This window comes from Tolypothrix sp. PCC 7601 (assembly GCF_025677855.1).
Taxonomy (GTDB): Bacteria; Cyanobacteriota; Cyanobacteriia; order Cyanobacteriales; family Nostocaceae; genus Aulosira; species Aulosira diplosiphon.
In genome coordinates this window covers 2,825,904-2,883,574 of the sequence record NZ_CP064879.1, presented here as the reverse complement: position 1 = coordinate 2,883,574, position 57,671 = coordinate 2,825,904, and the positions used below count along the sequence as shown (strand labels likewise).

Below are 57,671 nucleotides of genomic sequence, written 5' to 3'. Positions count from 1 at the left end.
TGTGCGGCAAGGCAAAATTAAACCCAATGACATTATTGCGGCATCTGGCTTTGGTGCTGGGCTGACATGGGGTGCAGCAATTTTCCAATGGGGAAGATAAATCTTTGTAGTCAAGAGTCCAAAGTCAAAAAATCCCTCCAAAGAATACATCTTGAAGTTTTGACCCTTGAACGCCACTTGCTCTACTTGGGGAAACCCCATCGCTTTTAGCGTCTCCCCTTGGGAGAAGACTGCAGTGGCTCCCCTTGACTCTACAACGTTGTCTACTGAACTGACTATTGAGCAATGACTAAAACTGCATGGGTTTTTCCCGGACAAGGTTCCCAAGTAACTGGTATGGGAATGGACTTATTAGAGATACCCTCAGCGAAGGAGAAATTTACCCAAGCTGAGGCCATCTTAGGTTGGTCTGTTATTGACATTTGCCAAAGTGATAGCGACCAGTTATTACGTACACTCTACACTCAACCCTGTCTTTATGTAGTAGAAACCATTCTCGCCGATTTGCTTCAAGAAAGAGGGCATCAGCCAGATTTAGTGGCTGGGCATAGTTTAGGAGAATACTCTGCCCTGTACGTTGCTGGTGTTTTTGATTGGTCTGTTGGCTTACACTTAGTCAAGCGTCGAGCTGAACTCATGGAAGCTGTTTCTGGTGGGATGATGGCGGCGCTAATGAACTTTGACCGCGAACAGTTGGATGCAGTAATTGCCGCCAAGCCTGACGTAGTGCTGGCAAATGATAACAGTCCGGCTCAAGTCGTAATTTCTGGTACTCCCGATGCTGTACATGAAGTCATGTCCCAAGTAAAAAGCAAGCGTGCTATTCCTTTAAAAGTTTCGGGCGCATTCCACTCACCTTTAATTGCATCTGCAGCTACGGAATTCCAAGAAATCCTTGATGGTGTGGAATTCCAAGCAGCGAATGTACCCGTAGTATCTAATGTGGAACCCATACCAACTGTTGATGCTGAGACTCTCAAACAACGTCTGATTCAACAAATGACGGGTTCTGTCAGATGGCGAGAAATTTCTCTGCTACTGCCAACCCAAGGTATTGAGGAAGTCATAGAAATTGGCCCGGGTAATGTGTTAACTGGTTTAATTAAACGCACCACTCCTGGTTTAAGCTTAAAAAATATCCGGAATGCTGCTGAGTTACCGGGTTAGGGATTGGGGAACTCGGGGCCCCCTCTGGGGATAAGGGGTAATGGGGACTGGGGACTGGGGATTGGGGACTGGGGACTGGGGACTGGGTAAGAAATAATTGATCGGTTTTGACTTTTGAGTACAAACGCGATTAATCGCGTCTGTCCAACTCTTTACCCTTTACCCTTTACCCTTTACCCTTCCCCCTTCCCCTTTTCCCCTTTAACCACCACCTAATTTTTTGATTATGAGCAAAAGCCGTGAACCTTTAGTTAGCCTGGCACTTTACCACGCTTTTAAATGGTCTATTGTCAGTCCAATGCTTCATGCTTACTTTCGGGTCAAGATTCATGGGGTAGAAAATGTCCCACAATCTGGGCCGTTACTAGTCGTGAGTAATCATGCTAGTTACTTTGATCCGCCAATAGTCTCTAATTGTGTCCTGCGTCCAGTGGCTTACATGGCGAAGGAAGAGTTATTTAAAGTCCCAGTTTTGGCGCAAGCAATTAAATTGTATGGTGCTTACCCAGTCAGCCGGGGCGCAGCCGATCGCACTGCCATTCGTTCTGCTTTAGAGTGTATTGATAATGGTTGGGCTGTGGGTGTGTTCTTGCAGGGTACTCGCACAAACGATGGTCGAATTACAGACCCCAAACGAGGCGCAGCACTGTTAGCAGCAAAGGCAAAAGCACCTATCTTACCAGTCAGTTTATGGGGTACTGAGCAGATTTTACAAAAAGGCTCCTCTATACCCCGTCAAGTTCCAATTACCGTCAGAATTGGGCAAGTGATTGATACTCCTAGTTCCTCAAATAAGGAGGAATTGCAAGCGTTGACTCAAAAATGTGCAGATGTGATTAACCAAATGCATGATTTAGGAAGATGAGCCAGAAAAAGCAGAAAATCTACTTAAGGGGGGGTGCGATCGCTTCTGTAGTTTCTGTAGAGTTAGTTTCAACATTGTGGTGAAAATTTACAAACCACAGTTGAAAACTCAACTTTCAAATTAATATGACAGGCTTTGAAGCCAAGAATTTTTGGCAGCGATTAAATAATCTGGCTTTAGTCCGCTTTTTACTTTTAGTTGCTGCTGGTTGGGCAATTGTACAGCTTTTAGCCTACTTTCAAGGGGTGATTGTAATTTTTACATTCGCCGCCATTTTAGCTTTTTTACTCAGCTATCCTGTAAAATGGCTCCGGCGTTTTTTACCCCATAGTGTTGCTGTTGTTTTAGTGTTCCTACTCAGCATTGTGGTGCTGGGAGGAATTGCGATTACCTTGGGTTTAGCTGTTTTATCCCAAGGGCAACAGTTAATAGATAGTATAACTACTTTTTTAAACTCTTTAGCACCTTTAATTGAGCGATTAGAATCTTTTTTGCGTAGTCGTAATTTACAAATAGATTTAAATTTTATTGAAGACCAGTTACGCACTCAAGCAATCAATAGTCTGGTAAATAGTTTAGCTATTTTACAACAATTTTTGACTAACTTTGTGACTTTTATATTGATTGCTGTTATTTCATTTTTCATGCTGCTGGATGGTGAGAAAATTTGGCAATTAATTCTCAAAATAGTTCCCAGTCAAAGACGCAATCGCTTTAATAGAATCATCAAGAAAAGTTTTCTAGGATTTTTTCGAGGTCAGTTGTTATTAACTCTATTTTTAACAACTGCCACATTTATTGTATTCGTAGTTTTAAATGTTCCCTTTGCCTTGCTTTTATCAGTCATAGTTGGCTTACTGGATGTGATTCCTGGGATTGGGGCAACATTAGGGGTTAGTACTATTACTTTGATTGTCTTATCTCAAAGTGTTTGGCTAGCATTGAAGGTATTGATAGCTTGCATTGTACTACAGCAAATTCAAGATAATTTAATTGCCCCACGGATTATGCAAGGGGCGCTAAATCTCAATCCTGTAGTTGTATTTTTTGCTTTGCTAGTAGGTGCAAGAGTTGCAGGTTTACTAGGTATTTTTATCTCTATTCCCATCGCTGGGGTAATTGTATCTTTGTTTGAAATTGAAGAGATGCAAGCAGAATCTTAGCAATAAAAATTTTGTGCTTTTACCCATGAGGTAAGGAAGAAATAATTAACCGCCGATAGAAGAGGATGTACGCAGATTAACGCAGATAAATTTGTAGTTCTTCTGATGGGTAAAAGCATTTAATATTCATGTAAAATTATAATTAGACTCATAAAAAGATTGAGGAATTATGCCTGATTTTAGAGCGGAATTAGCAGAAAATTTAGATGAATCAGAGTGGGAATGGCTAATTCCTCATGTGAAAAGAGATGCCGTAATTCTGGTAGCATCAGGGTTAGATTTGTTAGATGTGGGAGTTGCGATCGCCAGTGATAATATTCCCCAAGTGCAAATATGGATTGATGAGCAATTGATTACCAAACCCAATCCAGAACAGTTGGGAGAGTGGAATGCCAATCCTCAAAAGCGTTTTCAAACACTCATTGTTCAGCCTTATGTCATAGTGCAAGAAATAGCAAATACCTAACAAATAGAAGCTAGATAAAAGTAAGTGTGATCGCCTGTTTTTCTAGCTGCGAAATAGACAATAAAATAACAAAATCATTTGTAGGGTGTGTTGCGCCGCAGGCTAACGCACCTTATGTTTTTAATACTATTTTAGATTTTGGATGGGTAATTGCTGTCTGCTGGAAAATTGGGTGATGGGTATAAATTTTTTGATAAATTATTTCTAATTAAACTAAAGCTTTTAATAACGCCTGAAGTTTAAGTTGCACCTCTGCAAACTCTTTTTCAGGATCGGAACCTGCAACGATACCCGCACCTGCATATAGTCTAGCGCGATCGCCATTGATGAGTGCAGAACGAATCCCTACAACAAACTCGCAGTTACCCTCAGAATCTACCCAACCTAGGGGTGCTGCATATAAACCCCTTTCAAAGTTTTCATAGCGGCGAATTTCCGCACAGGCGATATCTCTGGCTGCACCGGCGACGGCTGGTGTAGGATGCAGTTGTGCGACAATTTTTAGGGGATGGACGTTAGCCGGAACTAAAGCGCTAATTGGTGTCCATAAATGTTGAATATTCGATAATTGTCGCAAGCGTGGTGGTAATACCTGGGGTAATAAACCGATTTGAGATAGGCGTTGAGTAATAAAATCAATGACTAGGGAATGTTCGTGCTTTTCTTTTTCGTTATTAATTAACAGATTGGCATTAGCTGCATCTTCAGTAGGCGTTTTACCTCGGGGTGCAGAACCTGCTAACGCATCTGTAATCAACTTGTGATCGTGAATACAGATTAAACGTTCTGGACTTGCACCAATAAAGTTTTGTCCCTTGCCATTACTCGTAGAGAATATATAGCAATTAGGATGTATTTGCCGCAGATTATTTAAAGATTTAAATAAATTAAAATCATTGCTAGATTGAACATCTAAAGCATCCGCTAACACAATTTTGGTTAAATGATTATTACGAATTTTTTCTAAAGCAGATGTTACAGAACTTTGAAAATGATTCGCATTACTAACGGATTTTTTGCTAAAATTAGCAGGAAAAACTTCCAGATTGGGTGAATAATATTTTAAAGAATTAATTGTGTCAATTTTATTGCACAGAGTTTGTAATATCTTATTAATATTTTCGCTGGCTGTGACAACTGAATTCATCACTAAAATACAGCGCTGATTTTTGATAGATATTTGCCAACGTGGTAGAAAAATTGTAGCTGCAGAAAATGGGTAATCTGCTTGGGAGTTTTGGGGAAAAAAGCTAAAGTAACAGAAAAAATGTGGGCCAGAAAAAGGTAAATTATCGTTACTAAATTTAACTATATTTTTGAGAGAATTTTTGATAAAATTCTCCGCTTTACTAAACCTATCAGTTCCATCAATACTTAATCTCGCAACAGAATCAATAGCTGCGATCGCTTCTCCTTTGCCCTTATTTTCAAAATAAAAATTTATCTCATTTACTTGACCCAGTTCATCTAATACAACTAGGGGATCTACTAGATCAATTTCTAGCGAAATACTCACAATTTGCCTGCAATTATTGTTGAGGCAATTTTCTTGAACTACTGTGAGAAATTGGTAGAGGTCTTTGTACTCTACGAAGAAGCTGTTGCGACATGGTGAAACTGTCATGGATCTAGTAATAGTAAATTTTTTTTAAGTTAACTTCCTAAAGTGCAATTAAACATGGTCTCGTATTTCTACAGGTAACATATTCAGTCACCATTTAACCAGAGTATGGTTTGCCTTGTTTTTGGTGTTACAAGACCACGACAAGCCATGCTCAGTTTTATGCTGCAATATAGAGTAAGTTTGATTAGCACAGAGTTAACCATTTGCAGAAAAAAACGCAGTTTTTTTGCAAATTCACAACATTTAGTGTCGCTCAAACCCATAAAATTTAATATGAGTAAGGTTCTGGCAATTTAGTTAATCACGACTGATGACTACACAGCAGATTTTATATCCCAAAAGCAAGTTATGGATGGCAGCGATTAAACCGCCGATGTATAGTGTTGCCATTATGCCTATTTGGGTAGGAACATCGGTAGCATTTGCAGAAACCAAAAATTTTAATGCAACAATATTTACTACTTTTATTGCAGCAGCAATTTTAATTCTGGCGTGGGAAAATATCAGTAATGATGTCTTTGATTCCGAGACGGGGATAGATAAAAATAAACACCATTCACTGGTAAACTTAACTGGAAAAAAGTTAGTAGTATTTTGGTTAGGAAATCTTTGCTTACTTTTGGGTTTGCTGGGCATACTAGCGATCGCAACTTGGCAACAAGACCTAACTGTGATTGGGGTAATTCTGCTTTGTTGTGCTTTGGGCTATATGTACCAAGGGCCTCCCTTTCGTTTAGGATACCAGGGTTTAGGTGAAATTCTCTGCTTTTTTGCCTTTGGCCCGTTGGCAGTGGGTGCAGCATACTATAGCCAAACCCAAACTTGGTCAATGACGAGCCTACTAGCTTCAGTAATTGTCGGCATTGTTACTAGTTTAATTTTATTTTGCTCCCACTTTCACCAGGTAGATGATGACATAGCAGCAGGAAAGCGATCGCCTATTGTCCGCCTGGGAACTGAAACAGGATCTCAAGTTCTCACTTGGTTTACCGCGAGTATTTATCCTCTCACCTTGATTTTGGTGTTATGGGGAATTTTCCCTGTCTGGACGCTATTAAGTTGGCTAAGTCTACCCTACGCTTTTAAATTATGCCGCCACGTCCAGCAATATCATAATCAGCCAGACAAGGTGAGTAATTGTAAATTTATCGCCGTAGCCGTACATTTTTGGGCTTGTTTGCTTTTGGGCGTGGGATTTGTGCTTTGAAGGGTGAAGGGTAAAGGGTGAAGGGTGAAGGGTAAAGGGTGAAGGGTGAAGGGTAAAGGGTGAAGGGTAAAGGGTGAAGGTAAATACCTTAACAGCTTGATAATTTTATATTCATCTTTGTACTGTCATCTAAGGAAAAATGACAAAAGACAGAGAACAACAGTGTGACTTACAGATTTGAATTTCGTCTGATAGCGCGGAAATTTTTGCGATCGCTTATTACTAGTCATGGTAATTGGGATATTCGCGAAAGCATTATTATTCGTCTGATTGATGAAGCAGGTAGAGAGGGATGGGGGGAAATTCCGCCGATTAGCTGGTTTGGTTCTGAAACTCTCCCACAAGCTTTAGATTTTTTTCGCCAACTACCAGAGGAAATTACAAAAGAAATCATCTTTTCGATTCCCGATGCTTTACCTGCTTGTCAATTTGGTTTTGAGTCAGCACTTGGGGGGCTGGGGACTGGGGATTGGGGACTGGGGAACAAGGGGACTAGGGAACAAGCAGATATTCCCATTACCAATTACCAATTACCCATTACCCATTACCCCATGCCCATTAGCGCCTTATTACCAGCTGGAGAAGCGGCGTTAAATGTATGGCAAAAACTTTGGGAGGAAGGATATCGGACGTTTAAATGGAAAATTGGTGTTGATGCGATCGCAAATGAATTGAAAATTTTTCACTTACTGATTGACAGTTTACCAGCCTCTACAAAACTACGATTAGATGCGAATGCGGGACTTAGCTACAAAGAAGCTGAATTATGGCTAGAAAATTGTGATAAATTTTCAGAAAAAGTGGAATTTATCGAACAACCGCTAGCAGTGACAGAATTTGAGGCGATGTTGCAGCTGAGTAGCCGTTATCAAACAGCGATCGCTTTAGATGAATCTGTCGCTACACTCTCACAACTTCATGCTGCTTATCAACAAGGTTGGCGAGACATTTTTGTAATTAAGCCAGCGATCGCAGGTTCACCATCACGCCTGCGGCAGTTTTGTAGGCAGCATAACATTGATGCTGTCTTTTCCTCCGTCTTTGAAACTGCGATCGGCAGACACGCAGCACTCCAGCTAGCAGCAGAATTATCTCAGCATAACCGCGCAGTTGGCTTCGGAATCAACCATTTGTTGGAACAAGAAGAAGAAACATGGCTTCAACGTCTATGGCGCAACCTGTAAACTATCTTAATATTCTGAATAATTTAGATATTGCTAATTGCCTAATTGGTTGTGATAGTTCTCAAATACAGCAATTAGCTGAGGAATTATATTCAGAACTCTTGCAATTGTCTGCATCAGGCACAACGCCCAAAATAATTTTAGCCGAACGCCAACCAGAGCGATTTTTAGCTGCTTTTCTCGCCGCTTGTGCTGCTAATTGTTCAGTATTTCTCTGTAACCCCGACTGGGGAACACAAGAATGGCAACAAGTTTTCGATTTAGTACAACCAGATATCATCTGTGGAGATTTAAACGAATTAAATCTTTTACCTCCCTCATCTACCTCATCTCCCTCATCTACCTCATCTCCGCCATCTCCCCACTCACCACTAATCATGATTCCCACTGGTGGATCGTCAGGAAAAATTAAGTTCGCCATCCACACTTGGGACACATTAACGGCATCTGTGCAAGGATTTAAAGAATATTTTCAGGTAAATTATATTAATTCTTTTTGTGTATTACCGCTTTATCACGTCAGTGGTTTAATGCAATTTATGCGTTCTTTTACCACTGGTGGAAAACTAGCTATTTTACCATTTAAAGCATTAGCAGATGGTCAAATATATGATATTGAAATATCAGATTTTTTCATATCTTTAGTACCGACTCAGTTACAACGCCTCTTACAAAACCCCACATTAACTAAATGGATATCGCAATTTCAAACGGTTATGTTAGGCGGTGCGCCTGCGTGGGATGAACTCTTAGAAAAATCTCGATTTCATCGTATTAGGTTAGCACCTACTTATGGGATGACAGAAACCGCCTCTCAAATAGCTACCTTAAAACCAGATGATTTTCTCAATGGTAAAGTTAATTCCGGTCAAATTCTCCCCCATGCTCAAATAACTGTTTGCAATCAACAAGGGGAAATTTTAAATTGCAATCAACCAGGAAATATTACCATTCAAGCACAATCTTTAGCACTGGGATATTATCCAAAACTTTGGGATAAACAAGATAATTTTTCAGTAGATGATGTTGGCTTTTTAGATACCCAAGGTTATTTAAAAATTCTGGGGCGTAATAGTGACAAAATAATTAGCGGAGGCGAAAACATCTATCCTGTCGAAGTTGAAGCAACCATACGAGCAACTAAAATGGTGGATGATATTTGTGTGATTGGCGTATCAGATAACCACTGGGGGCAAGTATTAACAGCGATTTATATTCCTAAAGCATCCTATACATCATTAGAAATTCAAACAGCCATCCAAGATAAACTTTGTAAATTCAAAATTCCTAAACACTGGATTCCTGTATCAACTTTACCCCGCAATCCCCAAGGTAAAATTAACCGCCAACAACTACAGCAGATGGTAAAAGAATGCTCAAGCTTGAAATGATTTCCAACTAATATAATACTCTAACTCTTAGCAATAACAAATGACTAAGGACAAGTGACAGCCCTAACTAATAATCTTTAATTGCAACGACTTACTTACATAGTTTCCCTTGCTTTTCTTCTCTCTGCTTCCTCTGTGTCTCTGCGGTTCGTTTCCAACCAATTGACAATTTCCACAGGCAATTCCTGCTTAGTTCTACTATTCGCATCAATACAAACGTGTCTTGTAATTGCCTTAGCAACTATTACCTCAGCCACAGAAATCTCATAAGCAATTTCAAACTTCTCCCCACCTAATTTTTGTGGCATCAAACACACCAGCAACTTATCGCCACAAAACACCGGACGGAAAAAATCAACATTAGCATGAACAATCGGAAAAGCTACCGATGGATTGCTAAAAAAAGTTTTTAAATTAATACCTGCTGCTTCTAGAGATTCTTCATAGGCTTCATGACAAATCCCCAAAATATTCGCAAAATACACTACCCCAGCAGCATCAGTATCTTGAAAGCGAACGCTACGGTTATATGTAAAAGGCATAGTTTAATAAGTCAAGCATAAAAATAGCAGACTTACTGCCTGCTCTACATAATTTTACCGTAACTCAGCTAACACACTGACATATTGCATGACTGGCATTTATCTGCGGCTAATTATCTTATTTGGACTGTTTTCTGTATCCAGATTGATAGGATGGACATCAATACTACAAGGGATAGCGGTTTGAACTTTGGTTTTGGGGAAAAGGTTAAAGGTTAAAGGGTTGTTATCTCCCTTTTCCCATTCCCCTTTTTCCCCTTAACCGACAAATATTAGGATGGACATTATCTAACTCTATATACTGTCCACCCTAAATTTATTGATAATGCTACAAAATCTTAGCTGAGAGGAGAGTAAATATCCTGAGAACTAGGATTGAGATATGGACGCTGCACATCTACTAGATGACGGTTAAAGTGGCGGTTAATAGATTGCATCCGTTCATCATAAGCATTCCTGCCTTTATACCAAGCATCCAACAAAGCATTAGCAACAATTTGACAGCGATTCATCCCGAAAGTTTCTTGTGCAGCAAATTTTTTGATGGGTTCTTCAGCTAAACTTAGCCCAGGTGCCAAAAACTTGGTAAATAGAGGAATTTCGGGGTTAAAATGCGCCTCATGTTCTGCATACACACCTTGCAGAACTTCACGGATTGCTAAATAGTTGTTACGTTCAAAGTAGAGTACCCCTGAATCGTAACGTCCATAAGCAGCAGGATTATAAGGAACTTGGAAGCTAAAAGGAATACCAGCTTCGTTGAGTTCCACTGTCAGGCTATCCATGAGTGCGATCGCACCAAATGGTGTGAGATTAAAATAGATTCTCCCTGTACCCAAATCATCCTCTGGGTTGTCTTGTCTTTCCTGTCCAAAATTGCTAACTGCTAAGTAACAGCCGTTTTGGATGCGATTTTTGGGCATCCATACTGACACTAATTCGCCAATTTTCGCAGCTTGAGAATGAGCTTTGAGATGGCAGTCTGGTTCGATGTACAATGTCAAACCGCCCTTATTCACAGCCATGCTACCATCTGGTTCGTGCCGCAACACTTCCCAACTCGGATCAAAATAACCTGTCCCGTGGTTGCAATTATGCAGACGTTCGTAAAATTCCCCGTCAATTCCTAAAGCAGAATAGTTTTCTAAATTTTGATGTGGTAATTGCTGTGCAGCATCAGCTTTAACAGCCAAAACATTTTGTAATGAGCCATTGTAATAGATGCCATACAAAAAATTCCGCAGTAATAAAGTTAAATATTTCTGCTGTAAATCTGTGGAATTCTGCTGAAATCTATCTGCTATCTTGGCAGGTAATGCAAATGGTTGATAATTGGGATGGTGAATGCAAAAGTTCGGCTCAATCTGAATATTGCTAGCAATATCAAATAGGGAAGTTAGGGGTTGTTGAACAGAAGAATATACCATAGTTAATTACCACCTCAAAATTCAGAATGGAAAATTAGACAACCAACAAATGGCCAATACTGCGCCTTCCCTAATGCCAACTTTAGGTCATAAAGACTTTAGGGAAAATTCAGCAGATAAATATATGATGGGAAAAACTTCAAATGCAAAAATTATAATTTTGCATGTTTAATTGTCTGCTTGATTCGCTTAACAACCACGGAGACGGGTTTTTTCGTAATACAGACGAACCAACTGCTTCTCTCTTTCTGGCTGCGGCAATTTATGTACTTTCGCCACAGGTTTTAAGATTTCTGACTCGGAAATGCCAAACACAGTTAATACACCTTGTTCAGGCATAGTTAATAAGTTTTTCGCCACCGACAGCATACAAATGTCAGTATTATCAAAATCTTTGCGATTTTTAATCTTGTTCTGAATTTGGTGAATTAATCCCAAGCCAACAAACTGAACAACTCGCAAAATAAAATCACTACGATACTCTAAAATTACGGGGAAAGCATTTAGATAACCTCGAATTAAAGCCAATATTGAAGGCTGAATCACCTCCAGCGGTGTAACCGCCAAATGTAGAGATTCCTCTAACTGTAAAGTAGGATCTACTACTAAACTGGAAAGCCAAATCTCTAAATAGCTGGCTAATAATGTACCCAAGTCAAAAGCGGGATCTCCCCAACCGCAAGCTTCCCAGTCAATTAATCTAATCAGGCAATTATCAAGCTGCTGCCAACGAGAATGAACTAAAATATTGTTTAACTTCAAATCGTTATGAGTGAGACAGCAAGGATTCCATTCATAGGCTAAGTCTGCAATTGCTGACTCTAAACTTTCGTAGCGCTGATAGAGTTGATAGAATTGCAGCGCTTGCGTGGGAACTTGAGCAAAAATCTCTGGTGTAATTGACTCTATCCCTTGAGCCGGATTATAGAAATGATAACGAAACTGTCCCGCGGGAGCAGTATTCATAAAATCGCGATACTCTCGACCGTTGAAAGTAGCACGGTGCAAACCTGCTAAAGTTGTGCCAATAGCTGTAGCAATTTCATCGGCAAAAATATCAGTTTTTTGGTAAAAATGCCCTAACTGTTCATAGTCACTCAAATATTTGCGGACAAGGATAGAATTTTCCTCGTCATAATGTAGTAATAATGATGCGATCGCAGAAATATTACCAATAACCGGAAACTGCTGTAGCAATTGGTGAAACAGCCACTCCTTGAAAAACTCTTGGGGAGTTCCATCATCGTGATTGCTGACTTCTTGTTTAACCAGCAGTTTGCGATTATCTGCCAGACTAACTATTAAATTCAAATTCTTAGTTCTATCTGGTAACTCAGATTCGTTGGTTGCTCCATCTTCTGAGCTACACAGACCTGCTTCTTGCAGATACTGGATAACATTTTGAGAAGACAGTGATAATACCATGTATTATTATTTCCTAGTACGTAAAATTGCGGGAAGAATCACCTATCTCAGGATTACCTGAAATCTAGTATTTTTAGGTAGATAGCAACTAACGTATGAATATCTATAATTATTCGTACTATCTATTAATATCCCATCTAAATTACAAAAATCTGCCAAAATGCCAATATATTATTTGCTGTTTCTTTAATATCCCTTTACAGTTTGATAACTTGAATTGTGCAATCTTTACATTTATGAGCATAGCTACGTAGGTATATTTTGATTTCTGCGCTTATGTCTTTTGATGTAGACAGGTTTTCAGCTTTTGGCAGCTTTAATAAAAACGAATGACATTATTCATACTGCAGTATTGTTGTATTTAACTACGTAGTGCAGCTATCAACCGCATATATCAAGCTGATATTTTAGGGATTGGCATTTGGTATTTATTCTCCTCATCCCCATTAGCAATTACCAATTACCAATTGCCATTCGGAAAAACTCTCAGTAATAGATGTTGTTGGATGCTAAAAAGAGAGTTTTGGAAATGATAAAAAACGGTATTGTGCATCACATTTATGGGATGATTCACGCTTCTACCAATCTTCCAGACTCTTATATTCTTAAAATATGAGATTCAGCATTCATATTTTTATTTAACATCACCAAGCAAACAAAACCGGATATTTTAGCTGATTAAAAAAATATTTTTTTTAGGAAAATTTTAATATTTAATGCCCAAATTCACTGTAAATTGTCACTTTGATGACTGAATTTTTAATCATTCCTAGACATCCAGCGCAAATTTTCCTGTACCGCAGGGTTTGGTATGCATATACCACGAGGTCAAACTTAGATATTACAACCTTTCTAACAACTAACTGAGAATAAATGATGTTGTAGACAATTGATTGAGGGGTATGACCCATCATTAATGATTTGCTCAAATTCCAGTGTGTTTCAACAACCTTAAACTATTAACCCGTAGTTTATCTGTGTACGAATAACAAAACCCAAATCGCACCTGCAATAATGCAGCGTTAAACTTCTCTAGCTAAGAATAGAACAAATATACTATATAATTACCTAGGGCATAGGGCATAGGGCATAGGGCATTGAGTAATGGGTAATGGGGATATCTCCTTGTCCCCTAGTCCCCAGTCCCCAGTCCCTAGTCCCCAATCCCTTACTTCACACCCACCATTTGATTTACCATCAGTATCAATGCCAACACACCCAAAATAATCATTAAGCCTGAAGGCATAAACTTGCGGGTTTTCGCTAGCCGCAAGCTAAAGAAAACCACTAATGCAGCAGTAATAAAAGCTGCTACAAATAAACCCCAGATTTGGCCTTGTAATTGCAAAAAGGCTGCAAGAATGAGTAATAAACCGCTAACACTACCACTTAGCAGGGAAATTTTACTACTTGCTTGAACATAGCCAATGATGCCGCCAATCAAAGCCAAAATACCATAGACAAATGCGGCAACTATACCTAATTCCATTGTTAAAACCTGTGTAGATTTTGATTTTGCGGCCGCGGTCGCCAGACAATTTACCATAGCTGTTGAAGCTCATCACCCAATTGATTGATGGATAGTCAAGCGATGTTGTCTACCGGAAGCACTTCATCCTCTGCCAAAATTCAGTTCCTCCAGCGCCAAGCAGCCTCACTATTACTTTACCAATCTGTTCTGCAAAGCGAAGTGGGGATTGCTTTTCTGGATTTGTTGCAAGCGATACGATACACTGATGCCGATGGGCGAGGTTGCCTACAAGCCTACGGCAATTACTTTCACGCCTTGGCTGCGAGAAATCAAAATTGGGAAGATTACCTCATTACTCAAATTCTGATTGCGGAAAATCCCTTTACCAAGCTGGCCCAACAGCAAGAATTTGAAGATATGCCCGTTGCATTAGTCGCCGCAGCGCAACATGATTTACACGTGTTGCAGAATTTATATGAGTGCGGTAGCGCGGCTTTGAGTGAGTGTGTACAAACTGTAGCCCATCTACCAGTTTCACCTGTCGTTTGGTACAAAGAGCAAGATAAGACTGAATTAGAAACTAAGGCAATTACTTCTCTTTACCATTTGGATAATTGGGCTGATGCTGTAGAGGATTTAGCAGCTTATTATCGCCAATTTGGTACAGGTTTATTTGCAGAATATCGGGCTTTGCGCTGGCAAGGTGGTAATTTTGTGGGTATTAAGCATCCTGACCCTGTGAGACTGGGTATACTTGCAGGTTATGAGTCACAACGGGACGCTTTGTTAAAAAATACAGAGTTTTTATTAGCAGGGGAAACTGCACTGCATGTATTACTTTATGGTAGTCGCGGTTCGGGAAAATCTTCTTTAGTCAAAGCTTTGTTAAACGAGTATAGCGATCGCAATCTCCGTTTAGTAGAAGTTACAAAATCGGAATTGCGAGACTTACCGCTCATCATAGAACAATTGCGGGGTGTACCACAGAAATTTATTATTTTTGTCGATGACCTTTCCTTTGAAGAAGATGACGATGCTTTTAAAGCCCTCAAGGTAGTGTTAGAAGGAAATTTAACCGCGCGTCCTGAGAATGTAGTTGTCTACGCCACATCCAATCGCCGCCACTTGATTCGCGAGTTTTACACAGACAGGCCTGCGCCCAAAGATCACGAAGAAATCCATGTTTGGGATACCATGCAAGAGAAGCTTTCCTTTAGCGATCGCTTTGGTTTAACCTTGACCTTTGAGGGGGCAGATCAGAAAACATATTTGAAAATTGTCCGGCATTTAGCAGCACAAGCAGAAATTAATATTAGTCAAGAAGACTTAGAGTATCAAGCATTACAGTGGGCTACTCGCCATAACGGTCGTTCTGGACGCACAGCCAGGCAATTTATTGATTTCTTAAAAGCTGACTTAGCAGTTTTTAGTGTAAAAAATCATACAGCAGACCTTGAATAGGGCAATTGGTAAGTTGTTAGTTGCAATCTTTGAATATTTTCAGAATCATGTTATGTGCCAATCTTCACAACCGCAGACTTCCCAGAGACAAAGTGAGGGGTCATGTCTTTAAAAAGTAATGATGTTGACAAGGTGACTAGGCCAAAAATCAATAATAATATGCACTCAGCAATATTAAGCAATCGACTATTTCTAGGAATAGTAGCCTTTAGTGTCAGTTTTGGTCTTAGTCTTGTCCCTAACTGGGATTATTCTAAAGCCTTTGTCACAGGTATCATTACTGTAATTGCTACCTATGCAGCCGCATTATCTGTAGATAGGCGGCGCAAAAATCATGAAATGCTCATTTTAAGTTCTCTGCGAAAGCGCATCAAAGAACTAGAAGAATTAAAATCTCGAATTGCTAGAGAAGTTCACCAAATTGAAGAACACCGCAATTCCTTATATACAGAATCAAAAAACTTACAAAATAAAGTAGCTGAATCTCGCAATCAACGGGATAGCATTCAACGCGAACTCAGCACTTTTGCGGGACAAAAAAAACAGTTCGAGCATGAAATTACTGTTATTAGTACAGAAATTCATAACTTAGAGCAAAATAAAACAGAACTGAACAATTCGGTTTCTATGCTCAATGCAGAAAAACGTCGTCTGGAATTAAACTGTAACGTCTCCCGTTCCGAAATTAATCAGTTACAGCATCAAATTAGCGAACTTCTGCAAGAAAAAGAAGAAATAGAAAATAATTTAACTCTCTTAGGTAGACTGAAACCACAAATCGAAGAAAAACTCTACGAACTGCGAATTGAACTGCAAAGTTTAGAAGTTGAGTTTAACCAGAAAAATCAATTATTGCTAAATACCAGCAATAATCCAGAAAATGTAGAATCTAACTTAAATGACGTACAAACTAAAATAGGAGAACACCAAGTAGAACTCCAGAAATTACAAGCGCAAATCTTTTTATTACAAGAAGAACGCGACTTATTGCAAAGTCAAGTTTGGGAATTACTTCAGCAACTGGAAACACTTAATCCTGAACCTTTAGCAGATAGAAGACATGAAGAAAATGTAGAATTATTTCCGTTTGCAGAATTAATTGAACCCCTAGAAACAATAGATATCAAACCTGATACATCTGAGGCTTTATCTGAAGAATGGTATCATTTTTTTGAGCATCTACAGAATCATGAAATTGATGTCATCAAAGCCCTATTATCAGCAGAAAATCCTCAAACAACCATTAAACAGATTGCCGAAGTAAATATTACCATGCCAAATCTATTAATAGATGCAATCAATGGTAAAGCCAGTGATAATTTAGGTGAATTAATCATTAATACAAATGTAGAACCACCAGAAATTTATCCAGAATATATCAGCAATATGAAAAAAATGCTGGCTAACTATCAAGAAGATATATAATAACTCAAAATAATATGTCAAATTATTGATTTAACTGGCAGTTTCACAGATGACATCGCATTTCTACAAGTAGATTGTCTGCACCAAATTTATTAAAATATTCATACCATTGTAAAATTATAATAAGGTATGGTATATACCTGACTTAACTTGCTGGCTATAAGCCTATGCTTTCAAAATCAGGTGAGATCAACTACATGGCAAAGCTCAAACTCTCGAAAAAAATATCCACTGCTTTAATTAATTCCCTAAGTGCGGGAGTAGTACCTCGATTAGGAGTTGAACATATAGCAGTAGGTCGGGAACAAGAACTCAAAAGCCTATTACAGAATCTCGATGATATTGCAGAAGGGGTATCGGCATTTCGGTTTATAATTGGCAACTACGGTTCGGGGAAAAGCTTCATTCTCCAATTGCTTCGCAGCCGTGCTATGGAACAAGGTTTTGTAGTAGCGGATGCTGATTTATCCTCAGAACGCCGCCTAGCCGGAAGTAATAATGAAGGTCTAGCAACCTATCGCGAATTAATGAGTCGTCTCGCTACAAAAACTCGTCCCGATGGTGGTGCTTTAGTCTCAATTTTGGAAGGATGGATTAATAAAATTCAACAAGAAGTAGCTAAAGAAACTAGCTTACGTCCCAATGATGAAGGCTTTGATGACAAAGTTGAGGAAAAAATTCGGGAAGTTGTTCAGTATATTGAAGACTTAGTCCACGGTTTTGATTTTGGTAGCGTCATTATTGCTTATTGGCGTGGTTATCGACTGGATGATGATAACTTAAAAAATGCTGCTATGCGCTGGCTAAGAGGAGAATTCACCACCAAAATTGAAGCGAAAGCTGCTTTAGGCGTGCGTGTCATTATTGATGATGATAGTTGGTATGACTATATTAAACTCATAGCTAAATTTGTCGCAGAAATTGGTTATAAAGGGCTATTAGTTCTTGTCGATGAATCAGTACACTTATATCAAATATCTACTACAGTAACGCGAGAGAAAAATTACAATCGACTCCTCGCAATGTTTAACGACACCATGCAGTGTAAAGCCGAACATCTCGGTATTTTTATTGGTGGAACTACAAAATTTTTAGAAGACCAAAATCGGGGATTATTTGCAGACCAAGCTTGGCGCAGACGCACAAAAGAAAGCCGCTTTGTGACTCAAGCTGGGGTACAAGAATATTCAGGGCCAGTAATTAGGCTGAATCCGTTAAGTAAAGAAGAGATACTCACGCTATTGCAACGCATAATTGAGATTCATGCTCAGAATTTTGGCTATGAAAAGACTTTGAGTAATCGCGAATTAAATGAATTTGTGAAAGAAATTGTTAATCGTTTAGGCGCAGAAGCTTTGCTGACACCAGGAGAGATTGTCAGAGATTTTATTAGTGTATTGAATATTCTGCATCACAACCCCAAAATGCTATTTTCACAATTGATTCATGATGCTAAATTTAAACCTACTGTTGCCGGAAAAGATGCAACTTTAGATGAAGATAATGCAGCAGAATTTAGTTTGTAATTTTCAATTTGTAGGATGTGTTACGCCGTAGGCTAACGCACCCTCTTTTATTTGATGTATAAATGGATTACATGTAGCTTGGTTTCGTATTGCTGTTGGGTTTGCTTACGTCAACCCAACCTACAGTTTTTGGAAAGAAAAACATTGGCAAATCTGGTTATTTACGTTCACTAGCAAGTTACCTTATAGAATCACTAATATAACAAAATATCCGATAATTTACATAGAGAGAATTTATCAATATCTTTTTTCTTAATTAGCAACTCTAGAACTAATTTACAGCAGTCTTACATAAATTCGTAGCATTTTTCAACCCAGAGTTTCTTTGAATGTAATTAGTTACGAATTTGTGTAATTATGTCATCCAATAAGTTAGTTATCAATTAAATTCGTGCGAAATGTCGAATAAATTCTCTCTTGTACTAAAATCCCGCCTATAGATATCCAAACTCATCCTTGAGAACGTTTAAGCGAACCATCAGCATATAGTTCTAGTGGTACTAGCTGCAGTTTTCCATTAACTTTTACTTGGGAGTAAACTACTTTTACTAGGGGAGCATTATTTTGGTTATAACGTACAGACATAATTCCTTACCCTCTTGATAAACTTATTAACTTCTGAGGTTATCTTACCCATAATCTACTCAATTTATGCCTGAGTAGTGTTGCTTCTTCTGTATGATTATTTATCCTACTTTAGAATTAATAAAACAGGTTAAAGATAGGTATAAGTATGTCTTGACACAGATAAAGATTTAAAAAATATTTTCAGTCCTATCTCCGGGAAATTTCTGTCAGCAGATGGTTAACAACAGATGATAATAATTAACTTATACCGCTCTCATCTGTAATATCATTGCTAATACCAGAACTCGATCTGGCTTGGCTCACATCTTTAACTTCACAGTCACAGGGTTGATTTCCGCAAGTTGCGCCTACTAATACCATGAACACTACGTCAGAATTGTATGCTCGCCTAGAGAATTACTATCAGCAAATCAAAACAATTATTCTTAGCCGTCAGAATCCCATTACTGGTTTGCTACCTGCGAGTACAGCTATAACAGCCCACGGCGATTATACTGATGCCTGGGTAAGAGACAATGTTTATAGCATTTTGGCAGTGTGGGGTTTAGCACTTGCGTATCGTAAGATTGATGAAGACAAAGGCTACACCTATGAACTAGAACATAGTGCAATCAAGCTGATGCGTGGATTGCTGTTTGCAATGATGCGACAAGTTCATAAAGTGGAACGGTTTAAACATACTCAGTCCCCCTTAGATGGCTTACATGCTAAATACAACACTGCTACTGGTGATATTGTGGTAGGCGATGATGAATGGGGACATTTACAAATAGATGCCACATCAATATTTTTGTTGATGTTGGCACAAATGACCGCTTCCGGCTTGCATATAATTTATACCATTGATGAAGTTAATTTTGTCCAAAATTTGGTTTATTACATTGGACGAGCCTATCGCACACCAGATTACGGCATTTGGGAACGTGGTAACAAGATTAATCGGGGTAATGCGGAGTTAAACGCTAGTTCTGTAGGGATGGCTAAAGCGGCGTTAGAAGCCATCAACGGACTAGATTTATTTGGTGTCCGTGGGAGTCAAGCTTCAGTAATTCATGTTCTCCCCGATGAAATTGCGCGCGCGCGGGTGACATTAGAATCGCTATTACCGAGAGAATCTGGCTCCAAAGAAATTGATGCGGCGCTGTTGAGTATTATTAGCTTTCCCGCCTTTGCAGTAGAAGACGAGAAACTACGCGATCGCACCCTTAACGATATCATTAGAAAACTTCAGGGGAAATACGGCTGTAAGCGCTTTTTGCGGGATGGACATCAAACCGTTTTAGAAGATACCCAACGCCTACATTATGAACCGTGGGAACTAAAGCAATTTGAGCATATAGAGTGTGAATGGCCTTTATTTTTCACTTATTTATTTTTAGATGGCTTATTTAGGAACGATAAAGCACAAGTTGAATATTACCAGGAGCGTTTAGAATCCTTACTCGTAGAACGCGATGGCTTGCAGTTATTACCAGAACTATATTATGTTGCCGAGGAGAATATAGAAGCTGAAAAAGCAGCACCCCAAAGTCAACCCCGGTTACCGAATGAAAATGTTCCCCTAGTATGGGCCCAAAGTTTATATCTCCTGGGACAAATGTTAAATGATGGGCTAATTGCCATTGGTGATATTGACCCTTTGGGTAGACATTTAACTAGCGGCAAAAATCGAGAATCTCTCGTACAAATTGCCTTAATTGCAGAAGATGAAGACTTACAAACAAAACTCGAAATTTATGGAATTGAAACCCAAACCCCCAAACAATTAGAACCCATTCAAGTAAGAAATGCTGGGGATATTTCAACTATTTATACCCAAATTGGGCGCAACGATAAACTAGGATTAACAGGGCGGCCAGTGCGGCGCTTACGTAGTTTAACGACATCACGCATTTTTCGGATTCATGGTCAGACAATTGTATTTTTACCATCTTTCTTAGATGCCCAACAGTTTTATTTAACTCTTGATTACCATTTTTTGCTAGATCAAATTAGGAGTGAACTCGCTTACATTCAAAAATACTGGAGTGATTTAGGTCGTCCTACCCTGACTTTGATGTTAACCCATACCATGTTAGAAATTGGTTCGGATGCCTTATTAGAATTAATGCAAGAACTGAAAAATGGTGTATGTAATGGTGTCAGGGTAAAACTAGGGCGATTAAATCAGTTAATGTTAACAGCAGCAATTCAAAGAATTGATTTTCTGCGAGATGATGAATTTTCCCTACCAGCCGTCAAAAATGCGGGGTTACATTGCTATTATTTGGCATATCATCCCGGGAAAAATTGGCAACTAGGACATACCCAGGAATTCCAAATGGAATGTGAAACTAACTTGGGATTCTTGTTGTCGGCTTTACGTGCTTCGGAAAATATTTACGAACAAATTGAGTTATTGCAGACTTTAACTCGCTTGCAAGGGCTAGATTTTGATACTGGGTTTGGTGGGCCTAAGGCTGTGGTCACAGTAGACAATTTACTGGATGAAGTATATACCAAAGCTGGCGACTTAGGATTGTGGGCGATTGTCCGCCGGGTTGCGGGTTTGCGACAAATGGTTGATATTGGTTTGTCCGATGCTGTCACCAGTATTTTAGTACGAGGTAAGCAAATTTCTGTAGGTAGAGCTTACAGCGAAGATTCACTCATCACTGTACCCAAGTCTCACCATGAAATAGCCGAGAAGATTAAAAACTTTTGTCGTGAAGATATCCGCGATCGCGTTTTGACGCAAGAGATAATTATCTATCTGGGTGTGCTAATTAGAACCGAACCCGAACTATTTCGCGGATTGCTGACATTGAAAGTAGGCTACCTCATCCTGTTAATTACCAGCAACCTAGCTAGAGAATTAAAAGTCACTCAAGATGAAGCCTATGAATACCTAATGCAGTTATCACCGTTTGAAGTCAAGACACGATTGCAAAATGTCTTAGCTGAATATGCGGGGATGAGTAAGCTGTTACGTCAGCAAGAATCACTCCACGTCAAACAAAAAGAAAGTGATATCGATTGGGTATTACCATTCACCAATGATCCGGATATTGAAGTCCCAGCAGGCGGATGGCGGCGATTCCGTCAAGCTGAAGGCGCAACCGGACGTGTACCCAAAGACTTTTTCCAGCAAGTTTGGCTATTAATGAAACATTGCAAAGGTATCGTAATTGGCGATAAACTAGAACGCCGCAATCGCTTGGATAGTGAAATAATGCTGTCAGAGATGACAGCAGGCGAAAAAAACTTTGCTTTATTAGTCGAGCATCTGCTGAATAAAATTGAGGCTCCAGAATACCGCCAAGTAAATATTGAAGCATTAGTTGAGCTAGGAGCGATCGCAGCCAATAACCCTAACCTGCAAATAGAAGAATATATGGTCTTGGATGTATTAATTGGTCATGCCGTCAGATTAGCATGGTTAGATGCCCATCCCGAAAGAGGCGATCGCTATGATGAGGATAAGGCTAATGCTTGGCGATCGTTTTACAATACCTCTCCTAGAGATTGCGCTAACTATATTTTGAAAGCCTTCCGCTTCTTGACGGAGTTTGTCAAAGAGATATAAACCCCCAGGGAAATACAACTTCTACATCACAAAAAATATCCCCCTACTGAGAAAGCAGGGGGTGCGTCAAATTTTATATTTTTTAAAAAACTACTTGACAGATACAGCATCAACATCGACAGTATTTCCGGTGGCGCTAGAATCCTCGGGTGTAGTACTTGTATTGGTTTCTACATAACCCTTACGAGCTTTCCAGCCTTCTATCACGAGTCCAGATACCTCAGTCACTAGCAGGGTCAGCAGTAAAACATCATCAATTTCTCCCACAATAGGAATAAAATCTGGGGCGATATCAATGGGGCTGACAATATAAACTAGTGTTCCTAAAATTACCCACCAACGGTATTTGGGATTGCGAAGCGAATTCCGATACCAAGAGTAAACTGATTCAAGTGAAAATTTCATGTTTTGAACCTCCAGTTACCTTTAATTTTGGCAAATTGTGCTTAAAATTCCCGGTGGGAATAACCGTCCAATTTTGTCTGGGTGATGCTACTAAGGGACTTCCAGCTAAAAAAATATACAATCACTCCCTTGAGCATGGGAAGCTGAGGAGCAGGGGAGGAAGAATTCTACAATGATTTGCTCTGACTCATTGCATAATTTATTTTCTGGAAGTCCTAAAACAATTCAAAATACCAAATACCTGTGAAAAGGCTTAGGTCTACAAAATTCAAAATTGTTAACTCTAGAGATGATCGGCATTCTAGCTGCTGAGGTTATGTACAGTGAAAATGCAACATAAATATTGTGATTATGTAATCCGGCATAAGAGTATGGTAGTGGTGCATTAATCTCTAGAATTAAATTGCTTTGGCATAGTTGCTCTAGATATGCAGAGAGGAGACTTAAACCGTGGATATTTTAGATTTGTTTCAAAAAGGCGGCCCAGCGATGTGGCCCTTGCTGGCGCTGTCAATTTTAGCTTTGAGTGTAATTTTTGAGCGTTTGTGGTTCTGGCTGCGAATTCTCACTCAAGAAAAAGAAATAGTTGACCGCGTTTTAGATGCTGCTGCTGAGAATTGGGAAGTAGCAGCAGATATTGCTAGACAAGCTACAAATCAACCTATCGGTCGGTTTCTCTATGCTCCGTTGAGGCTCACGAAAAACGATGCAGAAACCTTTCGCTTGGCTTTGGAAGCAACCGCAGAAGACGAGTTAGCTGGAATGCGGCGAGGCGAAAAGCTTTTAGAAGCTGTTATTGCACTTGCGCCACTTTTGGGATTGTTGGGTACAGTTTTAGGTTTGATTCAATCTCTACGTTCAATTCGGATTGGTGATTTAGGAACCGAATCTGCTGCTGGGGTAACCACTGGTATTGGTGAATCCCTAATTAGTACAGCAAGTGGATTAATAGTTGCTATTGTGAGTTTGGTTTTCTACCGCCTATTTCAAAGTTTTGTAGTTAACCAAGTCAAGGTTTTTCGCAAAGCCGGTAATGATATGGAATTGCTTTACCGTCAGTCACCACCAGACTTGAGTAATACTGCAGCAATAATTTTGCGAGAATCTGCACGGGAAAATTTCACGCCACCCCGTAAACGTGGTAGAAACAAGTTTTCTAATTCTCCGGAAGTTACAGAACCAACTGATTCATTAGATTCTGAGAATAATCAAAGTAATTCGTAGTTGATAATTCGTAATTCGTAGTTACCATCTTAGTAGGTTTTCCTTTAATTACGAATTACGAATTTGTAATTCGACCCATCAAAATAGTTACAGAGAAACAATGAAAATAAATTTACATACTCCAGTTGAAGAAGTTCAAATTCAACTTATTCCCTTGATAGATGTCGTTTTTTGTATTCTGACATTTTTTTTGTTGGCGGCTTTGCAATTCACGCGCCAAGAAGCAATTAATGCCATTAATCTAGATTTACCTAAAGCTAACACTGGTACATCACCGACTGCGGCGTTACAGGGCAATAGCAATATCTTACCTGTAACTGTTGACGCTGTTGGTCAAACATATGTGGAAAAACAAATGGTCAGACGAGACCAATTAGCAGCAATTTTAAAGAATTATGTTCAACAAAACCCTAATGGCGTTTTAGTACTGAATGCATCACGGACAGCAACATACAACGATGTCATCGAAACCTTAGACTTACTTCGCCAAGTAGGAGGCGATCGCGTCTCTTTGGGAATTATACCAAACCAATCTCAAACACCTACTAATTCTACTCTTCCTGGCATTCCAGCTTTTCCCACTAACCCTGGTGCTAATCCTGTACCAAATACTGCACCAGTCCCAGACATCAATCCTCAAGGTAATGTTAATCCTAACTTACCCACAGCACCTACTTCGCCTCAAACTGGTCAAAATCTTCAGATTGCGCCCAATGCCACAACACCCAACAGAAATGTAGCACCAGGAACAAGCACTTCTACTCCTGCAAGATGATCTGCAAATGGTGCGTTAATTAAGTAACGCACCTTACTGATTATTTAGATAATTTATTTTTTGTATTACTTAAACTGTCACGTATTTAATTTTATACTAATATTTTTACTATTTTTATAACTAAGCAATTACTAGCCTTTTAAATTACAAATTCACTAATGAAACTCTAGGATTAATAACGGTTAACTGTCAACCGTCAACCGTCAACATCCAAAATTTAATGATGCAACTTGCATGATATACAGCTTAAAACTAAAAATATTCCAAATAAACTTTTCCGAAATAAAAAAACTCTGCTAATTTAGAAATAGTAAGCTGATTTTCAAAAATTGTTTCCCATTAGACTGAGTATTTATTCGTCTGTTTGTAGTCTTGGTGGGGGTAAATAAGTTCGTAATCAGTTCTTGAACCTTGAAATTTTTAGCACAAGGCTAACTCATTACGAACTCATCGAGATGAATGACACAGCCTATTAAGTTAAAACAGGTTTATCTTGCATATTTACTCATTAAGATAGCTCTTTCTTGAATAGAAAGTGGCTAGTTCATGACGCTGGCTTTCCAAGTTGATTAGACTAGCATTACCAAGCCAAGATAGACCTAAATTAATGCAAGAATGTGCAACTTAAATGGGTAATAGCTTAGTATTTTTAGCTCGAGACTCAGCACTTTTTCATTTCAATTCCTATCGCCATTAGCATTTTCAGGGTTGTGGAAATGAGTGAAATTTGGAAAATTGTAGTTGTTTGGATAGTAACATCTATCAGTTTGTTGATTATTAGTAAGCTACCTTTGGGAGTAGAAATTGATACTCCCGATAAAGCATTACTTTCAGCAGCAGTTCTCGGCATTGTAACAGCATTAGTAAGACCAATTCTCGGACTCGCTTTTGTATTACCCAGTCTGCTGACATTAGATATGTTATCCGGCTTGTTTACATTTATGGTCGCCGTTGTTTGTTTTAGTATTGCTGCTTGGTTAGTGGAAGGTTTTCGCTTACGCTTCGGTATTTGGAGTGCCATATTAGGAGCGTTTGCACTCACTATCATCAACAATTTAATTTACCGATTATTGGGTGTATAGCGATTAATCTGAAGTGAAAAATACTCGCTGAACAAAAGTCCCTAGTTCGCAGTCGATAGCATTCGAGTTATTTACTATTAACCAATAGTTACTTGATGGTACAAGCCCCTAGATTTATCTGTGGAATCAATCGAAAATCCAAAATCGTTTGACTCGAATCTAAAACATACAAACCCCGTAACCTGATGGTCGGGGTCAATCCAAAATCGAAAATAGTTTTACTATATACTATTCGTTGGTACTAGGAGGAGCAACAGTAGTAGTTGATTGTTGCTTGCGCTGTTCGCGTTTTTTGCGATCGGCTAAGAGCATATCCGCCATTACTACTAGCGCTTGTGCTATTTTATCGAGATTAGATCGGTAAAGATCCAAATCCTTAGTGAATTTATCATCAGACAGATGCAAGCCACTAGCAATCTTTTTCAGAGCTTCGTTGCGCTGCTTTTCGTCTTTGACTAATTCAGGATCGGAAATTTCCAATAACGAAAATAAACCAATTGCAAATAAGCGGTTGTATTTAAATTTAGGATTATTGGCGATCGCTTGCAATTGCGCTTGCAAGTCAGCATCTCTATCTAAAGTAGTACTTTGACTCAGCCACGCAATTAAATCATTTACTGGCAAGCTTTCAGCTATACCTTGCAATCTTTCAGCATCTTGCCTGTAGCGTTGCTCGTCTTGCTCTACAGCCTGACATAAGGCACTAAAAATCGATTCCTTATCCCGTTCTGGTTGGTAGCCTTGCATAAACCGGTCAAAGGTTGTGACAACGCCCAAGCCATAAATCGGATTGTAGCTAAAATCGACATTTACTGACAGCAGATGCATTTCCACCATCAACTCTTCCACTACCCGACGATAAATCGTGTTGATTGGACGGGTGTGAACAGAGTAGAATGTTCGCTTTGTATCAGAGACAGTACGGACGTTATTCACAAAGAAAATGTTAAGGGCGACGTGTTTTTATTCTCTCGCTTAAAGTCCACTTTGCCAAGTTCGGGTTTCCACTAGCGAGTCAGTGGTTTACAATATTTTTACATTATTAACTATAGTTTACATTTTCATCCTCATCTTAGCTCTGGCATCAAGCCATCGAGTATTGCGGTGCAAAATTTTTCCAACTGAGTAAGACAAAGAAATAACAAGTAAAAATGAGCATTAGTATTGATACAGAGATTTATATCTTAATATCAGCTTAAAACTACTATATTTGACTTTTTATAACTAAATTTATGAGCTTTTCTCCCGAGTTAATCGCTTTAGGTGAGTACCTAGCTGGCGAATTTGATAATAAAGAACAAGCCATTGCCGATCCTGTTTGGTATGTCCACCTCCGAATGTGGCAAAGACCAGTCAATTTATTTACAGAAGACAGTATTACTTTGTTTGCGGAACAAGCTAGTATTGTGAATCTTGATAATCCTTATCGGCAAAGGATTCTACGCTTACAACCAGGACATAGCTCTGATGCACCTGTAAAAGTACAATATTATATGTTTAAAGACCCTAGCCTTTTCATCGGTGCAGGTCGCAATCCAGCTTTACTCAACACATTAACAGCCAGCCAATTAGATTTATTACCAGGCTGCGTCCTCTCAGTTACTCAGCAAATAATAGCCCCTAACTGTTATAAGTTTGCTGCAACCCCACTGCCCAATACTAATTGCAGCTTTACCTATCTAGGTAACACCCTCCATGTTTCTTTAGGTTTTGAAGCCTCTGCAACAGAATTTTACAGTTACGATAAAGGAATTGACCCAGCAACTGGAAAAGCTACTTGGGGCGCAGTCTTAGGCCCTTATCGCTACACTAAGCGAGAGCAGTACTGAGTGGTGACTACTAAAGGAATAAGTAACATCAAAGGTAAGATAATTTACCTTTGTTACTTTCGGTTGGGGAAATTTCTCCAACTCAGTACTTATGACTCATAACTCAGCACTGTTTTAACTAGCGATGCTCCGAGGTACACCTTCTAAAGCTTCTTCTTCTGTTTCAAAGATTTCAAAGACAGTATCCATCATCGTTACTTCAAAGACGAGTTTGGCTTCTGTGTGTACGTTACAGATGCGGAAACTGCCTTTAAGTTTATCAGCATCACGCATACCAGCGACTAAAGAAGTTAGTCCAGAACTATCAATAAAGTTGACCTGACTAAGATTCACAACTACATGGCGACTGAGTTTGGAAATACATTCCTGTAACTTCAGGCGAAATTGCCAGGCGGTGGTGATATCCAAGCGCCCTGTCGGTGCCAAGACAATAACGGTGTTACCATCCTGGGTTATATAGGTTTTCTGCTCTATCTGAATCACTTAGCCTCCCTGTGGCAGTCCTTTGAGAGTTAACTACGTATTTAAAGCTGTTATTGGCGAGTCAAAAGACTTACTTGTTTGGGACGTTTGTTCCATTACTGGGATGATGCCAGCAAAATTAGTAAATTAATTGACTCACCATTAACAGAAAAATTTAATCCTGTACTTGAGATTAACAAGCAACAGCTAAAAATGTCACCTATTTTTACTAGGTGGTTATCTTTAGTAGTTTAACTCACTAAAATGGTGCTGAGTGTCCAGATACACGTCTTGAATTTCCAAAGGCGGAAAATAGCAGAATCACAGATGCAAAGCCCTAAATACGGACTTTCTTCGTTGATTCTTGCAGATTGATACCTGAGATTTACAGAGAAAACTAGAACTCCACAACCCTTAATCCGCAGTATGATTGGGTGTCCAATTTATCCAATCTTGAGGCTTGAGGAAAGTTTCGTACAATTCGGCTTCTGGGGTATTAGCTTCTGGTTGATACCCGTACTCCCAACGTACTAACGGTGGTAGCGACATAAGAATCGATTCTGTACGTCCGTTGGTTTGGAGTCCGAAAATTGTACCTCGGTCGTAAACCAAGTTGAATTCTACATATCTTCCTCGGCGATAGAGTTGGAAATTCCGTTCGCGATCGCCATATTCAGTGCTATGACGGCGTTCTACAATTGGTAAATAAGCTGGTAAGAAAGCTGCACCACAGCTTTGTACTAAAGCAAACAATTCTTCCCAAGTTCTTTGTGGTAAAGTTCCTACCTGGTTGCTATAAATAGCTGCTTCCCCATTGGGGTTAGGGCCGCGATATAAAGCACCTTGACCATCTTGATAATCCAAGAATAGACCGCCTACACCTCTTGTCTCATTGCGATGCTTGAGGTAGAAATATTCATCACACCAGCGCTTGAAGACAGGGTAATACTCTGGATGATGTTGATCGCAAGCCTGCTTCAGTGTTTTATGGAAATGCTGCGCGTCTTCAGCAAAAGGGTAGTAAGGTGTTAAATCCGCACCACCACCAAACCACCAGACTGGGCCTGCCTCAAAATAGCGATAATTTAAATGGACAGTTGGTGCATAGGGGTTACGCGGGTGTAAAACCAAAGAAGTTCCTGTGGCATAAAAACCATGTCCAGCCGCTTCCGGACGTTGGGTCAAAATGGAAGGTGGTAAATGGGAACCCCAAACTTCAGAAAAATTTACACCAGCCTGTTCAAATATTGCACCATCACGCAGAACACGCGATCGCCCTCCACCACCTTCTGGCCGTTCCCAACTATCTTCGTGAAAATTAGCTACACCATCTAAATTAGCCAAAGCTTTACTAATTTCGTCTTGTAGCTGTTTCATAAACTGACTAACTCTAAGTTTCGCGTCAGTTGGTGGGAGAAACTTAGATGAGTCTACGGCCAAAGTAGGGGTTTGCGAGTTGATCAACATAGATTCCCGAACCTAAATTACAATTTCCAAACAATCAGAAACTTTTAAATTAAAATTTCTGACCAAACACTTGGTTAAAATTTGCTTTTTTCTTACTTGTCAAGCATTTATACGATTGATTAGCAAGACTAGAGTTTATTGTCCCTCAAATGCGTATAGGCTTGTATATTGACGAAGGTTTTTTTTTGAATTTTTTTGATGACAACATCTGGTATTTACACAAGACTCTGGCAAATTAGTTGCAAACACTCTCAACCTTGAGACATCAATAGTTTTGGCTGGAATGGTCACAACTAGAACACCTAATCCCGAATTGTGTTCCACAACAAGGCGGTGTAATCTCTCTATCATCGTACTAGCGTCTGCGACCTATGGGGCTTGCTATGTTTAGGGCCATTTTGAGAAAGTTTGAATGAAAAGTCTGAGTTAAAAGTGCTGAGGAGCCAGTGCGTTGCGGAGGACAGTTGCGTGGGCGGGTTTCCCGACTTGAGCAAACTGTCCGTTGGGGTTCCCTCCTTTGTAGCAACTGGCGTTGCTGAGTGCTGAGTTAAAAGACAGTAACACTATGCCGTATCAGCTAGAGCAGGGAATATGACAGTTTTGAGTATCCAGTCATTACTCGAAAATCCCACTCAGCAATGATTTGAAGTCGAGGGCTAACCAAAATTGCCCACCATGCCAGAGTTCCCAGAAAGTCTGTAGCTAGGAGGATTAGGCAAATGCGAAGTTGTTTATCCAAATTCATCAATCAGAAACGTCGCCGATTTTGCGCTTCGCTGGTGCGGACATATCGAGAGATCAGTTCTGCATCTGTAGATGAACTTTGGCAACAGGTGGTAAACTTCACAGACGTTTCTTGGCACCCTTTACTCAAAAGTACAAATGTACCTTATGGATTAGTACCCAAACCAGGCTTAATTTTCCAGGCAGTAACTCGGTTTTCGCCCATTCCAATTCGGATTTTTGTAGAACGTGTCAATCCCAGAGAAATGTTGAGTATCAGAGTTTTGGCCCTGCCTGGGATTGAGGAACGTATAACTTACCGAGTAGAGTCAACGGTGTGTGGTACTTGTTTATCTTATTCTGTGACACTACGTGGTTGGTTGTCACCTCTAATTTGGTCTTTGTCTCGTCCCTATGTTGATCGCGTGGCTCGTTCTTTAGTGGAAGCAGTAGAGAAAGCTGCATTACAGGCAGTTTCTAGCCAGAAAAAGTCCATTAATGACAGTTGTTTTGATTTTTAGAAATTGAGGATTTGGTAATGGGTAATGGGGGATGAGGGGGATCAGAAATCACAAACACCTATTGAGTAATCCATCAACAAAGAGAATATTTACCATCAATAAACTATGTATTTTTTTTAAGATTTATTACAACGATCGCAGCACAATTAAGGTATCCAGTTACTAGTTAAGATACTTGCCACAAATGGATTTCTTCTTTTTGAAATTTAAATTTTGAATTTTTATGTACGATGTTCTCGATGCTCGCTCGGTGTTAGATGTGTTGCGACCAGTTCAAGACCCAGAACTGCAAAAAAGTCTGGTAGAACTGAATATGATTCGCAACGTCAAAATTGATGGTGGCAAGGTTAGTTTCACTTTAGTGTTAACCACACCCGCCTGTCCTTTACGGGAGTTTATTGTTGAAGACTGCCAAAAGGCTGTGAAAAAACTCCCTGGTGTTACAGATGTTACTGTCGAAGTCACAGCAGAAACACCCCAGCAAAAAAACCTACCTGATCGCACTGGTATAACTGGGGTAAAAAATATTATTGCGATTTCTAGTGGCAAAGGTGGCGTGGGTAAAAGTACCGTTGCTGTGAATGTTGCAGTCGCTTTAGCACAAACAGGGGCAAAAGTTGGCTTACTTGATGCTGATATTTATGGCCCCAACGATCCCACCATGTTGGGACTAGCTGATGCCCAAATTACTGTACGTCCTAGCGAGAAAGGCGAAATCCTCGAACCAGCATTTAATCACGGCGTTAAATTAGTCTCTATGGGCTTTTTAATTGACCGAGATCAGCCAGTAATTTGGCGGGGGCCAATGTTAAATGGAGTCATCCGTCAGTTTCTCTATCAAGTAGAATGGGGCGAATTAGATTATCTACTTGTAGATATGCCACCCGGAACTGGGGATGCTCAGTTAACTTTAGCCCAAGCAGTACCGATGGCAGGGGCAGTAATTGTTACTACACCCCAAAATGTTGCCCTCTTAGACTCACGTAAAGGATTGCGGATGTTCCAGCAGATGAACGTCCCAGTACTAGGAATCGTGGAAAATATGAGCTATTTTATTCCTCCAGATATGCCAGATAAACAGTACGATATCTTTGGTTCTGGCGGTGGCGAAAAAACCGCAGCCGAACTGGGAGTCCCATTGTTAGGATGTGTACCCCTGGAGATATCTACAAGAATTGGTGGTGATAGCGGCGTACCGATTGTTGTAGCCGAGCCAAATTCTGCTTCTGCAAAAGCACTAAGTGCGATCGCCTTATCCATCGCTGGTAAAGTATCAGTTGCAGCATTGACATAAGAATTACAATTTTGTCTGGTTCCTGGGCTACAGCCTAGGAATACAGATTTTAGTAGGCAAAGTCAAAGCCGAAGTAGCAAGTATGAAGTATAAAATTAATACATATCTAGCTGATAATTCCTAGCTTCTACTTAACGCTTCATACTTCTTTAGTCACTAAATTAAAATTTAACAGTTAAAGTCTAAACTCACACAATGTTGTTAAAAAGTTCGCTCCCCAAAATTCGTTGGAAGTATTGGGTTAAACCTTGGCAGCAAGTAGACTGGTTACTATTTTGTTTGCCTGTCGCCGTCAGTATATTTGGCGGGCTGATGATTCTCAGTACGGAACTCAAACAACCAGTCACGGACTGGTGGTGGCATTGGCTAGTAGCTACTATTGGTGCATTTATTGCATTGTTTATCGCTCGTACCCGTTACGAAAATCTGCTTCAGTGGCATTGGGTAACATATGGACTGACCAACTTTAGCCTCATTGCTGTCATGATAGCTGGTACTAGCGCTAAAGGGGCGCAAAGGTGGATTAATATTGCAGGTTTTAACGTCCAACCCTCAGAGTTTGCCAAAATTGGGATAATTATTACTCTGGCGGCTTTGCTACATAAACGCACAGCTTCTAGTCTCGATAGTGTTTTCCGCGTTTTGCTAATTAGTGCTGTTCCTTGGGGATTAGTATTTTTACAACCTGATTTGGCAACATCAATGGTATTTGGTGCGATCGTCTTAGGGATGTTGTATTGGGCAAATGCTAACCCAGGCTGGTTAATCCTGATGATTTCGCCAGTAGTCGCGGCTATTTTATTTAGTATTTCTTGGCCCTTATCAGAACCAATAGTTCTTTTTGAACAACTTAAAGACCTAACCTTCAGTCCCTTAGGCTTATGTTGGGCAGGGGCAATGGGTATTGTGGGCTGGCAGACTCTCCCTTGGCGCAAATTTAATTTGGGCGCTATAGGTGCATGGGTGCTGAATATGCTGGGCGGTGAATTAGGGGTTTTTGCCTGGAACCATGTCCTCAAAGAATATCAAAAAGACAGACTGAGCGTATTTATCAACCCCGAACATGATCCTTTAGGAGCTGGATATCACCTGATTCAATCTCGCATTGCCATTGGTGCTGGTGAAATTTGGGGATGGGGACTGTTTAAGGGGCCGATGACTCAACTCAACTTCGTACCCGAACAGCATACAGACTTCATTTTCTCTGCCGTAGGTGAAGAATTTGGTTTTATTGGCTGCTTAGTAGTACTCTTCGTCTTCTGTTTCATCTGCCTACGCCTGTTACACGTAGCGCAAACAGCCAAAGATAACTTTGGTTCTTTGTTGGCGATTGGTGTTTTGTCAATGATTGTATTTCAGTTGATTGTGAACGTTGGCATGACAGTGGGTTTAGCACCTGTAGCTGGTATTCCCCTACCGTGGATGAGTTACGGACGTTCTGCTATGCTGACAAACTTCATCTCTTTAGGAATCGTAGAATCCGTAGCAAACTTCCGCCAACGCCAGAAATATTATTTATGAGTCAAACAATTTTGGATTTTGGATTTTGCGTTCGCGTAGCGTGTCGTTGGCGCAGCCTCTCGTAGAGAAGACAAAAGTTGCGGGGGGTTCCCCCCGTTGAGCAAACTTTTCAAGACGGATTTGAGATTGACGCTCTGCCATAAGCGGATACAGCTTGGGGATTTGAGATTGACGATTTGAGATTTGTTTTCCCGCGCCACTACTCGACAAGAAGCGGGGCTTGTACCAGAAACAATCCACGCATCCTAAATTTCAAATCTAAAATTGGCATGGTCAAGCCATAAGGATGGAGATGAAGCAGGAAAGAAATTTCCATTACTTAATTATCCAATGCCCAATGCCCCATGCCTCATGACGGCAGTTGCTACAACGGAGGGAACCTCCGCAACGCACTGCCTCCCCCATGCCCCAATGACAAATCCCAAATGACAAATGACCAATGACAAGTATTAAGCTATATAACAGGAAATAAGCGAGGATAAAGATCATGATCCTGCCTGGAGCAACTGTTCGCGTTAAGAACCCCGCAGATACCTATTATCGCTATGAAGGGTTGGTACAAAGGGTAAGTGATGGCAAGGTAGCTGTGCTGTTTGAAGGCGGTAACTGGGATAAATTAGTTACCTTCCGCTTGCCGGAATTAGAAGTTGTAGAGACTATAGGTAAGAAAAAAGGGAAATAACACAAAGCATCAAGTATGAAGTATGAAAGATAAAAATTCATACTTCATCTTTTATCTTTCATCCTGAGATTATGCGCCTTCCTTTACCACAGTTTGCCACAGGCGATCGCCATCCTCATCACATTGCTGAGGTTATTGAAACTACCACTACTGAATTTTTGGCACAGTGTTTGGAACCGGAAGACTTAAGTTTTCCCCCTATGCCACCTTTTGGTAGTTGGGTTTGTTCCACAGATGAAGAATCGGGCAACCAAATTTATGCAGTGGTGTATCATGCTACCACTATGCCCATAGATTCCGTACATCGTGCAGTAGCTTTAGGGCTTTCATTGCAAGATTTGCGAGAAGAACAACCCCAAATATTTGCCATGCTGAAAACCGAATTTCGGGCTGCGATCGTGGGTTTTGAACAGCCTTCTCAGACTGAAGGTTATAATCAGCGAGTATACCAGTATTTACCACCTCGACCTCCGCAAATTCATCAGGCAGTTTATCGCTGTGATGCGGAAAAAATTATTCATTTCACTGAAGAACTAGATTTTTTACAGACAATACTTTCTATCAAAGGTGCGCCTATCGAGTCTTTGGCAGCAGCGGCTATTCGAGAGGTTTACCAGTTACGCAAGGCTGACCGTAAATGGTTAATCAAAGCTGGAAGAACCCTCAGCACTCTGTTAAAAGATGACTACGATCGCTTGCGGTTCATTTTAAGCCAGGTTCACCCATAGGTAGCCATTATCAATTACCTATACCAGGATGATTTTGGCTAATCTCCCAAAGTTGGAGAGACACGATTAATCGCGTCTGTACTTTGCTAGTACCCAGTACCCAATACCTAATCCCCAATCCCCATTACCCCTTATCCCCAGAGGGGACCCCGAGTTCCCCAATCCCCAATCATTAAAGTTAAGGTTGTTTTTAATTTCTACTCCTGGTAGCTTTTGCAGTTATATAGATCGGTCGATTGCTTTTAAGGTAATCGCAGCTTCACCATAGCCCTTTCCAGTTCTACCTATGGAACTCATTTCACAAGTTCTAGCATTAGAACCAACCTCCCAAGTTCTTGGCAAGGAACCAATTGTTCCCTTCGCTATTTTGCTGGTAGTTATTTTAGTGGTGCCAATTTTATTTGAGCGCCTGAGATTACCAGGTTTAGTAGGTTTGGTTTTCTCTGGGGTAGTACTTGGCCCTTCTGGTTGGAATTTATTCCAGACAGAATCACAGACAATTAACCTGCTAGCAGATATTGGCTTAGTTTACCTAATATTTGTAGCTGGACTAGAAGTTGACATAGAACATTTCCAGCCAAGAAAAAATCGTTCTTTCGGTTTTGCTAGCTTCAGCTTCAGCTTCCCCTTAATCATGGGCACCCTTACCGGGCGAATTTTTGGCTTTGATTGGGTGATATCAATATTAATTGGCTCTTTATTTGCCTCCCATACGCTTTTGGCATATCCCATTCTGAGCCGGCTGGGAGTGGTGAAAAATGAAGCTGTTACAGTTACCATTGGAGCCAAAATTTTTACTGATATTGGCGCTTTGCTCATATTAGCTCTCTGTATTGCTTCTGCTTCACCTCTAGGAGTATTTAATTTAGCAAAGCTACTTACTTTGTTGGGTTGGTTAATTATTTACTCTGTTGTCGTGTTAGTCGGCTTCGATTGGGTGGGTAAAGAATTTTTTCGGCGTTCTGGTGGTGAAGAGGGAAACCAATTTTTATTTGTGCTGCTGACTGTGTTTGTCGCTGCTGTTGGCGCTCAATTGATTGGAGTCGAAAAAATTATTGGAGCCTTCTTAGCAGGTTTGGCGGTGAATGAAGTTTTAGGGGAAGGCCCAGTCAAAGAAAAAGTAGTATTTGTTGGTAGTGTCCTATTCATTCCCATTTTCTTCGTTCACCTGGGGTTACTAATTGATCTGCCCAACTTTATTCACAGCACTACCAATCTGCAATTAACAGTATTGTTGGTGTTCAGTGTGATTGTTAGCAAATTTATTGCGGCTTTATTGGCGAAATTGCTATACCACTATAATTGGCAAGAAATTCTCACCATGTGGTCGCTGTCAATTCCCCAGGTAGGTACAACATTAGCAGCAACCCTAGTTGGGTATCGGGCTGAATTATTGCCAGTGGAAGTATTCAATAGTGTTGTGGCGGTGATGCTAGTTACATCAACCTTGGGGCCCTTAATTACTAGTCGGGTAGCGGTGGGTTTAGCTTCTGCAACAGTTACAGAACCAGCAATAACAAACCAACCAGAGCAGCAAACCTCAGATCCTGGGACTGCTTTTACTATAGTTGTACCGGTATACAATCCCCAAACGCAGCAGTATTTAATAGAATTAGCAACATTATTGGCCCGCCAAGCCAATGGCAGAATTATACCCTTAGCGATCGCCACTGCTGCGGCTAACATGGATGCACCACAGTTAGAAGTATCTTTACACAGGAGCGAGCGTTTGCTCGCCAAAGCCACAGCACAAAGCCAAGCTTTAGGTGTAACTGCAGAGCCATTACTGCGAATCGATGATGCTTTTGCTCAGGGAATTAGCAGAGCCTCTCGCGAACAAAAGGCTAGTTTGATCGTCATGGGTTGGGGTAAACGTACTGGGTTAAGAGCGCGTTTATTTGGTAACGTAATTGATAACGTTCTTTGGGCATCCCATTGTCCTGTTGCTGTTACTCGTTTAGTAGACTCTCCTAAAAAAATCCAACGGATTTTAGTTCCCGTAGAAAACTTAATGGCACCAACGTTACAGCCTGTACATTTTGCTCAATTGTTGGCAGATGCCAATCAAGCTCAAGTAACTGTACTCAATGTATGCGAACGACGTACCAGTTCCAGCAAAATTGCCGCCAGGCGATCGCATCTTGCTGCAATAGTATCTAAATTGGCTGTGCCCAATCCCCCAGAAATTCAAATTATCGCCCATGAAAATGTAGCTCAAGCCATTTTACAAGCAGCACGCTTGTATGATTTAGTTGTGCTACCTTTTACACGCAATCGCACCAGTCCTGGTGGATTAGCCATTAGTGATGTTACAACTCAATTAGCCAGACAATTAACTTGCTCAATTATTATGCTGGGAGAGCCACAACGTACTCACGCAGTACCGCTTCCAACTGGGATTCCCAGTACTACATCGGTTATGTAAAAATACCAGAGATTGCTTGTAGCACGATTTTATAAATTTTTATGTGTTTACTGAAAAATCTCTTGCCCCATTATCTTTTATCTGAGTTATAACAGTTGGCACATCTAATTCTTACAATACTTAATATTGTTAAAGATTTGATGAATTCTCGAATTTGACGCTCCAATCTTGAGACTATGTTTGTTATTTTGCTAATGTAATTGTATAAAAAAAGAAACTTAATGTAATAAAATTACAAGCGTAAAAATACGGGTAAATTTTAAAACCCTAAGTTAGAAAAGTCATACCCTTTTAGACTTTTTACATAAATTGCGTAATAAAAAATACGTAAAATAACAACTGACAATACTTGTACTGACATTGGTAAATTATGAGAATTTTAGTAACGGGCGGTGCAGGGTTTATTGGTTCCCATCTCATCGACCGACTAATAGGTGATGGGCATGAGATTCTTTGCTTGGATAACTTTTATACAGGCAATAAGGACAATATAATTAAATGGCTGGATAATCCTTATTTTGAACTGATCCGCCATGACATTACTGAACCCATTAGGTTGGAAGTAGATCAGATTTATCATTTGGCTTGTCCTGCTTCGCCGGTACATTACCAGTACAACCCCGTCAAAACTGTGAAAACAAATGTGATGGGAACGCTCAATATGCTGGGTTTGGCTAAACGTGTCAAAGCAAGATTTTTCTTAGCTTCCACCAGTGAAGTTTACGGCGATCCAGAAGTTCATCCCCAAACCGAAGAGTATAGAGGTAGCGTCAATCCTATTGGCATACGTTCCTGCTACGACGAAGGTAAACGCATTGCTGAAACTCTAGCATTCGACTACTACAGACAAAATAAAGTTGATATTCGAGTTGTACGTATTTTTAATACTTATGGCCCGCGGATGTTAGAAAACGATGGGCGGGTAGTGAGCAACTTTATAGTGCAAGCTTTACGGGGCGAACCTTTAACAGTCTATGGCGACGGTTCCCAAACCCGTAGTTTTTGCTATGTCTCTGATCTGGTAGAAGGATTTATCAGATTGATGAATAGCGACTATGTGGGGCCTGTAAATCTGGGAAATCCTGATGAATACACCATCTTAGAATTGGCAGAAGCCGTACAAAACCTGATTAATCCCGAAGCCAAAATTAAGTTTGAACCACTACCCTCAGACGATCCGCGTCGCCGCCGTCCAGATATTACAAAAGCAAAAACCTTGTTAAATTGGGAACCTACCGTTCCATTACAACAAGGGTTAAAACTGACAATAGAAGATTTTCGCAATCGGCTGAACAAGGAGAACAAAGCGTCAGTCTCCTGATTAGCACCGAGTATCGCTCTGAACTTTCGTGCAGGCTGAGTTTATTTGTAGCCCGTACTATTGTGGTAAGGTTTTCCACCCCCCATACAAGTTTGCGCGGAAAACTTCTGAGCTAATGGGAACAACAAAAACAACGAGGAGTTCAAAATAATGCGTGTTTGCGTCATTGGTACTGGTTACGTTGGTTTAGTTACAGGTGCTTGCTTGGCTCACATCGGTCACGATGTCATCTGTGTAGATAATAATGAAGAAAAAGTTAAATTAATGAAGTCTGGGCAGTCCCCAATTTTCGAGCCGGGACTCTCGGAAATTATGCAATCTGCAATTCAAGCCGGAAAAATTGAATTTACTACAGATTTGGCTGCAGGTGTAGCTCACGGAGAAATTCTCTTTATTGCAGTGGGAACACCACCTTTACCAAATGGTGAAAGTGATACACGTTACGTTGAGGCTGTAGCTCGTGGTATCGGCAGTCATCTCAACGGTGGTTATAAAGTAATCGTTAATAAATCTACAGTGCCCATTGGCTCAGGTGACTGGGTACGGATGATTGTTTTGGATGGCATTGCTGAACGTCAAAAAACCCTCGTAACAGCAGGTGGCGTTGCAACTGAAGATAAATTGCCAGAGATTGCATCTCATTTTGATGTAGTCAGCAATCCAGAGTTCTTGCGCGAAGGTTCAGCGGTTTACGATACCTTTAACCCCGATCGCATTGTTCTAGGCGGTAATAGCCAAAGAGCAGTAGGCTTAATGAAAGACCTGTATGCTCCAATTGTAGAGCGGCAGTTTGCTGAGGATAAATCTTTACCACCAGTATCTGTGCTGGTAACAGATCTAAGTTCAGCAGAAATGATTAAATATGCTGCTAATGCCTTTTTAGCAACTAAAATTAGTTTTATTAACGAAGTTGCTAACATCTGCGATCGCGTTGGTGCTGATGTTACCCAAGTAGCAAAAGGTATCGGTTTAGACTCCCGGATTGGTAACAAGTTTTTACAGGCTGGTATCGGTTGGGGTGGTTCCTGTTTCCCCAAAGACGTAGCCGCGCTAATTCATACTGCTGATGACTATGGTTATGAAGCACAATTACTCAAATCAGCCGTTAGCGTCAACGAACGCCAACGGCTGATTGCTTTAGAGAAACTGCAACAAGTCCTCAAAATTCTCAAAGGTAAAACAGTAGGTCTACTTGGTCTTACATTTAAGCCAGATACCGACGATTTACGCGACGCGCCAGCACTCAACTTAATTGAGCAGCTGAACAGATTGGGAGCCAAAGTTAAAGCCTACGACCCCATTGTTTCGCAAACAGGTCTACGTCATGGGCTTTCTGGCGTACTAGTCGAAACTGATGCTGAAAGACTAGCCGACGGTTGTGATGCTTTAGTACTTGTAACTGAATGGCAACAATTTAGCAATCTTGACTATGTGAAAATGGCTCAACTGATGAATCACCCTGTGATTATCGATGGACGTAACTTCCTTGACCCAGAAACAATGGTCAGAGCAGGTTTCCAATATGTAGGTGTTGGCAGATAGAAGATTAGAAATCGAAATTAAATCCTACACAAAGACGCAGAGGCTTGTTATTACCTCTGCGTTTTTGTGTACCTATGATGTTATGCAACCCTGTGTTATCGAACCTCGTTCGTGTTAACAATAGCAGGACTTAAGCAAGCAAAATTTGTCCTTGCGACCGAAACGTAGTGTAGGGAAGCAATCTCATAATTTTAGGGGATTACGTCGCTACGCTCGTAATGACGTAATTCCGTTACTTTTGCGTAAGTCCTAAATAGTAGTCTCTAGCCTCTAGCCCTTGGCCTGTTGCGAGGTATTAGGTATACGCTCAATCTCAGCATATCCACTGAAGATTAACTTTTGACCTTCAGTTTCTAAACGATTCAGTCGCATTTTTACCCCATCCAGGTCAAAGCGATCCAAATCGACCATATTATCTAAAATTTCCACCAGTGCTATGCTTAAAGTTTGCGATATTTCCCTTTGCGCTTCTGGTACCAAATCAAGTTCAAATTGAGGATCTTTGAAGGAAACTCGTCGCCGCCGTTCTACAGCCAAGCTGACAGTCATATTTAGGGGTACGAGTTCGCCATTATCTAAATCTGCTTTTGCTAAAATTCGCAGGCGATTCTCTGGTAACAGTTGTACCTGAATCTCTGGGAAAGAAACTGGTTTACCCCCAGATAACGCCGTCAAGCTAGGGACAGTCAGGTTGACTAAACGTTTTTTAACCAGTTCGGCATTAAAAGCTTGATTAATACCTGCTTCTGATAATATTACTTGGGCGATCGCCTGGGTAGGTTGCTTAAGAGTTAATTTACCACTTAAAACTGAGCCAAAGTCTATGGCAACTGCATCCGTTTCAAAAGACATCTCCTCGACTGCGAAATCTCTCCGGATGACTAAGCCACGTCCACTCATCTTGAAACTATCAATGCTGCCTTGCAACAGTTTGCTGGAGGGATAGCAGCGCACAAAGACTTCTACTGACTCGCTTTGGGTAAACAGGTGGCGAATCGTTTGGCTAGCGACTGTGTTGAGCATCCGCTCTCCCCAGTCTGTGCCTTTAGAATCTGTTAAACCAGTAAGTCCGCCGAACATGAGTTTTGGCTCTCTAGAAGTTCTTTGTACTTTTGTAACAAACTGTGAAGAATACAGCAAGCGATCCCCTGATAAATTGTCCTGATGGGCAGGAGTAGAATAACTGATGGTTAGCAGCTAAATGTATTAGATATTACTAAATTCTCTGCGAAAAGGAGATTTTTATGACACTAGATGGAGTACAAGTGTAATTTTAGCAGTCTGATACATCGTAAATGCTATATTAATTAAATTTAACTGATGATGCTGGCAATAAAATAAGTTTTTATTAATACATCAAATTAGTTTTTTTAGACCACTACTATAAGGAATAGTAATACTTATATAGGAATCCGATTTGATTATTGAAAAATCTAAGTATATGTAGGGTGCGTTATCACGAAGTGTAACGCACCGTATTCTCAGCTTTGGTGCGTTGCGCTACGCGACAACACACCCTACGTCTAGTTCAGAAATCAAATATGAATCCTATAGGCGCTGGCTGAGTATCTATAGTGAAATTTGCAGGTTATATTCAACTAAATTTCTTTCTTTAAAAAATATCGTTTATGTCCTGGCGGAAAGTTCTCCAGAATACCAAACTTCTGGTAGCTAAGGTGTTCATAAAAACCAAGAGATTGGAAACTAAATGTATCGAGGTAAGCGTAATTACAACCACGCTGTTTAGCAACTTCCTCTGCTTTCAGTATGAGTTGTTTCCCATATCCTTGACCTCGCAGCGTCTCTGCTACCCACAGGTAAGAGATAAACAGCCACCCCCATTGTGTTTTACCAACTAAACCCCCAAAAATTTCGTTTTCCTTGTCTCGAATCAAGACAGCAAGAGGTTGGTATACATCTTTTTCTATTAGGCGATCGCTATTATATTCAACAAGCTTGTTAATAACAGTACGAATATCCTCTGGTGTCGGATTCTCCTCAACTGTAAATTTTAAGTCCGCCATCTTAATTTCACAAAGCTAAATAACTTTAAATAAAGTATTTGATCAATTCTGTATAGCATTACTATTCTTTACAAAAAGTAGATATTGCTAATACTGATTTACTAGAACCAAATAGCGCTACAATGACACAACCTTGGGTTTTTTTAACCCAATTATTGATTGCTTTTAACGCAGTGTATCCCTTGGGATAATACAATGGAAGCAAAGTTATGTGCTGTTTTAAACTAGCAGAATAAAGACGTTTCGTAGCAAATTTGACAAAATGATACAGTGATACTCTGTATCTAATAAGGCTTGTAGCATCTCAACGCTTGTAATATTTTTTATGACTTCCCCGATTCGCTTTTTGATGTGCGCTCCTGACCACTACGATGTGGACTATGTGATTAATCCCTGGATGGAAGGGAACATTCACAAATCATCGCGCGATCGCGCTGTGGAACAGTGGCAAAAACTCTACCATGTCTTGAAAGAACACGCCGTTGTCGATTTAGTACCACCAGAAAAAGGCTGGCCTGATATGGTATTTACCGCCAACGCTGGTTTAGTCTTGGGGGATAACGTAGTTCTGAGTCGCTTTTTACACAAAGAACGTCAGGGAGAAGAGCCTTACTTCCAAAAATGGTTTGAAGCCAACGGTTACACAGTGCATATATTACCTAAAGATTTGCCCTTTGAAGGCGCAGGGGATGCACTTTTAGACCGAGAAGGACGCTGGTTATGGGCGGGTTACGGCTTCCGTTCAGAATTAGATTCTCACCCATACTTAGCGAAGTGGCTGGATATTGAAGTATTATCCCTACGGCTCATTGATGAGCGTTTTTATCATTTAGATACCTGTTTCTGTCCTTTAGCCAATGGTTATTTACTTTATTATCCTGGTGCGTTTGATTCCTACTCCAACCGCTTAATTGAAATGCGAGTAGCAGCAGAAAAGCGCATCGCCATTGAAGAAGCTGACGCGGTGAATTTCGCTTGTAATGCGGTGAATGTGGACAGCATCGTGATCATGAACAAGGCGAGTGATGCTTTGAAAGCACGCCTGGTGAATGTTGGTTTCCAAATCATTGAAACACCGCTAAAAGAATTTCTTAAAGCTGGTGGTGCGGCGAAATGTCTTACCCTGCGAGTAACAGAACCAGTTAGAGCAGAAATTCATGCGAATGTTTCTGTAGAAAGTCGGATTATTCGCCTAGAAGGTCACTTGCTGGATTCTGGCTTGATTAACCGTGCTTTGGACTTGATTGTTGATACAGGCGGAAGCTTCCAAGTGTTGAATTTCAACTTGGGCGAACAGCGCCAAAGTACCTCAGCTGCTGAAGTAAAAGTTTCAGCACCATCCCATGAGGTGATGGAAGAGATTATTTCTCAGCTGATTGATTTAGGTGCTGTAGACTTACCTCAAGACGAACGAGATGCCAAACTAGAACCTGTGGTGCAAGCAGGTGTCGCACCCGATGACTTCTATGTGAGTACAATTTATCCCACAGAAGTGCGGATTCATGGTGAATGGGTAAAGGTACAAAATCAGCGCATGGATGGCGCGATCGCTATTACTCAATCTGCTAATGGGTATGTTGCCAAGTGTAAAATATTACGTGATTTAGAGGTAGGCGAACAAGTTGTAGTCGATGTCCAAGGTATCCGCACCATCCGCAAAACAGAATCGCGGGAACAGCGCAATGCTCAAGAATTTAGCTTTATGTCCGCCGGTGTTTCCAGCGAACGCCGTGTGGAATTAGTTGTAGAGCAAGTAGCATGGGAATTACGTAAAATTCGGGATGCTGGCGGTAAAGTAGTTGTCACAGCTGGCCCAGTTGTAATTCATACTGGCGGTGGCGAACATCTATCGCGGCTAATTCGGGAAAGCTACGTGCAAGCACTCTTGGGCGGAAATGCGATCGCAGTCCATGACATTGAGCAAAATATCATGGGTACATCCCTCGGCGTTGATATGAAGCGGGGTGTCGCCGTTCGGGGTGGACACCGCCATCACTTGAAAGTTATTAATAGCGTTCGCCGCTATGGAAGCATTGCCAAGGCTGTAGAGGCGGGGGCAATTAAGAGTGGGGTAATGTATGAATGTGTACAAAATCATGTACCGTTCGTACTCGCTGGATCGATTCGGGATGATGGGCCTTTACCTGATACCCAAATGGATTTGATTAAAGCACAGCAAGAATACGCCAAACACCTGGAAGGTGCGGAAATGATTTTAATGCTGTCTAGTATGCTGCACTCTATTGGTGTAGGAAACATGACACCTGCGGGCGTGAAAATGGTCTGTGTGGATATTAATCCAGCTGTGGTCACCAAGTTAAGCGATCGCGGTTCTATAGAATCTGTGGGTGTGGTAACAGATGTAGGATTATTCCTCAGTCTCTTAACTCAGCAGCTTGATAAGTTGACAAGTCCTTATCGGGCAGTGGTAGGTTAAGAGAAAACCTCGCAAAAACTAAGAAAGGGAATGATGAGAGTAGCTTTCAAAAGAGAGTTGCAAATTAATTGGGTCAGTGCGATCGCCTTTGGCGCTGCGCTCCGCGCAATCGCTGATTTTATGCTAGCGGGTATGGTAATCGGCCCGCTAGCTGCTCCCTTTCTTGCTGCCTCTGGGACATTTTTATTACCAGAAATAGCCAATATTATTTATTTCATGGGCGACCATGTTTGCCCGCAACCGGATATGGGGTTAGATTTAGCACCACCTTATATCATGGCTGTATGTATGCGTTGTTACGGCACCGTCACAGGTTTATTCATAACGCGCTTATTGTATGGTGTAACTGGTGGTAAAGGTTTTTACTGGTTAAGTCAGTATGGTTGGAGTGGCGTAGCCTTAGCCAGCGTGTTGATGATGGCTTATCCCTTGGAATTAGCAGCGCAAGTTCTTGAATTGTGGAATTTTAATAATTATATTGTCACGCCTTTTGGCTTAATTACAGGTTTGGCGTGGGGATTATTTACTATGCCAATTTTGCACGGGCGGCTTTTATCTGATGAAAATTGACTCTATTTTTTATCAATTATTTCAAAACTTCCCCGGCATCTTTTTTGAACTTATAGGCGAACTTGCAACAGTTTGCAGTCTACATTTACCTCAGTAGAAATTAAACAGCCCTGGCGATGGATTGTGCAACTTAAAAGCAGAATAGCTTACCATCAATAAATTCTGCGTGAAATCGACGTTGGTGCAGTCCGTCGCAGGAATCGCTACCTTTACCTAAAACTTGAGATTTCAAATCGTAGCCTGATTCTTCAGAAGTGACTAACCCTGCATTACCGTAAGCAGGTACTTGTCCTTTCTCAATGACTTTTAAATGCTTGCCGTTCTGATTCGTACTAACCTTGACATACTCCCCAGCCTGAAGGCATGGGGATTCTAGCTTCAGACAGCGATTGCTGGCGTAGCCAGTCTGACATCACCTAAGCCAACAGTCGATGCCCCGACTGCACAAATATTGCGACTAGCGTTTTCGTCTCTTCCATTAACTGACTGACAGGAAGGACAACGCCACTCTCTAACTGACAAATCAAGACTTTCTAGAATATGTTTACAATTAGAGCATGTCTTGCTACTTGGATACCACTGGTCGATAAAGACAACCAGTTTATTCTTCTTCTTGGCAACCCATTCTAGGATTTGCAGAAACTCACCAAACGCTAAGTCTGATATTTGCCTGCCCCAAAGACGTTGCATTCCTTTGAGATTTAAAGTCTCAAAACAGAGAATATCGAACCTATCTGTTAGCTCATGAGCTAATTTCCAGAACCAATCACGCCGACGGTTGGAAATATCTTCATGCTTGCGTACTAAATTCTTTCTGGCTCGTTCTCTGTTAGATGAGCCTTTTAGCTTTTTGGAATGCCGCGAACTTGCTTTTTTAATGGCGCTTAGGGATTGCTTGAAAAATTGGGGCGATTCAATTTTAGTGCCGTCTGAGCAAGTGAGGAATGTCTTTAACCCAAAATCAAAGCCAGCGATTTTACCCGTCTTAACTTCAACTTCTGAGCTACCCTCATCAACAACCAAAACCATAAATAACTCACCTAACGGGGTGCGTTTAATAGTTAGGGTTTTGACTGTTCCCTCAATTTCTCTGGACTTCCAAAACTGGTAAACTCGACTACCAATTTTTACCCTATTTCCACCCAAAAACTTATAACCTGCCTGCTTAAGGGTGAACGATTTGTATTTCTTGACCTTCTTAAATCCTGGTGGTCTTACTCCTTTGTTATTGTGTTTGAAAAACAATTGGTAAGCTTTCTCAATGCGTTGACAAATATCTTGTGCTGCTTGAGAACCTACTGATTGCCAAAAAGAATTACGCTTTCTTAATTTGGCGATATGAGCCTGAAGTTTTGCACAGTTTAAATGCTTGCCAAACATCCGGTAATACCTTTTATGTAGAGCAATGCAATGGTTATAAATCACTCCAGCAGCGTTGATTGTGCGCTTGAGGTGTCTATTCCTTTTGTGTTCGTACAATTTAAACTTCAGTGTTTTCATGCTAGTATTATACCATAAAACGACGGCAATATGACGGCATGAAGAAATTAACAGTTCGATGCTCTAATGAAGAGTATGAAACGCTTTTGAAATACTGCGAAGAAACAGATCGCACTCAAAATGACGTACTTAGAGAGATGATCCGGAAGTTGAAGAAAAGCCGTGCTAGAAGCACGGGGCTTTAGACCCAATTTTTTGGTAAATAGGATAGTAAAATCAAGCCTAAATAATCACACTTAATCGTTACTTATATCAAAAAATACAATATACAGGCGATCGCCAACTTGGGAGAATGTCTAAGTTCGCACTCATGAACCAAATATTCAACCTTTGATGCGTCTTACACTTACTCATTATTTTGATATTCATGTTTCTAATTGTCATATAACAGCATAATCACTTACGTAATTTCAATGGCATAATCATTAGCTAATTATAGATAAAATCAAGGTTTTATGCGCTTAGTAAAGCTTTTATTCTTACTAGTATTTGCATAAAAATGTCATAAAATATACTTTAGGGCTATTCTGATTTACTTATAGCAGTGCTAGGTTAATGAACGTAGGAGAAAAAACAGTTGCAGACAATAAATAGCCGAATTTTCTTTCTACATGACTAGACTTTTATTTAGCCCCTGGTATCGATATGAAATTTATTCCTGCTGGTCTTCAGAAGCTATCAATTGCTAGCGTTGTTTTTTGTTCAGTTTTGAGTGTTAGCCAAGTTAAGCCTGCTACCGCTAGCAATTTGGTGGTTAATGGTAGCTTTGAACAAACCTTACTGACTGGTGGTACAGACATCAACGACGGTGGCTGGAAAACATACGACGAGATTTTAGGTTGGAAAGCTACTGAAGGTGGCAAAATTGAAATTCAAAGGGGAGCAGCAGGAACAGCTCAAGATGGGAAACAACTGACAGAATTGGATAGCCATTACTATACAAATCAGGACAAAATTGGCATTTTTCAGGATATTGCTACCGAAATTGGTAGTAAATATCGCCTATCATTTTTCTATTCACCGCGCCCTAATACAGAAGCAACGGAAAATAACTTTACTGTTCTGTTTGGTAACGTACTCAACCAGACTATTTCCGGTGGTAAAGGTGGTACGCAAACACAATGGTTGGAGTATACGGCTGATATTGTTGCCAATAGTAATTTGTCTCGCTTGCTATTTAACTATGATGTCAAGAATGATTCTCTCGATACCTACGGTTCTTACATCGATAATGTTCGCTTAGAAAAAATTCCAGAACCAGGGACACTATTAGGTATTGCACTGGTTGGTTTAGCTTTAGCCTACAACAGAAAGTTTGCTGCTTAGTTCTGTTTAAGCACTCTTGCTAGATGAAAATTTAAAACCCTAATTTTTCCAGACTTTTATTAATTGTACGTGAGTTCGATAAATAATACCAAATCTGGCTTCTTTACCCCTTTATCTTCTTACTCGTCTTTTCTTTGCGTTCTTTGTGTCTTTGCGGTTCGATAAAAAAGGGTTATTGAAGCGGATTTGGGAATCAGATATGACCTCTGTAGTAAGCCTCTTTCCTGGTAGGAGAGAGGCTTAAAGATTTTTTTGAATCAAATCAGAACTACGAACCTAAAATAACCCTAAGTCTACTGCGCTTTCTTAAACCACTCCACAATCCCATCCGCTAGCACTTTCGCCATTTTCTTCTGTTGTTCTGGGTTCACTACCTGCTCAAATTCCTCAGGATTACTCATAAAACCTAACTCCAGCAAAACCGATGGTGCAGCAGTGGGACGTGTGAGCGCCAAATTATTCCAAAACACCCCATAGGAAGGTTTGCCAAGATTTTTGACTACATAGTTATGCAAAAATAATGCTAAACTATGCGATTGGGTGTTATACCAAAAAGTGCCAAATCCCTGAGTCTTTTCGGCATCACCATCATCGGGTAGCGAGTTGTGATGAATGGAAAGAGCGATCGCAGGTTCTTCTTTACTAATAATTACCTGCCGTTCTCCTAAAGATACATCGCGATCATCTTCTCTGGTTAGTACTACAGTTGCCCCACGCTTCACCAACTCGTCGCGCAGCAGCTTGGATACTACCAAATTGACATCTTTTTCTAAATAGCCAGTTGGGCCACTGGCACCTGATTCTTTACCCCCATGTCCGGGATCTAGTAAAATCCTGATACCGGATAAGGGTTTGCGTGTTTTGTCTTTAATTATAGGCGGATGACGCAAAGTCAAAATCAAGCTTGTACCTTCATATCTCAGATGATATCCCCACTGTTGAGATTTTTTGAGATTAAAGGTGTATTGTGCCTGTCCGGAAGCCACCTGTCGCCAATCTAGGCGAGAAATGAGGGGATTATCATCCGTGCGAACAATATCTGTTTGGGCGGTTGTATTGTAAAGAGTGAGGGCAAAAGAGCGATCGCTTTGTTGTACACTCACAGGAACGGGAACTTCTAGCGGAAACACAATCTCTGTGGCGCTGGGAAGTTTTCGATAACCTACACTCCGAATAATAGTGTGTGGTGAAATAGCACCTGGTAAAACTTGGGTTTCTTTAGCATTAATCCAAGCACCATAATCTAGACGTAACCATTCACCTTCCTTCCCTGTGACTGCGGCTTGTGTTCCTTTTGGTAGTGGTGTGAGTCTAGAATAGTCAGTACTAGGGCCAGTGCGAGCTACGCCTGAGTCTGCTGTTACTTGAATCACTGGCAATTGTGTGGGTGCAAGAATTTGAATTTTGCCAGTACCTAACTGAGTTATAGTTTTACCATCCAACGCCAGCTGAAACTCAGGTGTTCCCAAATCAGCTGCAGCTACCATTGTTGTGCAACCTTGGTAGTTTCCTACGGTAGACTTAATAGCAGGTTGATTTCGCCCTGTTAAGGCAGCCAAATTACTTGGGAGTTGTGCCTTACTAGGTTGGGGTGCAAGGGCAATAGTTTGATTAGCCAAGTTGACAGTAACACTGGCGTTTGAAGGTGCGGTAGCACTAAAACAAATCAATTCTCCTGGTAGTCTGGCAATGTCGGCTGCTGGAGTAAGAGAATCTTTGGCAAAGGCTAAACCTTGTGGTAGAACAGGCTGAGTACTAAGCCTTGTCACCTTAATCTGAAGTTCTTGATTTTGGTGACGCACAGTAAACAGGTTATCTCCCAATTGTAAGGGGAGACTGGGAGCAAAATGGCCTGCTTTGCTGCGGGTAACTGCCTTACCATTAATCAAAACCTGACTATTTGATGGTGCAGTACCCAGAAAAAATATTTTTTCTGCACTGGTTTGGTAGTTTGTCTGAGGAAAAACTACTAAGAGAGATGAGTTTGCCAAGGCTATTGAGGAGGTGACAAGAAAGCTAAATATTACTAGTAGTACAAGTTTTTTCACAGCGAGAACACAGAAGATTTCACGATAGTGACTGTGGCACAATGACCAAGAAAGGATGAAGGTTTAAAGACTAAAGGATGAAGGTTAAAGGGTATTAGCCCTTGGTTTACCCAAGATCAGCTGAAATTTCATACTTCACACTTTACACTTCATACTTCAGATGACGGGATGTATTTTTAGAAGTGGCTCGAAATTCAAATTACTATGACTAAGTTTATCTTTGTAACTGGGGGCGTAGTTTCCAGTATCGGCAAAGGCATTGTAGCAGCAAGTCTGGGGCGTTTGCTCAAATCGCGCAATTATTCTGTATCGATTCTTAAACTTGACCCCTATCTGAATGTCGATCCAGGTACCATGAGTCCCTTTCAGCATGGGGAAGTTTTTGTTACCCAGGATGGTGCAGAAACAGATTTAGATTTAGGCCATTATGAACGCTTCACTGATACCTCAATGTCACGGCTGAACAGCGTTACTACTGGCTCAATTTACCAATCTGTCATCAATAGAGAGCGTCGCGGCGACTATAATGGCGGCACTGTACAGGTGATACCCCACATCACTAATGAAATTAAAGACCGCATTTTAAAAGTTGCCAAAAATACAAATCCAGATGTAGTAATTACAGAAATTGGCGGTACGGTAGGGGATATTGAATCACTACCGTTTTTAGAAGCAATTCGCCAGTTTCGGAAGGAAGTAGGACGGCAGAATGTGCTGTATATGCACGTTACTCTGTTACCTTGGATAGCCTCAGCTGGAGAAATGAAAACCAAGCCGACACAGCACTCGGTTAAAGAACTCAGATCTATTGGCATTCAACCAGATATTTTAGTTTGCCGTTGCGATCGCCCCTTACCTGTAGGATTAAAACAAAAATTATCCGAATTTTGTGATGTCGCTGAAGAATGTGTCATTACTTCCCAAGATGCCAAAAGTATCTATGAAGTACCTTTGATGCTAGAACGAGAAGGCATGGCAGAGCAAGTGTTAGATTTGCTACAGATGGAAAACCGCGAACCAAATCTCGTACAGTGGCAAAATATAGTCCAGCATCTGCACAGCCCCAAATACGACATCGAAATTGCAATAGTAGGTAAATACGTACGATTAGGTGATGCATATATCTCAGTAGTAGAGGCATTACAACACGCAGCTATATCCACTTATGGCAGACTGCGCCTGCGTTGGGTAAACTCAGAAACCTTAGAAACCGAATCAGCCGAAAAGCATCTCGAAGGTGTTGACGGTGTACTTGTACCCGGAGGTTTCGGTATTCGCGGAGTAGATGGAAAAATTGCCGCTATTAAATATGCCCGCGATCGCCAAGTCCCTTTCTTAGGTTTATGCTTGGGAATGCAATGTGCTGTAATTGAATGGGCGAGAAACGTTGAGGGCTTAAAAGATGCCAATAGTGCCGAGTTTAACCCCTATACTAGTGCCCCAGTCATTAACCTTTTGCCAGAACAACATGATGTAGTTGATTTAGGCGGAACAATGCGCTTGGGTGTTTACCCCTGTCATGTTCTCCCCAATACCCTAGCTTCTAAACTCTACCAAGAAGATGTAATTTATGAACGCCATCGCCATCGGTATGAGTTCAACAATGCTTACCGTAACCTTTTATTAGAGTCAGGTTACCTGATTAGTGGTACTTCTCCCGATGGACGCTTAGTAGAAATTGTGGAATTATCCAAGCATCCATTCTTTCTGGCTTGCCAATTTCATCCAGAATTTCAATCACGTCCTAATAATCCCCATCCTTTATTCCACGGATTCATCCAAGCAGCGATTGCCCATTCTCTTCCTCCACTCGTACAACAACACTAGTTCCCCCACACGCAAGTCAAAACTTAAACAGCTAATGGTGTAGACTGTTCTCTATTTTGTCAGCACGAAAAGTCTACTCTAGCCTTCTTGCCCAGAGCGATCGCTATACTCGCAAAAAATAGCATCTTTATTTCCCCAGGGCATTACTGGTGTAAGCTAGCAACAGTAATTTAAAATTCAGAATTATAGAGTAGCTTCTTTGCGATTTGAATTGTAAATTTTTGTGAAGTAGCAGCGACATCACTGGGGACATGAGGAGATTTTGTGGTGTACTGGGTGAAAATCATTTACGAGAGGAAACAATACGTAGTCAATTTCGACCGTATTAACGCGTTTTGTTATGAACAAAATGGTAGGGTGACCTTTTGGTTACCCGATTGTGCAATTCCGATTGTAATTAACCCACAAAATAACCATCAAGACTATCAAAAGATTTTGACTTATATAGAACGTGTGACAGGAGTCGAACTAGAAGATGCTTATTGGGTGAAAATTCTGTATGAAAATAACGAATATGTAATTAACCTCAATTGCATCAGTTCTTTTTGCCAAGAAGCCAACGGCAGGATAACTTTTTGGTTGCCTGATGGGACTATTCCCATCATCATTAATCCAGTGAGTAATCCAGAGTCCTATCAAAAAGTATTGCAATACGTTCAGAAAGCAACAGGATATTCTTTATCTTAGAAAATGTGTTAAAAATTCGTCATAAAATTTAAATTTAGCAATTTTCACCTTACCAAATACTTGCCAAATTCAAGGTAAAAGGGAAATAGAAAACCTTTACTATTAATCTTTCCTCTATAACCAAACCATATTGTTAGTTAAAGGCTAGGGGCAAGGCACTGCCTTGCCCTGATGAATAATTTTATATATCGTTAATACTTTTAAATTGGTAAAAGTTGTAGCAAAATCGCATCTTTTTACCTACTTTGTGGAGCGTTGTAAAAACGATAATTCACAACCCTAATAATTGCTGCCATGCCAACTTTGCAGCACCTACTATTCCCGCAGTATTGCCTAATTCTGCTGACAAAATTTGTAAATCTACACGGGATGTAGGCATAACTCGCTGCTCAATTTCAGCTTTCATTGCAGGCAAAAAAAACTGGAAACAGGCACTAATACCACCACCAATCACAATCGCTTCTGGTGTTAAGACGTAAATTAAACTCGTCAAACCAATACCTAAATCTCTACCATATTCCTGCCAAAAGTTTAAAGCTTCTGCATCTGCAGCATGAGCCAAAGTACTTAGTTCATGAGGTTCTTTACCACTACGGCGACGAATCGCTGTAATTGAAGTGTATTGTTCCAAAGAACCGCGATTACCACTATTACAAATAGGGCCATGTGGGTTAAAGCTAATTAATCCTAATTCGCCGCCTGCACCTTGATGCCCAATAAATAATTTGCCATCTAAGATAATGGCACCGCCTACACCAGTGCCCAAGGTCAGCATAATGAAATTTTGAAAATAGCGACCAGCGCCCAACCAAGATTCGCCCAAACCTGCACAGTTAGCATCATTACCCACAATCGTCGGCTTACCCGTTTTCGCTTCTAACCAATCGGCCAAAGGAACATCTCGCCATCCTGTCAAGTTGATGGCAATTTTTGCAATCCGTCCCTTCGCATCAGCCGGGCCAGGAGTACCAACACCAATAGCTATAGTTTGATTATCTGGATCAATTTGGGCGATCGCATCCACCATCACCGCCACCACAGCCTCGGGTGTGGATGGTTGGGGAGTTGCTACTGTCAAAGATTGCAGACAATTGCCATCTCGATCAAATCGCCCCAGCTTAATCGCTGTTCCCCCCAAATCAATACCAATTACTTGAGAATTTACCACTTTAATAAATATTTACCAACAAGCGCCAAGCTAGGGACTGGGGACTGGGGACTAAGAATTTTGGATTTTAGATTTTGGATTTTGGATTTTGGATTCTAATATAAACTCCAAAATTGTTTCCAATGCCCAATTCCCCATGCCCCATGCCCAATTCCCAATTACTTGTAAAAAGCATATTAGCTTTTTTGCGTTTTGGTACTAAAAAATTCCCAGTCCTCAGTTTTATTAGCTGCAAATTGTAAATTCGTCACATTCGCCACCCGCGCATTTGATTCAGCCTGCCAAGCGGTAACTGGTGTTCCCCGTAAAATCCCAGATAAAGCCACAGAAAGCATAAACCCACCAGTAGCTGCAGCAATTAAAGTCAAGTTGTCTTTCACACAAATCTCCAAAAAGATGAATGATTAAGGATAAAGAATAAAGTAAAAAATTAGGACACGCCCATTATTAAAAAAGATAGGTTTTTCTTTGATGAGTTCCTCACCCCTCTATAGGCGGCTGAATTTTATACTTTATACTTCTTACTTCAGTTGAGTGAACTATTTCCGAATACTATTTTGTCGTCGTAAACGGGGATTGACAAATTCATTTAAACCCTCACCAAGTAGTGATAACCCTACCACCATTAATGTCATCGCTAAACCAGGAAAAAGCGTAGTCCACCAAATGCCAGTAGGTAGGGCTTCTAAAGCTTGTTTTAAATCATGTCCCCATTCTGGAACTTCTTCTGGCAATCCTAAACCCAAAAACCCCAACCCGCCTAACACTAAAATCGCATCGGCAGCATTGAGGGTGAATAATACAGGTACGCTTTGAATAACGTTAAAAAATAAATACCGAGACAGCACTATCCATGTAGAAGCACCCATTGCTTGAGCCGCTTCAATGAACACTTCAGTTTTAACGCTCACAGTGTGGTTGCGAACAACTCGGTAATATTGAGGAATGTAAGCAATGCTAATCGCGATCGCGGCATTTAATATTCCTCGCCCAACCACAAATGCTAGCGTTACGGATAGTAGTAGCCCAGGCAAGGTATAAATACTATCCATTAAAAATAGCAGTACTTTATCCAATTTACCGCCCAGATAGCCGCTAACCATACCTAATGGCACGCCAATGACCATACTCAACGCTGTTGCTAAAATTACCACCTGCAAAGCAGCTTGAGCGCCAAATAGCGTCCGGGAGAACACATCATGCCCTAGGCGGCTAGTACCAAACCAATATTTAGCTGATGGTGGATCGTGAATCGGGTTAGATAAAAAATCTTTGGGGTTTTGCAGCCATCCCCAAGCTTGAAATACCGGAGCGAAAAATGCCAACAAGAGAAACAGCAGGGTGATGGCTAACCCAATCAACATGAATCGCTGAGAAAGATTCGGATTTTTCGGAAAACGTAAAAAAGACGGCAGCTGCCGTTTTGTCATGGCCATGAGCGATCGCCTGCATTGAGCAAGATACGCTGACCATTTTACATATCAGAGTAGGTATTGGGAATTGGGGAACTCGGGGCCCCCTCTGGGGATAAGGGGTAATGGGAACTCGGGACTAGGGACTGGGGATTTGGTGTTTGTTATTTCTTCCTTGTCCCCTTTCCTTCATCCGCCTCATCCCCCTCATTCCCAGTAAAGAATCCCCAATCCCCAGTCCCTCACAAACTGTTCTCAATCAACTGGCGATATTCGCTCTTTTGCTTTACGCCTTTGACTTCCTTCAACAGTTCCTTATTCTTGAACAATTGAATTGTTGGTGTTCCTGTCACGCCAGCATTTTCAGCAATATCACGGTCTTTATCGATGTCAATTTCGACAAAGTGAATTTTGCCGTCAAATTCATCGACTACCTTATTTAATATTGGTTTGAGGGTATGACAAGGGCCACAGCCTGGAGAAACGTATTTTACCAAAAGTAAGCGATCGCTATCGTGGAATAATTTCCGCAAAGCATAACCACCTTCATGACGGGTTGCATTTAAATTAAATTCAGCCTGTTGTTCAGCTTCAGTTTTGTGGGCTGCTGGCTGATATTCCAATTCATTAACTGGTGTTTCTGGCTGTTGATGGAATTCTTGAATCAAACCACTAGTAGATAACCAGCGTTCTGCCAACATTGCTGACATACAACCGCTACCAGCAGCCGTAATCGCTTGGCGATATTCATGATCTTGCACGTCGCCTGCGGCAAACACTCCTTCCACGCTGGTTTCTGGGGAACCCTGTTTAGTGACTATGTAACCCACCTCATCTAGTTCTAGTTGCCCTTTAAATAATGAGGTATTGGGATTGTGACCAATAGCGTAGAATAAACCCTTGGCGTGGATTGTGCTTTCTTCGCCAGTCTTAGTATTGCGAACTTTGACCCCATCCATGTGGCCGTTACCAAATATATCTACGGCCTCTGTGTTCCAATGTACATGGATTTTAGGGTTGCTCAAAATGCGGTCTTGCATGGCTTTAGAAGCCCGCATTTTATCAGAACGTACCAACAGATTCACTTTAGAACCGTATTTGGTTAAGTAAATAGACTCTTCCGCCGCCGAGTCACCAGCACCAATCACAGCCAGTTCTGCGCCGTGGAAAATTGGTGTTGCACCATCGCAAATCGCACAAGCTGAAATCCCGCGACTCCAAAATTCATGTTCGCTGGGCAAACCCAACCGTTTTGCCGTTGCACCAGTAGCAATAATAATACTGTTGGTTTTAACTTCCCTGTCTTCAGAACGAACCGTAAAAGGACGCTGACTCAAGTCAACTGATATTACATCCTCTGTATATAACTCAGCCCCCCAGCGTTCTGCTTGAGCTTTCATCCGATCCATCAGTTCCGGCCCAGTAATCCCTTGGGGAAATCCAGGAAAGTTCTCTACTTCCGTTGTTGTCATTAATTGCCCGCCAGGTAATCCCCCAGCCTGGAAACCTTCAAATACCACAGGCTTGAGGTTAGCGCGTCCTGCATAGATAGCCGCTGTGTACCCGGCTGGCCCAGAACCGATGATTACTAAGTTTTCTACTGTCGGGTTAGTCATACTATTTATACGAACTCATAACGACTACGTTTAATCTAGCATAACAAACTTCAATTGGCTACGCCAGAGGTGAAGCGATCGCAAATTGAAAAATAGGAGTATGTGGGCGCTTACAAGGGTAACAAGGACTCTCGCAACTTTTTCTCGCGCTCATTGATTAATAACAGCCCTTACCAGTGAATTAGCGAAGTCCACTGGTGATGAGTGTAAAAGTGCTTTTTGTAAGCTACCTTATTGTTTTTCAGTATTGACCGACCTAGAGGAATTTCTACTACATTTCGTTCTTCAGGCTGCTACATAGCTACAGTCAATTAGCAAATACATAAGTTGTTAAATATAGCACAAAAAATATAACTAGCTTACAATTGCACCTGTACACAGTTAATGCTACCAAACCTAGAATTTTATCTGAGTAGGGTTAACTATTAGAACTCCAAAATTAATAGTAGTGATTATGAATAATGTAACCTCTGATTTATGGAATAAAATCCGCCAACAATTTGATAGCGCACCCTATCCTAATATACCGCTAGAAAAGTCTCCTAAAAAGGATATTAG

General features: G+C 40.7%; 50 protein-coding genes (2 of these 50 cut by a window edge). 32 read left to right on the top strand and 18 right to left on the bottom strand.

Translation table 11 applies throughout. The features are described from left to right. The 5 genes from HG267_RS12025 to HG267_RS12005 all read left to right on the top strand — a co-directional run. Nucleotides 1–100 carry the final stretch of a beta-ketoacyl-ACP synthase III gene (locus HG267_RS12025; RefSeq protein ID WP_045869639.1) on the top strand. 893 nt of this gene lie to the left of the window's left edge, so the window shows 100 of its 993 coding nt (coding positions 894–993); its start codon lies beyond the left edge, outside the window; its stop codon occupies nucleotides 98–100. Nucleotides 101–285: 185 nt separating this feature from the next. Then, nucleotides 286–1,167 carry an ACP S-malonyltransferase gene (gene fabD / locus HG267_RS12020; RefSeq protein WP_045869182.1) on the top strand — a complete coding sequence of 294 codons (882 nt, stop codon included), beginning with the start codon at nucleotides 286–288 and terminating at the stop codon, nucleotides 1,165–1,167. A gap of 226 nt (nucleotides 1,168–1,393) precedes the next feature. Then, complete coding sequence (locus HG267_RS12015; RefSeq protein ID WP_045869181.1) at nucleotides 1,394–2,032, top strand: lysophospholipid acyltransferase family protein; 639 nt, start codon at nucleotides 1,394–1,396, stop codon at nucleotides 2,030–2,032. 125 nt (nucleotides 2,033–2,157) lie between these two features. Next, a complete protein-coding gene (locus HG267_RS12010; RefSeq protein WP_045869180.1) occupies nucleotides 2,158–3,195 on the top strand; it encodes an AI-2E family transporter in 1,038 nt (345 codons plus the stop codon). Nucleotides 3,196–3,364: 169 nt separating this feature from the next. Continuing rightward, nucleotides 3,365–3,661: a DUF2288 domain-containing protein gene (locus HG267_RS12005; protein WP_045869179.1), complete on the top strand. Its 297-nt coding sequence runs from the start codon at nucleotides 3,365–3,367 to the stop codon at nucleotides 3,659–3,661. A 208-nt stretch (nucleotides 3,662–3,869) separates the two neighbouring features. Here the strand turns inward: HG267_RS12005 and HG267_RS12000 are convergent, their stop codons facing one another. Then, the gene (locus tag HG267_RS12000) at nucleotides 3,870–5,285 is read right to left on the bottom strand and encodes an isochorismate synthase MenF (RefSeq protein ID WP_045869178.1); all 1,416 of its coding nucleotides are present in this window, start codon (nucleotides 5,283–5,285) and stop codon (nucleotides 3,870–3,872) included. Nucleotides 5,286–5,595: 310 nt separating this feature from the next. Between HG267_RS12000 and menA the strand changes: the two genes are divergently transcribed. From menA to HG267_RS11985, 3 genes are all read left to right on the top strand, one after another. Next, nucleotides 5,596–6,492, top strand: a complete 897-nt coding sequence (menA, locus tag HG267_RS11995) for a 2-carboxy-1,4-naphthoquinone phytyltransferase (RefSeq protein ID WP_045869177.1) — start codon at nucleotides 5,596–5,598, stop codon at nucleotides 6,490–6,492. Between the two features lie 164 nt (nucleotides 6,493–6,656). Further along, entirely contained in the window at nucleotides 6,657–7,676 is a 1,020-nt protein-coding gene (locus HG267_RS11990) for an o-succinylbenzoate synthase (protein WP_045869176.1), read from the top strand. Further along, nucleotides 7,661–9,067 (top strand): 2-succinylbenzoate--CoA ligase, encoded by a 1,407-nt coding sequence (locus HG267_RS11985; RefSeq protein ID WP_081583945.1) that lies wholly within the window; start codon nucleotides 7,661–7,663, stop codon nucleotides 9,065–9,067. The genes HG267_RS11990 and HG267_RS11985 overlap by 16 nt, the downstream gene beginning before the upstream one ends. 95 nt (nucleotides 9,068–9,162) lie before the next feature. Here the strand turns inward: HG267_RS11985 and HG267_RS11980 are convergent, their stop codons facing one another. The 4 genes from HG267_RS11980 to HG267_RS11965 form a co-directional block, all read right to left on the bottom strand. Continuing rightward, a complete protein-coding gene (locus tag HG267_RS11980) occupies nucleotides 9,163–9,609 on the bottom strand; it encodes an acyl-CoA thioesterase (protein WP_045869174.1) in 447 nt (148 codons plus the stop codon). Between the two features lie 338 nt (nucleotides 9,610–9,947). Next, complete coding sequence (locus HG267_RS11975; protein WP_045869173.1) at nucleotides 9,948–11,036, bottom strand: T3SS effector HopA1 family protein; 1,089 nt, start codon at nucleotides 11,034–11,036, stop codon at nucleotides 9,948–9,950. 189 nt (nucleotides 11,037–11,225) lie between these two features. Next, on the bottom strand, nucleotides 11,226–12,461 hold the full coding sequence (locus tag HG267_RS11970) for a phosphotransferase family protein (RefSeq protein WP_045869172.1): 1,236 nt from the start codon (nucleotides 12,459–12,461) through the stop codon (nucleotides 11,226–11,228). 1,168 nt (nucleotides 12,462–13,629) lie between these two features. Next, on the bottom strand, nucleotides 13,630–13,950 hold the full coding sequence (locus HG267_RS11965; protein ID WP_096622234.1) for a TMEM14 family protein: 321 nt from the start codon (nucleotides 13,948–13,950) through the stop codon (nucleotides 13,630–13,632). 87 nt (nucleotides 13,951–14,037) lie between these two features. Here HG267_RS11965 and HG267_RS11960 point away from each other — a divergent pair, with 87 nt between their 5' ends. The 3 genes from HG267_RS11960 (at nucleotide 14,038) to HG267_RS11950 (ending at nucleotide 18,344) form a co-directional block, all read left to right on the top strand. Then, nucleotides 14,038–15,393 (top strand): ATP-binding protein, encoded by a 1,356-nt coding sequence (locus tag HG267_RS11960; RefSeq protein ID WP_045869170.1) that lies wholly within the window; start codon nucleotides 14,038–14,040, stop codon nucleotides 15,391–15,393. A 102-nt stretch (nucleotides 15,394–15,495) separates the two neighbouring features. Continuing rightward, complete coding sequence (locus HG267_RS11955; RefSeq protein WP_228045483.1) at nucleotides 15,496–16,818, top strand: tellurite resistance TerB C-terminal domain-containing protein; 1,323 nt, start codon at nucleotides 15,496–15,498, stop codon at nucleotides 16,816–16,818. Between the two features lie 197 nt (nucleotides 16,819–17,015). Continuing rightward, on the top strand, nucleotides 17,016–18,344 hold the full coding sequence (locus HG267_RS11950; protein WP_045869169.1) for an ATP-binding protein: 1,329 nt from the start codon (nucleotides 17,016–17,018) through the stop codon (nucleotides 18,342–18,344). A gap of 450 nt (nucleotides 18,345–18,794) precedes the next feature. On the opposite strand, the gene HG267_RS11945 is transcribed toward HG267_RS11950, so the two are convergent. Beyond that, nucleotides 18,795–18,929 (bottom strand): hypothetical protein, encoded by a 135-nt coding sequence (locus tag HG267_RS11945; RefSeq protein WP_255325173.1) that lies wholly within the window; start codon nucleotides 18,927–18,929, stop codon nucleotides 18,795–18,797. A gap of 361 nt (nucleotides 18,930–19,290) precedes the next feature. Here HG267_RS11945 and HG267_RS11940 point away from each other — a divergent pair, with 361 nt between their 5' ends. Beyond that, nucleotides 19,291–22,497: a glycoside hydrolase family 15 protein gene (locus HG267_RS11940; RefSeq protein ID WP_045869168.1), complete on the top strand. Its 3,207-nt coding sequence runs from the start codon at nucleotides 19,291–19,293 to the stop codon at nucleotides 22,495–22,497. Nucleotides 22,498–22,587: 90 nt separating this feature from the next. Here the strand turns inward: HG267_RS11940 and HG267_RS11935 are convergent, their stop codons facing one another. Next, nucleotides 22,588–22,902 carry a YkvA family protein gene (locus HG267_RS11935; protein WP_045869167.1) on the bottom strand — a complete coding sequence of 105 codons (315 nt, stop codon included), beginning with the start codon at nucleotides 22,900–22,902 and terminating at the stop codon, nucleotides 22,588–22,590. Between the two features lie 450 nt (nucleotides 22,903–23,352). On the opposite strand from HG267_RS11935, the gene HG267_RS11930 reads away from it, so the two are divergent. From HG267_RS11930 to HG267_RS11920, 3 genes are all read left to right on the top strand, one after another. After that, nucleotides 23,353–24,126: a MotA/TolQ/ExbB proton channel family protein gene (locus HG267_RS11930; protein WP_045869166.1), complete on the top strand. Its 774-nt coding sequence runs from the start codon at nucleotides 23,353–23,355 to the stop codon at nucleotides 24,124–24,126. A gap of 100 nt (nucleotides 24,127–24,226) precedes the next feature. Next, the gene (locus HG267_RS11925; protein WP_045869165.1) at nucleotides 24,227–24,901 is read left to right on the top strand and encodes an ExbD/TolR family protein; all 675 of its coding nucleotides are present in this window, start codon (nucleotides 24,227–24,229) and stop codon (nucleotides 24,899–24,901) included. A gap of 716 nt (nucleotides 24,902–25,617) precedes the next feature. Then, entirely contained in the window at nucleotides 25,618–25,983 is a 366-nt protein-coding gene (locus HG267_RS11920; RefSeq protein WP_045869164.1) for a phage holin family protein, read from the top strand. Between the two features lie 228 nt (nucleotides 25,984–26,211). Here HG267_RS11920 and psb29 read toward each other — a convergent pair whose 3' ends face one another. Continuing rightward, nucleotides 26,212–26,919 carry a photosystem II biogenesis protein Psp29 gene (gene psb29 / locus HG267_RS11915; RefSeq protein ID WP_045869163.1) on the bottom strand — a complete coding sequence of 236 codons (708 nt, stop codon included), beginning with the start codon at nucleotides 26,917–26,919 and terminating at the stop codon, nucleotides 26,212–26,214. A gap of 296 nt (nucleotides 26,920–27,215) precedes the next feature. On the opposite strand from psb29, the gene HG267_RS11910 reads away from it, so the two are divergent. Continuing rightward, complete coding sequence (locus HG267_RS11910) at nucleotides 27,216–27,812, top strand: chromophore lyase CpcT/CpeT (RefSeq protein WP_045869162.1); 597 nt, start codon at nucleotides 27,216–27,218, stop codon at nucleotides 27,810–27,812. 114 nt (nucleotides 27,813–27,926) lie between these two features. Here HG267_RS11910 and HG267_RS11905 read toward each other — a convergent pair whose 3' ends face one another. Beyond that, a complete protein-coding gene (locus tag HG267_RS11905) occupies nucleotides 27,927–28,295 on the bottom strand; it encodes an STAS domain-containing protein (protein ID WP_045869161.1) in 369 nt (122 codons plus the stop codon). 393 nt (nucleotides 28,296–28,688) lie between these two features. Beyond that, nucleotides 28,689–29,741 carry an oxygen-dependent coproporphyrinogen oxidase gene (gene hemF, locus HG267_RS11900; protein ID WP_045869160.1) on the bottom strand — a complete coding sequence of 351 codons (1,053 nt, stop codon included), beginning with the start codon at nucleotides 29,739–29,741 and terminating at the stop codon, nucleotides 28,689–28,691. Nucleotides 29,742–30,460: 719 nt separating this feature from the next. On the opposite strand from hemF, the gene HG267_RS11895 reads away from it, so the two are divergent. The 8 genes from HG267_RS11895 to HG267_RS11860 all read left to right on the top strand — a co-directional run bounded on the left by HG267_RS11895 (nucleotide 30,461) and on the right by HG267_RS11860 (nucleotide 40,498). Next, nucleotides 30,461–30,985, top strand: a complete 525-nt coding sequence (locus HG267_RS11895) for a polyketide cyclase / dehydrase and lipid transport (RefSeq protein ID WP_045869159.1) — start codon at nucleotides 30,461–30,463, stop codon at nucleotides 30,983–30,985. 223 nt (nucleotides 30,986–31,208) lie between these two features. Next, on the top strand, nucleotides 31,209–32,279 hold the full coding sequence (locus HG267_RS11890) for an Mrp/NBP35 family ATP-binding protein (protein WP_045869158.1): 1,071 nt from the start codon (nucleotides 31,209–31,211) through the stop codon (nucleotides 32,277–32,279). Nucleotides 32,280–32,474: 195 nt separating this feature from the next. Next, nucleotides 32,475–33,800 (top strand): rod shape-determining protein RodA, encoded by a 1,326-nt coding sequence (gene rodA, locus HG267_RS11885; RefSeq protein ID WP_045869157.1) that lies wholly within the window; start codon nucleotides 32,475–32,477, stop codon nucleotides 33,798–33,800. 487 nt (nucleotides 33,801–34,287) lie between these two features. Beyond that, complete coding sequence (locus HG267_RS11880) at nucleotides 34,288–34,482, top strand: NAD(P)H dehydrogenase subunit NdhS (RefSeq protein ID WP_045869156.1); 195 nt, start codon at nucleotides 34,288–34,290, stop codon at nucleotides 34,480–34,482. 71 nt (nucleotides 34,483–34,553) lie between these two features. Continuing rightward, a complete protein-coding gene (locus tag HG267_RS11875; protein ID WP_045869155.1) occupies nucleotides 34,554–35,210 on the top strand; it encodes an HAS-barrel domain-containing protein in 657 nt (218 codons plus the stop codon). Nucleotides 35,211–35,496: 286 nt separating this feature from the next. Further along, nucleotides 35,497–37,635 (top strand): cation:proton antiporter, encoded by a 2,139-nt coding sequence (locus HG267_RS11870; RefSeq protein ID WP_045869154.1) that lies wholly within the window; start codon nucleotides 35,497–35,499, stop codon nucleotides 37,633–37,635. Nucleotides 37,636–38,005: 370 nt separating this feature from the next. Further along, entirely contained in the window at nucleotides 38,006–38,956 is a 951-nt protein-coding gene (locus HG267_RS11865) for a UDP-glucuronic acid decarboxylase family protein (protein ID WP_045869153.1), read from the top strand. A gap of 150 nt (nucleotides 38,957–39,106) precedes the next feature. Continuing rightward, nucleotides 39,107–40,498 (top strand): UDP-glucose dehydrogenase family protein, encoded by a 1,392-nt coding sequence (locus tag HG267_RS11860; protein WP_045869152.1) that lies wholly within the window; start codon nucleotides 39,107–39,109, stop codon nucleotides 40,496–40,498. A gap of 270 nt (nucleotides 40,499–40,768) precedes the next feature. Here HG267_RS11860 and HG267_RS11855 read toward each other — a convergent pair whose 3' ends face one another. Together HG267_RS11855 and HG267_RS11850 are read right to left on the bottom strand one after the other, a co-directional pair. Further along, complete coding sequence (locus HG267_RS11855; RefSeq protein ID WP_045869151.1) at nucleotides 40,769–41,578, bottom strand: DUF2993 domain-containing protein; 810 nt, start codon at nucleotides 41,576–41,578, stop codon at nucleotides 40,769–40,771. 518 nt (nucleotides 41,579–42,096) lie between these two features. Beyond that, complete coding sequence (locus HG267_RS11850; RefSeq protein WP_045869150.1) at nucleotides 42,097–42,522, bottom strand: GNAT family N-acetyltransferase; 426 nt, start codon at nucleotides 42,520–42,522, stop codon at nucleotides 42,097–42,099. Nucleotides 42,523–42,847: 325 nt separating this feature from the next. Here HG267_RS11850 and HG267_RS11845 point away from each other — a divergent pair, with 325 nt between their 5' ends. Genes HG267_RS11845 through HG267_RS41905 form a run of 3 tightly spaced genes read left to right on the top strand, consistent with a single transcriptional unit; the run spans nucleotide 42,848 to nucleotide 45,626 of the window. Next, nucleotides 42,848–44,959 (top strand): TIGR00300 family protein, encoded by a 2,112-nt coding sequence (locus HG267_RS11845; protein ID WP_045869149.1) that lies wholly within the window; start codon nucleotides 42,848–42,850, stop codon nucleotides 44,957–44,959. A gap of 30 nt (nucleotides 44,960–44,989) precedes the next feature. Next, a complete protein-coding gene (locus HG267_RS11840) occupies nucleotides 44,990–45,529 on the top strand; it encodes a DUF2085 domain-containing protein (protein WP_045869148.1) in 540 nt (179 codons plus the stop codon). Continuing rightward, on the top strand, nucleotides 45,519–45,626 hold the full coding sequence (locus HG267_RS41905; protein WP_264265728.1) for an Rpn family recombination-promoting nuclease/putative transposase: 108 nt from the start codon (nucleotides 45,519–45,521) through the stop codon (nucleotides 45,624–45,626). Before HG267_RS11840 ends, HG267_RS41905 begins: the two co-directional genes overlap by 11 nt. Nucleotides 45,627–45,907: 281 nt before the next feature. On the opposite strand, the gene HG267_RS11835 is transcribed toward HG267_RS41905, so the two are convergent. Beyond that, nucleotides 45,908–47,029 (bottom strand): RNA-guided endonuclease InsQ/TnpB family protein, encoded by a 1,122-nt coding sequence (locus HG267_RS11835; RefSeq protein WP_045867859.1) that lies wholly within the window; start codon nucleotides 47,027–47,029, stop codon nucleotides 45,908–45,910. Nucleotides 47,030–47,067: 38 nt separating this feature from the next. Between HG267_RS11835 and HG267_RS11830 the strand changes: the two genes are divergently transcribed. Further along, complete coding sequence (locus tag HG267_RS11830) at nucleotides 47,068–47,214, top strand: ribbon-helix-helix protein, CopG family (protein WP_045868487.1); 147 nt, start codon at nucleotides 47,068–47,070, stop codon at nucleotides 47,212–47,214. A gap of 460 nt (nucleotides 47,215–47,674) precedes the next feature. Then, on the top strand, nucleotides 47,675–48,355 hold the full coding sequence (locus HG267_RS11825; protein ID WP_045869147.1) for a PEP-CTERM sorting domain-containing protein: 681 nt from the start codon (nucleotides 47,675–47,677) through the stop codon (nucleotides 48,353–48,355). A 293-nt stretch (nucleotides 48,356–48,648) separates the two neighbouring features. On the opposite strand, the gene HG267_RS11820 is transcribed toward HG267_RS11825, so the two are convergent. Then, the gene (locus HG267_RS11820) at nucleotides 48,649–50,403 is read right to left on the bottom strand and encodes an N-acetylmuramoyl-L-alanine amidase (protein ID WP_045869146.1); all 1,755 of its coding nucleotides are present in this window, start codon (nucleotides 50,401–50,403) and stop codon (nucleotides 48,649–48,651) included. Nucleotides 50,404–50,607: 204 nt separating this feature from the next. On the opposite strand from HG267_RS11820, the gene HG267_RS11815 reads away from it, so the two are divergent. Continuing rightward, nucleotides 50,608–52,230 carry a CTP synthase gene (locus HG267_RS11815; protein ID WP_045869145.1) on the top strand — a complete coding sequence of 541 codons (1,623 nt, stop codon included), beginning with the start codon at nucleotides 50,608–50,610 and terminating at the stop codon, nucleotides 52,228–52,230. A gap of 264 nt (nucleotides 52,231–52,494) precedes the next feature. Continuing rightward, nucleotides 52,495–52,917, top strand: coding sequence for a hypothetical protein (locus tag HG267_RS11810; protein ID WP_045869144.1), 423 nt, complete (start codon nucleotides 52,495–52,497; stop codon nucleotides 52,915–52,917). 271 nt (nucleotides 52,918–53,188) lie between these two features. On the opposite strand, the gene HG267_RS11805 is transcribed toward HG267_RS11810, so the two are convergent. From HG267_RS11805 to trxB, 4 genes are all read right to left on the bottom strand, one after another. Then, nucleotides 53,189–54,085 (bottom strand): ROK family protein, encoded by an 897-nt coding sequence (locus HG267_RS11805; protein WP_045869143.1) that lies wholly within the window; start codon nucleotides 54,083–54,085, stop codon nucleotides 53,189–53,191. A 176-nt stretch (nucleotides 54,086–54,261) separates the two neighbouring features. Continuing rightward, a complete protein-coding gene (locus HG267_RS11800; protein WP_045869142.1) occupies nucleotides 54,262–54,465 on the bottom strand; it encodes a hypothetical protein in 204 nt (67 codons plus the stop codon). Between the two features lie 159 nt (nucleotides 54,466–54,624). Further along, nucleotides 54,625–55,521 (bottom strand): ABC transporter permease, encoded by an 897-nt coding sequence (locus tag HG267_RS11795; RefSeq protein WP_045869141.1) that lies wholly within the window; start codon nucleotides 55,519–55,521, stop codon nucleotides 54,625–54,627. Between the two features lie 218 nt (nucleotides 55,522–55,739). After that, nucleotides 55,740–57,113 carry a thioredoxin-disulfide reductase gene (gene trxB, locus HG267_RS11790; protein ID WP_045869140.1) on the bottom strand — a complete coding sequence of 458 codons (1,374 nt, stop codon included), beginning with the start codon at nucleotides 57,111–57,113 and terminating at the stop codon, nucleotides 55,740–55,742. 454 nt (nucleotides 57,114–57,567) lie between these two features. On the opposite strand from trxB, the gene HG267_RS11785 reads away from it, so the two are divergent. Next, nucleotides 57,568–57,671: the 5' portion of a class I SAM-dependent methyltransferase gene (locus HG267_RS11785; RefSeq protein WP_045869139.1), read on the top strand. It continues 1,228 nt past the right edge of the window; 104 of the gene's 1,332 nt are visible here — the first part of the coding sequence; its start codon is at nucleotides 57,568–57,570; the stop codon falls past the right edge of the window.

What these genes read in the sequence shown, in the direction of transcription:
- fabD (WP_045869182.1), top strand. Translation starts at nt 286, where the DNA reads ATGACTAAAACTGCATGGGTTTTTCCCGGACAAGGTTCCCAAGTAACT.
- HG267_RS12015 (WP_045869181.1), top strand. Translation starts at nt 1,394, where the DNA reads ATGAGCAAAAGCCGTGAACCTTTAGTTAGCCTGGCACTTTACCACGCT.
- HG267_RS12010 (WP_045869180.1), top strand. Translation starts at nt 2,158, where the DNA reads ATGACAGGCTTTGAAGCCAAGAATTTTTGGCAGCGATTAAATAATCTG.
- HG267_RS12005 (WP_045869179.1), top strand. Translation starts at nt 3,365, where the DNA reads ATGCCTGATTTTAGAGCGGAATTAGCAGAAAATTTAGATGAATCAGAG.
- HG267_RS12000 (WP_045869178.1), bottom strand. Translation starts at nt 5,285, where the DNA reads ATGACAGTTTCACCATGTCGCAACAGCTTCTTCGTAGAGTACAAAGAC.
- menA (WP_045869177.1), top strand. Translation starts at nt 5,596, where the DNA reads ATGACTACACAGCAGATTTTATATCCCAAAAGCAAGTTATGGATGGCA.
- HG267_RS11985 (WP_081583945.1), top strand. Translation starts at nt 7,661, where the DNA reads ATGGCGCAACCTGTAAACTATCTTAATATTCTGAATAATTTAGATATT.
- HG267_RS11980 (WP_045869174.1), bottom strand. Translation starts at nt 9,609, where the DNA reads ATGCCTTTTACATATAACCGTAGCGTTCGCTTTCAAGATACTGATGCT.
- HG267_RS11975 (WP_045869173.1), bottom strand. Translation starts at nt 11,036, where the DNA reads ATGGTATATTCTTCTGTTCAACAACCCCTAACTTCCCTATTTGATATT.
- HG267_RS11970 (WP_045869172.1), bottom strand. Translation starts at nt 12,461, where the DNA reads ATGGTATTATCACTGTCTTCTCAAAATGTTATCCAGTATCTGCAAGAA.
- HG267_RS11965 (WP_096622234.1), bottom strand. Translation starts at nt 13,950, where the DNA reads ATGGAATTAGGTATAGTTGCCGCATTTGTCTATGGTATTTTGGCTTTG.
- HG267_RS11960 (WP_045869170.1), top strand. Translation starts at nt 14,038, where the DNA reads ATGGATAGTCAAGCGATGTTGTCTACCGGAAGCACTTCATCCTCTGCC.
- HG267_RS11955 (WP_228045483.1), top strand. Translation starts at nt 15,496, where the DNA reads ATGTCTTTAAAAAGTAATGATGTTGACAAGGTGACTAGGCCAAAAATC.
- HG267_RS11950 (WP_045869169.1), top strand. Translation starts at nt 17,016, where the DNA reads ATGGCAAAGCTCAAACTCTCGAAAAAAATATCCACTGCTTTAATTAAT.
- HG267_RS11945 (WP_255325173.1), bottom strand. Translation starts at nt 18,929, where the DNA reads ATGTCTGTACGTTATAACCAAAATAATGCTCCCCTAGTAAAAGTAGTT.
- HG267_RS11940 (WP_045869168.1), top strand. Translation starts at nt 19,291, where the DNA reads ATGAACACTACGTCAGAATTGTATGCTCGCCTAGAGAATTACTATCAG.
- HG267_RS11935 (WP_045869167.1), bottom strand. Translation starts at nt 22,902, where the DNA reads ATGAAATTTTCACTTGAATCAGTTTACTCTTGGTATCGGAATTCGCTT.
- HG267_RS11925 (WP_045869165.1), top strand. Translation starts at nt 24,227, where the DNA reads ATGAAAATAAATTTACATACTCCAGTTGAAGAAGTTCAAATTCAACTT.
- HG267_RS11920 (WP_045869164.1), top strand. Translation starts at nt 25,618, where the DNA reads ATGAGTGAAATTTGGAAAATTGTAGTTGTTTGGATAGTAACATCTATC.
- HG267_RS11910 (WP_045869162.1), top strand. Translation starts at nt 27,216, where the DNA reads ATGAGCTTTTCTCCCGAGTTAATCGCTTTAGGTGAGTACCTAGCTGGC.
- hemF (WP_045869160.1), bottom strand. Translation starts at nt 29,741, where the DNA reads ATGTTGATCAACTCGCAAACCCCTACTTTGGCCGTAGACTCATCTAAG.
- HG267_RS11895 (WP_045869159.1), top strand. Translation starts at nt 30,461, where the DNA reads ATGCGAAGTTGTTTATCCAAATTCATCAATCAGAAACGTCGCCGATTT.
- HG267_RS11890 (WP_045869158.1), top strand. Translation starts at nt 31,209, where the DNA reads ATGTACGATGTTCTCGATGCTCGCTCGGTGTTAGATGTGTTGCGACCA.
- rodA (WP_045869157.1), top strand. Translation starts at nt 32,475, where the DNA reads ATGTTGTTAAAAAGTTCGCTCCCCAAAATTCGTTGGAAGTATTGGGTT.
- HG267_RS11880 (WP_045869156.1), top strand. Translation starts at nt 34,288, where the DNA reads ATGATCCTGCCTGGAGCAACTGTTCGCGTTAAGAACCCCGCAGATACC.
- HG267_RS11875 (WP_045869155.1), top strand. Translation starts at nt 34,554, where the DNA reads ATGCGCCTTCCTTTACCACAGTTTGCCACAGGCGATCGCCATCCTCAT.
- HG267_RS11870 (WP_045869154.1), top strand. Translation starts at nt 35,497, where the DNA reads ATGGAACTCATTTCACAAGTTCTAGCATTAGAACCAACCTCCCAAGTT.
- HG267_RS11865 (WP_045869153.1), top strand. Translation starts at nt 38,006, where the DNA reads ATGAGAATTTTAGTAACGGGCGGTGCAGGGTTTATTGGTTCCCATCTC.
- HG267_RS11860 (WP_045869152.1), top strand. Translation starts at nt 39,107, where the DNA reads ATGCGTGTTTGCGTCATTGGTACTGGTTACGTTGGTTTAGTTACAGGT.
- HG267_RS11855 (WP_045869151.1), bottom strand. Translation starts at nt 41,578, where the DNA reads ATGTTCGGCGGACTTACTGGTTTAACAGATTCTAAAGGCACAGACTGG.
- HG267_RS11850 (WP_045869150.1), bottom strand. Translation starts at nt 42,522, where the DNA reads ATGGCGGACTTAAAATTTACAGTTGAGGAGAATCCGACACCAGAGGAT.
- HG267_RS11845 (WP_045869149.1), top strand. Translation starts at nt 42,848, where the DNA reads ATGACTTCCCCGATTCGCTTTTTGATGTGCGCTCCTGACCACTACGAT.
- HG267_RS11840 (WP_045869148.1), top strand. Translation starts at nt 44,990, where the DNA reads ATGATGAGAGTAGCTTTCAAAAGAGAGTTGCAAATTAATTGGGTCAGT.
- HG267_RS41905 (WP_264265728.1), top strand. Translation starts at nt 45,519, where the DNA reads ATGAAAATTGACTCTATTTTTTATCAATTATTTCAAAACTTCCCCGGC.
- HG267_RS11835 (WP_045867859.1), bottom strand. Translation starts at nt 47,029, where the DNA reads ATGAAAACACTGAAGTTTAAATTGTACGAACACAAAAGGAATAGACAC.
- HG267_RS11830 (WP_045868487.1), top strand. Translation starts at nt 47,068, where the DNA reads ATGAAGAAATTAACAGTTCGATGCTCTAATGAAGAGTATGAAACGCTT.
- HG267_RS11825 (WP_045869147.1), top strand. Translation starts at nt 47,675, where the DNA reads ATGAAATTTATTCCTGCTGGTCTTCAGAAGCTATCAATTGCTAGCGTT.
- HG267_RS11815 (WP_045869145.1), top strand. Translation starts at nt 50,608, where the DNA reads ATGACTAAGTTTATCTTTGTAACTGGGGGCGTAGTTTCCAGTATCGGC.
- HG267_RS11795 (WP_045869141.1), bottom strand. Translation starts at nt 55,521, where the DNA reads ATGGCCATGACAAAACGGCAGCTGCCGTCTTTTTTACGTTTTCCGAAA.
- trxB (WP_045869140.1), bottom strand. Translation starts at nt 57,113, where the DNA reads ATGACTAACCCGACAGTAGAAAACTTAGTAATCATCGGTTCTGGGCCA.